General features: G+C 65.8%; 50 protein-coding genes and 3 pseudogenes (1 of these 53 cut by a window edge). 37 read left to right on the top strand and 16 right to left on the bottom strand.

Annotated features, from left to right (window positions below):
• Together VGN93_RS20755 and VGN93_RS20760 are read left to right on the top strand one after the other, a co-directional pair.
• A pseudogene (locus VGN93_RS20755) lies at positions 1-155 on the top strand (IS30 family transposase); the annotation flags it as partial.
• Between the two features lie 89 nt (positions 156-244).
• A complete protein-coding gene (locus VGN93_RS20760) occupies positions 245-952 on the top strand; it encodes a glutathione S-transferase (RefSeq protein WP_327508942.1) in 708 nt (235 codons plus the stop codon).
• On the opposite strand, the pseudogene VGN93_RS20765 reads toward VGN93_RS20760, so the two are convergent.
• The 4 genes and pseudogenes from VGN93_RS20765 to VGN93_RS20780 form a co-directional block, all read right to left on the bottom strand.
• Positions 953-1,905: pseudogene (locus VGN93_RS20765) on the bottom strand (pirin family protein).
• Between the two features lie 68 nt (positions 1,906-1,973).
• Complete coding sequence (locus VGN93_RS20770; RefSeq protein ID WP_327508943.1) at positions 1,974-2,531, bottom strand: alpha/beta hydrolase; 558 nt, start codon at positions 2,529-2,531, stop codon at positions 1,974-1,976.
• A gap of 107 nt (positions 2,532-2,638) precedes the next feature.
• Positions 2,639-3,571 carry a ring-cleaving dioxygenase gene (locus VGN93_RS20775; RefSeq protein ID WP_327508944.1) on the bottom strand — a complete coding sequence of 311 codons (933 nt, stop codon included), beginning with the start codon at positions 3,569-3,571 and terminating at the stop codon, positions 2,639-2,641.
• Between the two features lie 489 nt (positions 3,572-4,060).
• Positions 4,061-5,011 carry a LysR family transcriptional regulator gene (locus VGN93_RS20780; RefSeq protein ID WP_327508945.1) on the bottom strand — a complete coding sequence of 317 codons (951 nt, stop codon included), beginning with the start codon at positions 5,009-5,011 and terminating at the stop codon, positions 4,061-4,063.
• An 84-nt stretch (positions 5,012-5,095) separates the two neighbouring features.
• Here VGN93_RS20780 and VGN93_RS20785 point away from each other — a divergent pair, with 84 nt between their 5' ends.
• Genes VGN93_RS20785 through VGN93_RS20825 form a run of 9 tightly spaced genes read left to right on the top strand, consistent with a single transcriptional unit; the run spans position 5,096 to position 14,376 of the window.
• Positions 5,096-5,962: a dioxygenase gene (locus tag VGN93_RS20785; protein WP_327508946.1), complete on the top strand. Its 867-nt coding sequence runs from the start codon at positions 5,096-5,098 to the stop codon at positions 5,960-5,962.
• Positions 5,959-7,020, top strand: a complete 1,062-nt coding sequence (locus tag VGN93_RS20790) for a maleylacetate reductase (RefSeq protein WP_327508947.1) — start codon at positions 5,959-5,961, stop codon at positions 7,018-7,020. Before VGN93_RS20785 ends, VGN93_RS20790 begins: the two co-directional genes overlap by 4 nt.
• A gap of 39 nt (positions 7,021-7,059) precedes the next feature.
• Complete coding sequence (locus VGN93_RS20795; protein WP_327508948.1) at positions 7,060-8,340, top strand: ABC transporter substrate-binding protein; 1,281 nt, start codon at positions 7,060-7,062, stop codon at positions 8,338-8,340.
• A 12-nt stretch (positions 8,341-8,352) separates the two neighbouring features.
• The gene (locus VGN93_RS20800) at positions 8,353-9,072 is read left to right on the top strand and encodes an ABC transporter ATP-binding protein (protein WP_327508949.1); all 720 of its coding nucleotides are present in this window, start codon (positions 8,353-8,355) and stop codon (positions 9,070-9,072) included.
• A complete protein-coding gene (locus VGN93_RS20805; RefSeq protein ID WP_327508950.1) occupies positions 9,069-9,788 on the top strand; it encodes an ABC transporter ATP-binding protein in 720 nt (239 codons plus the stop codon). The genes VGN93_RS20800 and VGN93_RS20805 overlap by 4 nt, the downstream gene beginning before the upstream one ends.
• Positions 9,775-10,638 carry a branched-chain amino acid ABC transporter permease gene (locus tag VGN93_RS20810; RefSeq protein WP_327508951.1) on the top strand — a complete coding sequence of 288 codons (864 nt, stop codon included), beginning with the start codon at positions 9,775-9,777 and terminating at the stop codon, positions 10,636-10,638. Before VGN93_RS20805 ends, VGN93_RS20810 begins: the two co-directional genes overlap by 14 nt.
• A gap of 9 nt (positions 10,639-10,647) precedes the next feature.
• On the top strand, positions 10,648-11,730 hold the full coding sequence (locus tag VGN93_RS20815) for a branched-chain amino acid ABC transporter permease (RefSeq protein WP_327508952.1): 1,083 nt from the start codon (positions 10,648-10,650) through the stop codon (positions 11,728-11,730).
• Positions 11,723-13,477: an FAD-dependent monooxygenase gene (locus VGN93_RS20820; protein ID WP_327508953.1), complete on the top strand. Its 1,755-nt coding sequence runs from the start codon at positions 11,723-11,725 to the stop codon at positions 13,475-13,477. The genes VGN93_RS20815 and VGN93_RS20820 overlap by 8 nt, the downstream gene beginning before the upstream one ends.
• Before the next feature lie 8 nt (positions 13,478-13,485).
• The gene (locus VGN93_RS20825) at positions 13,486-14,376 is read left to right on the top strand and encodes an intradiol ring-cleavage dioxygenase (protein WP_327508954.1); all 891 of its coding nucleotides are present in this window, start codon (positions 13,486-13,488) and stop codon (positions 14,374-14,376) included.
• Between the two features lie 175 nt (positions 14,377-14,551).
• On the opposite strand, the gene VGN93_RS20830 is transcribed toward VGN93_RS20825, so the two are convergent.
• From VGN93_RS20830 to VGN93_RS20840, 3 genes are all read right to left on the bottom strand, one after another.
• Positions 14,552-15,574 (bottom strand): NAD-dependent epimerase/dehydratase family protein, encoded by a 1,023-nt coding sequence (locus tag VGN93_RS20830; protein WP_327508955.1) that lies wholly within the window; start codon positions 15,572-15,574, stop codon positions 14,552-14,554.
• Complete coding sequence (locus VGN93_RS20835; protein ID WP_327508956.1) at positions 15,571-16,914, bottom strand: UDP-glucose/GDP-mannose dehydrogenase family protein; 1,344 nt, start codon at positions 16,912-16,914, stop codon at positions 15,571-15,573. The genes VGN93_RS20830 and VGN93_RS20835 overlap by 4 nt, the downstream gene beginning before the upstream one ends.
• A 311-nt stretch (positions 16,915-17,225) precedes the next feature.
• The gene (locus VGN93_RS20840) at positions 17,226-18,188 is read right to left on the bottom strand and encodes a glycosyltransferase family 32 protein (RefSeq protein WP_327508957.1); all 963 of its coding nucleotides are present in this window, start codon (positions 18,186-18,188) and stop codon (positions 17,226-17,228) included.
• 188 nt (positions 18,189-18,376) lie between these two features.
• Here VGN93_RS20840 and VGN93_RS20845 point away from each other — a divergent pair, with 188 nt between their 5' ends.
• From VGN93_RS20845 to VGN93_RS20885, 9 genes and pseudogenes are all read left to right on the top strand, one after another.
• Positions 18,377-20,290: an ABC transporter ATP-binding protein gene (locus VGN93_RS20845; protein ID WP_327508958.1), complete on the top strand. Its 1,914-nt coding sequence runs from the start codon at positions 18,377-18,379 to the stop codon at positions 20,288-20,290.
• Complete coding sequence (locus VGN93_RS20850) at positions 20,287-22,188, top strand: ABC transporter substrate-binding protein (RefSeq protein WP_327508959.1); 1,902 nt, start codon at positions 20,287-20,289, stop codon at positions 22,186-22,188. Before VGN93_RS20845 ends, VGN93_RS20850 begins: the two co-directional genes overlap by 4 nt.
• Positions 22,189-22,402: 214 nt before the next feature.
• Positions 22,403-23,401, top strand: a complete 999-nt coding sequence (locus tag VGN93_RS20855; protein WP_319316196.1) for an ABC transporter permease — start codon at positions 22,403-22,405, stop codon at positions 23,399-23,401.
• Positions 23,398-24,573: an ABC transporter permease gene (locus VGN93_RS20860; RefSeq protein ID WP_327508960.1), complete on the top strand. Its 1,176-nt coding sequence runs from the start codon at positions 23,398-23,400 to the stop codon at positions 24,571-24,573. The genes VGN93_RS20855 and VGN93_RS20860 overlap by 4 nt, the downstream gene beginning before the upstream one ends.
• 73 nt (positions 24,574-24,646) lie before the next feature.
• The gene (locus tag VGN93_RS20865) at positions 24,647-25,846 is read left to right on the top strand and encodes a glycosyltransferase family protein (protein ID WP_327508961.1); all 1,200 of its coding nucleotides are present in this window, start codon (positions 24,647-24,649) and stop codon (positions 25,844-25,846) included.
• Positions 25,847-26,724: 878 nt separating this feature from the next.
• Positions 26,725-27,324: pseudogene (locus tag VGN93_RS31345) on the top strand (glycosyltransferase); the annotation flags it as partial.
• Positions 27,321-28,481 carry a glycosyltransferase family protein gene (locus tag VGN93_RS20875; RefSeq protein ID WP_327508963.1) on the top strand — a complete coding sequence of 387 codons (1,161 nt, stop codon included), beginning with the start codon at positions 27,321-27,323 and terminating at the stop codon, positions 28,479-28,481. The pseudogene VGN93_RS31345 and the gene VGN93_RS20875, both read left to right, overlap by 4 nt.
• Before the next feature lie 71 nt (positions 28,482-28,552).
• Positions 28,553-31,270, top strand: a complete 2,718-nt coding sequence (locus VGN93_RS20880; RefSeq protein ID WP_319316183.1) for an ABC transporter transmembrane domain-containing protein — start codon at positions 28,553-28,555, stop codon at positions 31,268-31,270.
• Between the two features lie 47 nt (positions 31,271-31,317).
• Entirely contained in the window at positions 31,318-31,737 is a 420-nt protein-coding gene (locus tag VGN93_RS20885; RefSeq protein ID WP_319316179.1) for a cyclic nucleotide-binding domain-containing protein, read from the top strand.
• A 183-nt stretch (positions 31,738-31,920) separates the two neighbouring features.
• Here VGN93_RS20885 and VGN93_RS20890 read toward each other — a convergent pair whose 3' ends face one another.
• Both VGN93_RS20890 and VGN93_RS20895 read right to left on the bottom strand, forming a co-directional pair.
• Positions 31,921-32,661: a polysaccharide deacetylase family protein gene (locus VGN93_RS20890; RefSeq protein WP_327508964.1), complete on the bottom strand. Its 741-nt coding sequence runs from the start codon at positions 32,659-32,661 to the stop codon at positions 31,921-31,923.
• Complete coding sequence (locus VGN93_RS20895; RefSeq protein WP_327508965.1) at positions 32,658-33,755, bottom strand: glycosyltransferase family 4 protein; 1,098 nt, start codon at positions 33,753-33,755, stop codon at positions 32,658-32,660. Before VGN93_RS20895 ends, VGN93_RS20890 begins: the two co-directional genes overlap by 4 nt.
• A 103-nt stretch (positions 33,756-33,858) precedes the next feature.
• Here VGN93_RS20895 and VGN93_RS20900 point away from each other — a divergent pair, with 103 nt between their 5' ends.
• The 5 genes from VGN93_RS20900 to VGN93_RS20920 are packed head-to-tail and all read left to right on the top strand — an operon-like array spanning position 33,859 to position 38,059.
• Positions 33,859-35,202: a nucleotide sugar dehydrogenase gene (locus tag VGN93_RS20900; protein WP_327508966.1), complete on the top strand. Its 1,344-nt coding sequence runs from the start codon at positions 33,859-33,861 to the stop codon at positions 35,200-35,202.
• A gap of 5 nt (positions 35,203-35,207) precedes the next feature.
• On the top strand, positions 35,208-35,693 hold the full coding sequence (locus tag VGN93_RS20905) for a class I SAM-dependent methyltransferase (RefSeq protein WP_327508967.1): 486 nt from the start codon (positions 35,208-35,210) through the stop codon (positions 35,691-35,693).
• A 4-nt stretch (positions 35,694-35,697) separates the two neighbouring features.
• Complete coding sequence (locus VGN93_RS20910) at positions 35,698-37,335, top strand: metallophosphoesterase (protein ID WP_327508968.1); 1,638 nt, start codon at positions 35,698-35,700, stop codon at positions 37,333-37,335.
• Positions 37,336-37,385: 50 nt separating this feature from the next.
• Positions 37,386-37,658 (top strand): antitoxin, encoded by a 273-nt coding sequence (locus VGN93_RS20915; RefSeq protein WP_327509050.1) that lies wholly within the window; start codon positions 37,386-37,388, stop codon positions 37,656-37,658.
• Positions 37,655-38,059 carry a type II toxin-antitoxin system VapC family toxin gene (locus tag VGN93_RS20920; protein WP_327508969.1) on the top strand — a complete coding sequence of 135 codons (405 nt, stop codon included), beginning with the start codon at positions 37,655-37,657 and terminating at the stop codon, positions 38,057-38,059. The genes VGN93_RS20915 and VGN93_RS20920 overlap by 4 nt, the downstream gene beginning before the upstream one ends.
• A gap of 22 nt (positions 38,060-38,081) precedes the next feature.
• On the opposite strand, the gene VGN93_RS20925 is transcribed toward VGN93_RS20920, so the two are convergent.
• Positions 38,082-38,981: a LysR family transcriptional regulator gene (locus tag VGN93_RS20925; RefSeq protein WP_327508970.1), complete on the bottom strand. Its 900-nt coding sequence runs from the start codon at positions 38,979-38,981 to the stop codon at positions 38,082-38,084.
• Between VGN93_RS20925 and VGN93_RS20930 the strand changes: the two genes are divergently transcribed.
• The 8 genes from VGN93_RS20930 (at position 38,968) to VGN93_RS20965 (ending at position 48,046) form a co-directional block, all read left to right on the top strand.
• On the top strand, positions 38,968-39,168 hold the full coding sequence (locus VGN93_RS20930; protein WP_327508971.1) for a hypothetical protein: 201 nt from the start codon (positions 38,968-38,970) through the stop codon (positions 39,166-39,168). The genes VGN93_RS20925 and VGN93_RS20930 overlap by 14 nt on opposite strands.
• 189 nt (positions 39,169-39,357) lie before the next feature.
• A complete protein-coding gene (locus VGN93_RS20935) occupies positions 39,358-40,602 on the top strand; it encodes an NAD(P)/FAD-dependent oxidoreductase (protein ID WP_327508972.1) in 1,245 nt (414 codons plus the stop codon).
• Between the two features lie 188 nt (positions 40,603-40,790).
• Entirely contained in the window at positions 40,791-41,750 is a 960-nt protein-coding gene (locus VGN93_RS20940) for a LysR family transcriptional regulator (protein WP_319316148.1), read from the top strand.
• A gap of 366 nt (positions 41,751-42,116) precedes the next feature.
• Entirely contained in the window at positions 42,117-44,198 is a 2,082-nt protein-coding gene (locus VGN93_RS20945; RefSeq protein WP_327508973.1) for an FAD-dependent oxidoreductase, read from the top strand.
• 10 nt (positions 44,199-44,208) lie between these two features.
• Positions 44,209-45,276, top strand: a complete 1,068-nt coding sequence (locus tag VGN93_RS20950; RefSeq protein ID WP_327508974.1) for an ABC transporter ATP-binding protein — start codon at positions 44,209-44,211, stop codon at positions 45,274-45,276.
• Positions 45,273-46,202, top strand: a complete 930-nt coding sequence (locus VGN93_RS20955; protein ID WP_327508975.1) for an ABC transporter permease — start codon at positions 45,273-45,275, stop codon at positions 46,200-46,202. The genes VGN93_RS20950 and VGN93_RS20955 overlap by 4 nt, the downstream gene beginning before the upstream one ends.
• Positions 46,199-47,002, top strand: a complete 804-nt coding sequence (locus VGN93_RS20960) for an ABC transporter permease (protein ID WP_327508976.1) — start codon at positions 46,199-46,201, stop codon at positions 47,000-47,002. Before VGN93_RS20955 ends, VGN93_RS20960 begins: the two co-directional genes overlap by 4 nt.
• A 27-nt stretch (positions 47,003-47,029) precedes the next feature.
• Positions 47,030-48,046, top strand: a complete 1,017-nt coding sequence (locus VGN93_RS20965) for an extracellular solute-binding protein (protein WP_327508977.1) — start codon at positions 47,030-47,032, stop codon at positions 48,044-48,046.
• A 234-nt stretch (positions 48,047-48,280) separates the two neighbouring features.
• Here VGN93_RS20965 and VGN93_RS20970 read toward each other — a convergent pair whose 3' ends face one another.
• From VGN93_RS20970 to VGN93_RS20985, 4 genes are read right to left on the bottom strand one after another with little or no spacing between them, the layout of a single operon-like run.
• Positions 48,281-48,979 carry an ABC transporter ATP-binding protein gene (locus VGN93_RS20970; RefSeq protein ID WP_327508978.1) on the bottom strand — a complete coding sequence of 233 codons (699 nt, stop codon included), beginning with the start codon at positions 48,977-48,979 and terminating at the stop codon, positions 48,281-48,283.
• Positions 48,972-49,763 carry an ABC transporter ATP-binding protein gene (locus tag VGN93_RS20975; RefSeq protein WP_327508979.1) on the bottom strand — a complete coding sequence of 264 codons (792 nt, stop codon included), beginning with the start codon at positions 49,761-49,763 and terminating at the stop codon, positions 48,972-48,974. The genes VGN93_RS20970 and VGN93_RS20975 overlap by 8 nt, the downstream gene beginning before the upstream one ends.
• A complete protein-coding gene (locus VGN93_RS20980) occupies positions 49,760-50,923 on the bottom strand; it encodes a branched-chain amino acid ABC transporter permease (protein WP_327508980.1) in 1,164 nt (387 codons plus the stop codon). Before VGN93_RS20980 ends, VGN93_RS20975 begins: the two co-directional genes overlap by 4 nt.
• A 3-nt stretch (positions 50,924-50,926) precedes the next feature.
• Positions 50,927-51,835, bottom strand: a complete 909-nt coding sequence (locus tag VGN93_RS20985) for a branched-chain amino acid ABC transporter permease (RefSeq protein ID WP_319316121.1) — start codon at positions 51,833-51,835, stop codon at positions 50,927-50,929.
• Positions 51,836-52,122: 287 nt separating this feature from the next.
• On the opposite strand from VGN93_RS20985, the gene VGN93_RS20990 reads away from it, so the two are divergent.
• From VGN93_RS20990 to argE, 4 genes are all read left to right on the top strand, one after another.
• Positions 52,123-53,259: a branched-chain amino acid ABC transporter substrate-binding protein gene (locus VGN93_RS20990; protein ID WP_327508981.1), complete on the top strand. Its 1,137-nt coding sequence runs from the start codon at positions 52,123-52,125 to the stop codon at positions 53,257-53,259.
• 73 nt (positions 53,260-53,332) lie between these two features.
• Complete coding sequence (locus tag VGN93_RS20995) at positions 53,333-53,755, top strand: RidA family protein (protein ID WP_319316115.1); 423 nt, start codon at positions 53,333-53,335, stop codon at positions 53,753-53,755.
• A 10-nt stretch (positions 53,756-53,765) separates the two neighbouring features.
• Entirely contained in the window at positions 53,766-54,443 is a 678-nt protein-coding gene (locus VGN93_RS21000; protein WP_327508982.1) for a DUF1028 domain-containing protein, read from the top strand.
• Between the two features lie 358 nt (positions 54,444-54,801).
• A complete protein-coding gene (gene argE / locus VGN93_RS21005) occupies positions 54,802-55,968 on the top strand; it encodes an acetylornithine deacetylase (protein ID WP_327508983.1) in 1,167 nt (388 codons plus the stop codon).
• Here the strand turns inward: argE and VGN93_RS21010 are convergent, their stop codons facing one another.
• The gene (locus VGN93_RS21010; protein ID WP_327508984.1) at positions 55,969-56,724 is read right to left on the bottom strand and encodes an SDR family NAD(P)-dependent oxidoreductase; all 756 of its coding nucleotides are present in this window, start codon (positions 56,722-56,724) and stop codon (positions 55,969-55,971) included.
• 16 nt (positions 56,725-56,740) lie between these two features.
• Positions 56,741-56,854, bottom strand: the 3' end of a protein-coding gene (locus tag VGN93_RS21015; protein WP_327508985.1) for an SDR family oxidoreductase. The gene runs 639 nt beyond the window's last position; 114 of the gene's 753 nt are visible here — the last part of the coding sequence; its start codon lies beyond the right edge, outside the window; its stop codon occupies positions 56,741-56,743.

The following is a 56,854-nucleotide window of genomic DNA, read 5'->3' on the forward strand; positions in this document are numbered from 1 at the left end:
TTCGCCGCTTCATGCCAGGTGACACGGATCTGGCAGCCGTATCACAGCGCGATCTCACCCAACTCGCCCGCCACCTGAATGATCAGCCGCGAAGGTGCCTGGGGTACAGGACACCCGCCGAGGTCTTCGCCGCCCATTTGCAGGAAGGCGGTTGATCCCCTACCCTCCAGCACGGCCATGATGCACTTGGGTTAGCTTCTCCACTTTTGCGGAACCCGGGCGGGGCTGATAGCATTTGGGCGGCATGACCTATGACCTCTATTACTGGAGCGGCATTCAGGGCCGCGGCGAATATGTGCGGCTGGCGCTGGAAGCGGCGGGCGCGCGCTATCGCGATGTCGCGCGGCTGGAGGGCGACCACGTCTTGGCGGCAATGGGCAAGGAGCTCGAGACGCCCTCCTTCGCGCCGCCGTTCCTGAAGGACGGGGCGGTGGTGGTCGGACAGGTGGCGGCGATCCTGCTTTATCTCGGCGAACGGCTGGATCTCGCGCCGAAGGACGAGCGGTTGGGGCTGTGGACGCACCAGATCCAGCTCACCATCGCCGATTTCGTCGTGGAGGGGCACGACGTGCACCACCCGATCGGTGCGGGGCAATATTATGAAGATCAGAAGCCGGAGGCGCTGCGCCGGGCGGAGGAATTCGGTAACGAGCGCGTGCCGAAATTCCTCGACTGGTTCGAGACGATCCTGGAGCGCAACCCGGCCGGCCCCGCCCATCTCGTCGGCGACCGGCTGACCTATGCGGACCTTTCGCTGTTCCAGGTGACGAGCGGGCTTTCCTATGCCTTCCCGCGGCTGATGGAGCGGCTTTACGGCGACTATCCGAAGATAGCCGCCGTCTCGGCCGCCGTGGCGAAACATCCGCCCATCGCCGCCTATCTGAAAAGCGAGCGCCGTTTGGCGCCGAACGAGGACGACCTCTTCCGCCATTATCCGGAGCTCGACCCGTGATCAGTGGCCGGTGGGCAGGGTCTCCGGGAAGGGGATGAATTCGGCCTTGTCGTCCGGCGGCAGGCGGAAGCGGCCGTGTTCGAAATCGCCCTTGATCCAGGCGTCCCGCGCGGCCTCCAGCTTCTCCTTCGAGGAGGCGACGAAGTTCCAGGCGATGTAGCGCGGCCCGTTCATCGTCTCGCCGCCGAGCAGCATCAGGCGGGCGCCCGCCTCGCCTGCGGTGACGGTGATCGGATCGCCGGGGCGGAACACCATCATCCGGCCGGCCAGAAATTCCTCTCCGGCGATCAGCACGGAGCCCTGCGTGACGTAGAGGCCGCGGTCCTCGTGGTTGTCGGGCAGCGGCAGTTTTGCGCCGGCCTCCAGCACGCATCCGCATAGAACATCTCGGAGAAGGTTTTCACCGGCGCGCGCTCGCCCCAGGCATTGCCGAGGATGAGGCGGACCTGCTTGCCCTCGCCTGAGAGAAACGGCAGGGCGTCGGCGCCCTGGTGCTCGAAGCTTGCCGGCTTGTCCTCGTCGGCTTCCGGCAGCGCCACCCAGGTCTGGATGCCGAACAGCGAATGGCGTTTGGCACGGGTCTCGGGGCTGGTGCGCTCGGAATGGGTGACGCCGTTGCCGGCGACCATCCAGTTCACCTCGCCCGGATAGATCATCTGGTTGGTGCCGAGGCTGTCGCGGTGCTGGAACTCGCCCTGATAGAGATAGGTGACGGTGGCAAGGCCGATATGGGGATGCGGGCGCACGTCGATGCCGCCGTCATGCAGGAATTCGGCCGGTCCCATCTGGTCGAAGAAGATGAAGGGGCCGACCATCTGGCGCTCCGGCGCCGGCAGCGCGCGGCGCACCTCGAAGCCGCCGAGATCGCGGGCGCGCGGCACGATCAGCATCTCGATGTCGTCGACCGTGCCGGCCTCGGGACATTGCGGTTCAATACCGGGCATCCAGCTCATGGTTTTTCTCCTCGTTCGATTGTCTTGAAGGCCGGCTCCGGGGCGGGAGCCGGCCGCTTTCGTCCACCTTATCCCCGATCGGCGAGGAAGGCAGCAATGGCGTCGATCTCCGGCTGGCGCACCTCATGGCCGCCATCGTGCAGCGTGAGATCGACCGAAGCGCCCTCGCCTTCCAGATAGGCGGCAAGCCGCTCCGTCAGCGGCAGCGGGCAGATCGGATCGCGCCTGCCGGCGGTGATCAGGATCTTTCGCCCAGTGAGCCCTGCGTTCGGCGCGGGCGTCCAGGGGATCAGCGGATGCATCAACACCGCCCGGTCGAACAGGTCCGGCGCCTCGAAAAGCACCGAAGCGAGGATGTTGGCGCCGTTGGAATAGCCGAGGCCGTAGATCGGCGTCCCGGGGTTTTCCGCCTTATGGGCGCGGATGAAATCCGCCATCTTGCTGGTGCGCAGCGCGAGGTCCGCCATGTCGTAGACCCCTTCCCCCGTGCGGCGGAAGAAGCGGTTTGCGCCCTGTTCGGAAACGTCCCCGCGCGGCGAGACGATGCCGGCCGCGGGCAGGATCTGGTGCACGAGGCCGGTGAACTGGTGTTCGTCGCCGCCGGTGCCGTGGAAGGTGAAGACCAAAGGCGCGCCGGCTTCCGGCGTCCTGGCGAATGATGGTAGGCGTCACGGGACATGATGGTCTCCTTCGTGAAAGGGCCGCCGACTGGCGCCGGCGGCGGGGTCGCAGGTCAGTCGACGATCGGCGGCAGGATCTCTTCGATCTGCGCGCGCAAGGCCGCATGCTGGCGCGGCAGCTTCAGCGCCTGGCCGAGATGGGCGGTGTCCTCGTCGCGGTCGAAGCCCGGCTCGTTGGTCGCCACTTCGAACAGAACGCCGCCGGGCGTGCGGAAGTAGATGGCCCAGAAATAATCGCGGTCGATCACCGGGGTGACGTGGTAGCCGGTATCCATCAGCGCCTTGCGCACCTCTTCCTGCGCCGCGCGGTTTTCCACCGCGAAGGCGACGTGGTGCACCGAGCCGGCACCCTGGCGGGCGGACGGCGCGCCGGGCAACACGTCGAGATCGATGACATCGGCGCCATTGCCGTCCTTGACGGCGTAGCGGGTCAGCGTGCCGCGACGGTCGATTTCCTCGTAGCCCATGTATTTCAGCAGTTCGCCGGTGGCACCGCCATCGCGCAGCCGCATGGTGACGCCGTGGAAACCGTGCACGCCGTCATCGGCCGGGACCGTGCCGCCCAGGAAGGGCTTGCGCTTGTCGCCGTCGACCTCGGTCAGCGCGAAACCGTCGCCATCGGGGCCGAGGAAGCGCAGGCGCTTCTCGCCGAAGGCGTCGTCTTCCGCAAGGCCGCTCACGCCGGTGCCGGCAAAGCGCTCCTTCCAGTAGCCGAGCGAGCCCTTCGGCACGGAAAACACCGTCTCGGAGACTTCGCCGGCGCCGCGGTTGCCCTTGGCCATATGCGGGAAGGGAAAATAGGTCATGACCGTGCCGGCCGAGCCGGTCTCGTCGCCGTAATAGAGATGGTAGACGTCCGGCGCGTCGAAGTTGACGGTCTTCTTGACGCGGCGCAGGCCGAGCGTCTTGGTGAAGAAGTCGTTGTTTTCCTGCGCGTCGGCCGCCATCGAGGTGACGTGATGCAGGCCTTTGATCTGGGTAAGCATGGATTTGTCCTCGCTCTCGGTTTCATTCGTTGAGCAAGAGATAACCCGCCGCGGCCTTCACCAGAAGAGCCATAATGTTGCATAGATTGTTGACGTTTTCGCAATAGCGCGGCTGGATTGCGTGGCCGGGCGGCCTCGACCAAGGTATATTTCGGCACGTAGGAAGCGCTCTGCTCCGGTGGCGACGGCCGGTAAACAGCGAGGATGCGCAGTTGCTGGTTTACAAGGGCGGTGCGCGTCGGCTGGCGGAGAAGTTCAACGCCGATGTGCTGGCGTTTGTGAAGGGGTGATGGTTTTTTGGTGGTGCGGCGAAGGCACCCCCCTCTGGCCTGCCGGCCATCTCCCCCTCAAGGGGGGAGATTGGCAAAGGGCGCGGGCATTGCTCAAATTGAAGCGCCAAAGATGGGCGAGACGTCGCTCCATCCAATCTCCCCCCTTGAGGGGGAGATGCCCGCAGGGCAGAGGGGGGTGAGCCACACCCCGCCCCCCTCAAAGCCCCCAAACCACCGACTCCTCGTGCCGCTTGATCAGATGCTTGAGATTGTCGAAGCCGCTCTGCACATGGCGGGCGAAGTGGTCGACGGCGGGCATGCGCGGGGCGTCGGCGCGTTTGAGGAGGCCGAGGGCGCGTTGGGGGTGGGGCACGTTGACCGGCAGCGCGGTGATCGACCTTTCGTTGCGTTGCGCGAAGACGACGCTGTGCGGCAGCACGGTCAGCGCATCGCTGCCCTTGAGGAAATTGACGACGCTCATCAGCGAGCCGCCGGTATAGCGGATGCGGATTTCCGTGGCGCCGAAGGAGAGCAGCATTCTGCGCAGGTCGGCGAGAAGCGGGCTGCCGGGCGGCGGCGCGACCCAGGGGTAATCCAAGAGATGCATCGGCTGCGGGCGTCGCTTCAAAAGCAGCGGATGCGTGACGCGGCAGGCGACGACGTTGCGGCCGGGCAGGATCTCGTGGAATTCCAGCCCCGAGCCCTCGTCGAGAATGTCGATGGGGCAGATGGCGAGGTCGATCTGGTCGGCCTTCAGCGCCGCCCTGAGATCGGGAAAATAGCCGTAGCTCTGGTCGACGCGCACATCCGGATGCTGGTTCTGGAATTCCGCGATCATGCCGGCGATCAGCGCATCCATGAAGAAGGGCGTGCCGCCGATGCGCACCGTGCCGCCCTTGCCGACGCGAAAACTCTCGATCGTGTCCGACGCCTTGCGCGAGGCGGCGAGCATGACCTGGCCGTGATCGGCGAGCGCCCGGCCGAGCGGCGTTGGCTGGAGCGGTCGCTTTCCCTTGAGAAACAGCGGTTCGCCAAGGCGCTTTTCCAGCATGGACAGGGTGCGCGAGACGGCGGGCTGCGCCATGCCGAGCAGCGCCGCGCCCTCGGTGACGCCGCCCGTCTTGACGACGGCGGCAAGCTGGATCAGGTGGCGCTCGTCTATCTTCATAACGATCCGTTATATTATTCCGGCACAAAATCATCAATGCCGCGTCCGTCCTTTGCTAGATTTCCCTCAGCTGGAGGAGAAAGCATGCCGGGACCGATGGTTTCCCCTGTCGATACCTTGACCGCGTCGGACGCCTTTGCGCGAAGGCTGGCCGCTGCCGGCGACGGCAGGCTGCGCCAGGCGCTGACCGCGACCGTCACCCATCTCCATGCGCTGATTACCGAGCTGAAGCCGACGCCGGCCGAATGGCGCGGCGTCATCGCCTTCCTCACCGAGGTCGGCCATGCGGCAGACGACCGCCGCCAGGAATGGGTGCTGCTGTCGGACCTGCTCGGCGCCTCCGCGCTGGTCGAGGAGGTCAACACGCGCCGCCCGAAGCTTGCGACGCCGAACACCGTGCGCGGCCCCTTCTTCCGCGCCGATGCGCCGGCGCGCCCGCTCGGCAGCGACATCTCCCTCGACGGTGTCGGCGAGGGACTTGCCGTTTCCGCCCGCGTGCAGGATCTCGATGGCGCGCCGATCGCCGGTGCCGAGGTCATCACCTGGCAGGCCAACGCCGCCGGCCTCTACGAGAACCAGCAGCCGGATTTGCAGCCGGAATTCAACCTGCGCGGCCTGTTTCGCACCGATGGCGAGGGCCGGTTCCATTACCGCACCATCCGCCCGGCGGGCTACGGCGTGCCGGATGACGGGCCGGTCGGCACGCTGCTGCGCAAGGCCGGCCTGCCGCTGCGCCGCCCGGCGCACCTGCATTTCATGATCAGGGCGGCCGGTTTCGAGACGATCGTCACGCATCTCTATGACGCAAGCGACCCGCAGCTCGACGCGGATGCGCTGTTCGGCGTCAAGCCGGAGCTGGTCTGCCGCTTCGAACGCGCGGCCGACAAGCCGTGTTTCCGGCTCGACTACACCTTCGTCATGGCGCGATCGAAACAGGGGGCAACGGCGTGACCCGCGACTTCGTCTATTCCACCAGCCCGGCCCATATCGTCTTCGGCGCCGGCAAGAGCGACACCGTCGGCGACTGGCTCGACCAGATCGGCTGCCGCCGTGCCCTCGTTCTGTCGACGCCGCACCAGAAGGCCGATGCCGAAAGGCTGGCGGAAACGCTCGGGGTCCGCGCAGTCGGGGTCTTCGCCGGTGCCGTGATGCACACACCTGTCGACGTGACGGAAACGGCCATGGACGTGGTGCGCCAGACGGGTGCGGACTGCGTCGTCTCGCTCGGCGGCGGCTCGACGACCGGGCTCGGCAAGGCGATCGCCTACCGCACCGACCTGCCGCAGATCGTCATTCCGACGACCTATGCCGGCTCCGAGGTGACGCCGATCCTCGGCCAGACGGAGGCCGGCCGCAAGACGACGGTGCGCGCCGCCAGCATCCTGCCGGAAGTGGTGATCTACGATCCGGCGCTGACGCTCGGCCTGCCGGTCGCCATGAGCGTGACCAGCGGGCTCAATGCCATGGCGCATGCCGTCGAAGCGCTTTACGCCGAAGACCGCAACCCCGTTTCCTCGCTGATGGCGATCGAGGGCCTCAGCGCCTTCCGCCGGAGCCTGCCGCAGCTCGTGGCGCAGCCCCGCGACGCCGAGGCGCGCGCGGAGGCGCTCTATGGCGCCTGGCTCTGCGGCACGGTGCTCGGCACGGTCGGCATGGCGCTGCACCACAAGATCTGCCACACGCTCGGCGGCACCTTCGATACGCCGCATGCCGATACGCATGCGATCATGCTGCCGCACACCGCGGCCTTCAACGCCGTCGCCGTGCCCGACCTGCTCGCCCCGGTGGCAGAGATGTTCGGCGGTTCGGTCGGCGGCGGGCTGTGGGATTTCGCGAAAGCCGCCGGGGCGCCGCTGGCGCTGAAGGACCTCGGCCTTTCCGAAGCCGATCTCGACCGCGCCGCGGAGATCGCCACGCAAAGCCCTTACCGCAACCCGCGCGCCATCGACCGTCCGTCGATCCGCGCGCTGTTGCAGCATGCCTGGGAGGGCAGACGGCCGGCCAATTGACGTCACCCTTCGGGAGGAAGGGTTTTGGGAGGAAGAACCATGCTGACGAGACGCGAACTTTTGAAGACCACGGCGGCCGGAAGCGCCGTCGCCCTGACATCGGGCTTTCCGATGCCGGCGATCGCGCAGAATGCGGCGATCAAGCTCGGTTATGTGAGCCCGCAGACCGGGCCGCTCGCCGCCTTCGGCGAGGCCGACAGCTTCGTCATCGACGCCTTCCTGGCGGCGGCGAAAGCCAAGGGGCTGAACTACGAGATCATCGTCAAGGACAGCCAGTCGAACCCCAACCGCGCGGCGGAAGTGGCCAAGCAGCTGATCGTCGACGACGAGGTCAACCTGATGCTCGTCGCCTCGACGCCGGAGACGACCAATCCGGTGGCGACGACCGCGGAAGCCGAGGGCATGCCCTGCATCTCCACCGTCGCGCCCTGGCAGCCCTGGTTCATCGGCCAGCAGGGCAATCCCGGCGATCCGGCCTCGTGGAAACCGTTCGACTATGCCTTCCACTTCTTCTGGGGGCTGGAAGACGTCATCGCGGTCTTCACAAACATGTGGGCGCAGGTGGAGACCAACAAAAAGGTCGGCGGCCTGTTTCCGAACGACGGCGACGGCAATGCCTGGGGCGACAAGGTCGTCGGCTTCCCGCCGGTGCTGGAGACGATGGGTTATTCGCTGAACGATCCCGGCCGCTACCAGAACATGACGGACGATTTTTCCGCGCAGATCAACGCCTTCAAGGCCGGCCAGTGCGAGATCGTCACCGGCGTGGTCATCCCGCCGGATTTCACCACCTTCTGGAACCAGGCCAAGCAGCAGGGTTTCGTGCCCAAGGTCGCCTCGATCGGCAAGGCGCTGCTCTTTCCGCAGGCGGTGGAGGCGCTGGGCAATGCCGGGCACAACCTCTCTTCCGAGGTCTGGTGGTCGCCGAGCCATCCGTTCAAGTCGTCGCTGACCGGCGAGACCTCGGCCGAGGTCGCGGCCGCCTTCACGAAGACGACCGGCCGGCCCTGGACGCAGCCGATCGGCTTTGCCCATGCGCTGTTCGAACTGGCGGTCGACGCGCTCGGCCGCGCCGAGGACCCGACGGACGGCGATGCGGTGGCCGCCGCCATTGCCGCGACACGGCTCGACACGCTGGTCGGTCCGATCGCCTGGGACGGCAAGGGCCTGCCGCCCTTTGCGGCGAAGAACATCGCCAAGACGCCGCTTGTCGGCGGCCAGTGGCGGCTGAAGGACGGCGGCGGCTACGATCTCGTCATCACGGACAACAAGACGGCGCCGAACATTCCGACCGGCGGCACGATGGAAGCGATCGCCTGAAGGATCAAAACCATGTCCCTGTTGCAGCTCGACAGCGTCTCCAAGCGGTTCGGCGCGCTGACGGTCGCCGATGCGATCAGCCTCACCGTGGACAACGGTGAGGCGCTCGGCATCATCGGCCCGAACGGCGCCGGCAAGTCGACGCTGTTCAACCTGATCACCGGCACGATCGCGCCCGACAGCGGCGCGATCCGCTTTGCCGGCGCCGACGTCACGCGCACGCCACCGATGGCGCGGTGTCTTTCCGGCATGGGGCGCACCTTCCAGATCCCGCAGCCCTTCGAAAAGCTGACGGTCTTCGAAAACCTGCTGGTCGCCGGCAGTTTTGGCGCAAGGCGCAGCGAGGCGGATGCCTATGACCGCTGCGCCGAAATCCTCGTCGAGACCGGGCTCATCGACAAGGCCAACGTGCCGGCGGGCGGGCTCAGCCTGTTGCAGCGAAAACGCCTGGAGCTTGCCCGGGCCCTTGCCACCGAGCCGCGCCTGCTGCTGCTCGACGAGATCGCCGGCGGGCTGACGGAGGGCGAATGCCAGGCGCTCGTCGCCACCATCCGCGCCATCCACGCCAAGGGCGTCGCGGTCATCTGGATCGAGCATGTGCTGCACGCGCTGACTTCGGTCGTCGAACGGCTGCTCGTCTTACATTTCGGCCGGGTGATCGGCATCGGCGCGCCGGCCGAGATCATGGCCTCGCGCGACGTGCAGGAAATCTACCTGGGGATCGAGATATGACGGCGCTCCTCGAAACGAAGGGCCTCAAGGCCTTCTACGGCGATTTCCAGGCGCTGTTCGGCGTCGATATCACCGTGGCCGAGGGCGAGACCATCGCCATCATCGGCGCGAACGGTGCCGGCAAGACGACGCTGATGCGGGCGCTCGCCGGCGTGCTGATAAATGCGCCCGACAGCGTGTTCTGCCGCGGCGAGGCGGTTGGTGCGCTCGCCGCGCCCGACATTCTCGCCCGCGGCATCGCCATGGTGCCGGAGGGGCGGCGGCTGTTTGCCTCGCTGACGGTGGAGGAAAACCTGCTGGTCGGCGCTTACGGCAAGCGGCGCGGCGCCTGGACGCTTGCGACCGTCTACGATCTCTTCCCCATCCTCAAGGAGCGCCGCGCCAACCCGGCCACCGCGCTCTCCGGCGGCCAGCAGCAGATGGTGGCGATCGGCCGGGCGCTGATGGCGAACCCGGACGTGCTGCTCTGCGACGAGATCAGCCTCGGCCTCGCCCCCGTCGTGGTGCGCGACATCTACGCCGCCTTCCCGCGCATTCGGGACAGCGGCGCCGCCATCGTCATCGTCGAGCAGGATATCGGCCAGGCGCTGAAGGTGGCGAACCGCGTCTATTGCATGATGGAGGGGCGCATCACGCTTGCCGGCCGGCCGGAGGCGCTTAGCCGCGCGGCGATCCACGCAGCCTATTTCGGAGCGCCAAGCCATGACCATTCTTGATACGATCGTGCAGGGCGTGCTGCTCGGCGGGCTTTACGCGCTGTTTGCCGCCGGCCTCAGCCTGGTCTTCGGCATCATGCGCCTCGTCAACCTCGCCCATGGCGACCTCATCGTGCTCGCCGCCTTCCTGATCCTCGTCCTGGTGACCGGGCTCGGCCTCAACCCGTTCCGTGCAGCGCTGATCGTCATGCCGCTGATGTTCATCGCAGGCTATGCATTGCAGGCGGTGCTTTTGAACCGGACGCTCGGCAAGGACGTGCTGCCGCCGCTGCTCGTCACCTTCGGCCTGTCGATCGTGCTGCAGAACGCGCTGCTGGAAGGCTTTTCCGCCGATAGCCGCCGCATTTCCGCCGGCGCGCTCGAAACGGCCTCCATCAATCTCGGAGCCGTTACCATCGGCCTGATGCCGCTGATGGCCTTCCTCTCGGCGGTCGCCGTCATCGTCGGGCTCAACCTCTTGATCTACCGCACCGCGATCGGCCGCGCGTTCCGCGCCACCTCCGACGACCCGGTGACGGCCGGCCTGATGGGCATCCGTCCGCGGCAGGTTTTCGCGGTGGCGACCGGGCTTGCCATGGCGGTGGTGGCGATTGCCGCGCTCTATCTCGGCACCCGCGCCAATTTCGACCCGACCGCCGGGCCGGCGCGGCTGATCTATGCCTTCGAGGCGGTGATCATCGGCGGCCTCGGCTCGCTCTGGGGGACGCTCGCCGGCGGCGTCATCCTCGGCGTGGCGCAGACGGTCGGCGCATCGATAAACCCCGAATGGCAGATCCTCTCCGGCCACCTCGCCTTCCTCGCCGTTCTCCTGATCCGGCCGCGCGGCCTCTTCCCGCGCGCCGTCGACTGAGGTGTCCCGATGACCATCGCCATCCCTTCCCTCAAGGTCGAAACCCGCACCAGGGCCTCCTCGGTCTCGCGGCTCATAGCACTCGCCGTGCTGGCGCTCGGCCTTGCCGCCCCCTTCCTCGTCTCGCGCGGCGCGGTGCAGGACCTGTTCTTCATTCTCACCATGCTGGTTCTGGCACAGAGCTGGAACCTGCTTGCGGGTTATGCGGGCCTCATCTCCGTCGGCCAGCAGGTTTTTGTCGGCTTCGGCGCCTATGCGATGTTCGGCGCGGTCATCCTTTTCGGCATCGACCCCATCCCGGCGATCCTGATTGCAGGCGTGCTCTCCGCGCTGCTCGCCATCCCCACCGCCTTCTTCACCTTCCGCCTCTACGGCCCCTATTTCGCCATCGGCACCTGGGTCGTGGCGGAGGTGGTGCGCCTCCTGCTTGCCCAGTGGAAGACGCTCGGCGGCGGCACCGGCACCTCGCTGCCGCGCGAGGCGGTGCGCGACATGGCGGGCGTCGGGCTGCTGCGCGATCTCTTCGGCATGAAACCGGCGCAAGCGAGCGACGCGATCACCTATTGGCTGGCGCTCATCCTCGCCGCCGCCACCATCGGCTTCATCTACCGCCTTTTGCGCAGCAAGCAGGGGCTCGGCCTTGCCGCCGTGCGCGACAACGAGCAGGCGGCGCGCGCCGTCGGCGTCGATGCGCGGCGCATGAAGGCGATGGTCTATCTCGCCACCGCCTTCATGACGGGGCTCGCCGGCGCCCTGATCTATGTGCAGAAGGCCCGCATCTCGCCCGATGCCGCCTTCTCCGTCACCGACTGGACGGCCTATGTCATCTTCATCGTCGTCATCGGCGGCCTCGGCACCATCGAGGGTCCGATCCTCGGCGTCATCCTGTTCTTTCTGTTGCAGAACCTGCTCGCCGACTACGGCTCCTGGTATCTGCTGATGCTCGGCCTTGCCGGCATTCTCACCATGCTTTTCGCGCCGCGCGGCCTCTGGGGCGCCTTCTCCGACCGCACCGGCATCCAGCTCTTTCCGGTCCGCCGCACACTCGTCGGCGGCCCGTCTGTCCATCAGGGAGGATCATCACATGGCTGACATCACCACGGACGTGCTCATCATCGGCACCGGCCCCGCCGGCTCCGCCACCGCGGCGCTGCTTTCGAGCTATGGCGTCGAGAACATGGTGATCAACCGCTACCGCTGGCTCGCCAACACGCCGCGCGCCCACATCACCAACCAGCGCACCATGGAAGTGCTGCGCGACCTCGGCCGCGAGGTGGAGGACGAGGCCTATATGTATGCCGCCGAGCAGGACCTGATGGGCGAGAACGTCTTCTGCACGGCGCTTGCCGGCGAGGAGATCGGCCGCATGAAGAGCTGGGGCAAACACCCCGTCTCGCGCGCCGAACACCAGCTCTCCTCGCCAAGCCACATGAACGACCTGCCGCAGACCTTCATGGAACCGCTGCTGTTCAAGACCGCCTGTTCGCGCGGCACGCAGGCCCGCATGTCCACCGAATATGTCAGTCACGAACAGGATGGCGACGGCGTCACCACCACCTGTCTCGACCGGCTGACCGGCAAGACGCTGACCGTGCGCTCGAAATATCTCGTCGGCGCGGACGGCGGCAATTCCAAGGTCGCCGAACATGCGGGGCTCTCCTTCGAGGGCCGCATGGGCGTCGCCGGCTCGATGAACATCCTGTTCGAGGCCGACCTGTCGCGTTACGTCGCGCATCGGCCCTCGGTGCTCTACTGGGTCTTGCAGCCGGGCGCCGATGTCGGCGGCATCGGCATGGGGCTGGTGCGGATGGTGCGGCCCTGGCACGAATGGCTGATCGTCTGGGGCTACGACATCAACCAACCGGCCCCGTCGGTGGACGAGGCCCATGCGAAAAAGGTGGTGCGCGATCTCGTCGGCGTGGCCGATCTCGACGTGACGATCAAGTCGGTCTCCACCTGGACCGTCAACAACATGTATGCGACCACGCTGTCGAACGGCCGCGTCTTCTGCATGGGCGACGCCATCCACCGTCACCCGCCGTCGAACGGGCTCGGCTCCAACACCTCCATCCAGGATGCCTTCAACCTCGCCTGGAAGCTCGCCTTCGTGCTGAAGGGCCAGGCAGGCGTTGGGTTGCTCGACAGCTACCAGGCCGAGCGCGCGCCGATCGCCAAGCAGATCGTCACCCGCGCCAACAGGTCGATCGAGGAATTCGGGCCGATCTTCAAGGCGCTCGGCCTGCTCGATTCCATCGACCCGGTGAAGATGCAGCAGAACATGGACGCCCGCTGCAACAACACGCCCGCGGCTGAAGACCAGCGCGCCGCCATTCGCCAGTCGATCGCCGCGAAGGTCTATGAATTCGACGCCCATGGCGTGGAGATGAACCAGCGCTACCGCTCTGAGGCCGTGGTGAGCGACGGCGAGCCCGAACCCGCCTTCGAAAAGGACCCGGAGCTGCACTTCCAGCAGACCACCTGGCCCGGTGCCCGCCTGCCGCACGCCTGGGTGTTCGCCGAGGATGGCAAAAAAGTCTCGACGCTGGACCTCACCGGCCACGGCCGCTTCACCGTGCTGACCGGCATTGGCGGGCAAGGCTGGATCGAGGCGGCAAAGGTGGTCGGCCGCGAGCTCGGCATCGAGATTGCGGCGCATGCCATCGGCCCGCGCCAACCCTGGCAGGATTTCACCGGCGACTGGGCCAACCTGCGCGAGGTGCGCGACGGCGGCATCGTGCTGGTGCGGCCTGACCACCATGTCTGCTGGCGGCAGGCGGACGGCGCGGGTGATCCCGTCGCGGAGCTGCGCCGGGTCATGACCGCAATTCTTCGAAAGTGAGGCCGACGATGGAAGCGCATGAAAAGGGTTTCTTCACCGAGGAGAATTCCGTCGAGGTCGTCGCCGGCCGAAACCGCAATGCCAGGGACGCCCGGCTGAAGGCCATCATGGAGGTGGTGACGCGCAAGCTGCACGAGGCGGTCAAGGAGATCGAGCCGACGCAGGAGGAGTGGATGGAGGCGATCCTCTTCCTCACCCGCACCGGCCAGATGTGCAACGAATGGCGGCAGGAGTTCATCCTCCTGTCCGACACGCTCGGCGTCTCGATGCTGGTCGACGCCATCAACAACCGCAAACCCTCCGGCGCCTCGGAAAGCACGGTGCTCGGGCCTTTCCACGTGCAGGACGCGCCGGAACTGCCGATGGGCGCCAATATCTGCCTCGACCAGAAGGGCGAGGACATGGTGATCTCCGGCCGCATCCGCGACACCGCCGGCCGGCCGATCGAGGGCGCGGTGCTCGATGTCTGGCAGGCCAACGACGAAGGTTTCTACGACGTCCAGCAGCTCGGCATCCAGCCGGAATTCAACCTGCGCGGCGTCTTCCGCACCGGCGCGGACGGGCGCTACTGGTTCCGCGCCGTCAAGCCGAAATATTATCCGATCCCGCATGACGGCCCGGTCGGCCGGATGCTGAACCACCTCGGCCGGCATCCGTACCGCCCGGCGCACCTGCACTTCATCCTCAAGGCCGAGGGGTTCGAGACGCTGATCACCCACATCTTCGACCCGCACGATCCCTATATCGAATCCGATGCGGTCTTCGGCGTGAAGCAGAGCCTGCTTGCCGACTTTCACCTCGTCGAGGATGGCGCGCGGGCGACGGGGTACGAGTTCGAGGGGACGTTCTGGGAGGTCGAGTACGATTTTGTGCTGGCGCGGAAGGGTGAAGCGGCTTGAGCGGCGGCGGCGTTTGACACCCCCCTCTGCCCTGCCGGGCATCTCCCCCACAAGGGGGGAGATTGAATCGCGGCTACGTCCCGCCTATCGCTGCCGCCGCAGATGAAAGAATGCCCGCGCGCCCATCCAATCTCCCCCCTTGTGGGGGAGATGTCCGGCAGGACAGAGGGGGGTGCTAAAGCGCTCCCCGCCCCCGCCACCCCTGATACCATTCCACAAAAGCCGCAATGCCCTCCTCCACCCCCACGCTCGGCGTAAACCCGGTGAGAGCGTGCAACAGATCGGTGGAGGCGAAGGTGCGGGGGACGTCGCCTTGTTGCATCGGCAGGTAGTTGCGCGTGGCGGGGCGGCCGAGGGCCTTTTCGATGGTCTCGATGAAGGCCATCAGCGCCACCGGATGGCCGCCGCCGATATTGACGACCCGGAACGGCGCCTGCGCCGAGAGCGTATCGAAGAGGCCGGGTGTCGTGATGCGGCTCGCCTCCACCGGCACGACGGCGGCGAGCCGGACGATCGCCTCGACGAGGTCGTCGATATAGGTGAAGTCGCGGCTCATATTGCCCTGGCCGTAGACGTCGATCGCGCGGTCGCCAAGGATCGCGTCGGCGAACTTGATCGGCGCCATGTCCGGCCGGCCCCAGGGGCCGTAGACCGTGAAGAAGCGGAAGGCCGTCGTCGGCACCTTGTAGAGATGCGCGTAGGAATGCGCCATCAGCTCCATGGATTTCTTGGACGCCGCATAGAGCGTCATCGGCTCGTCGGCGCGGTCACCCTCGGCGAAGGGGATTTTTTCGTTGGCGCCGTAGATCGACGAGGTCGAGGCGAGCAGCAGGTGCCGCGGCTGGAGCGCCTTGGCGAGTTCCAGCACGTTCCACGAGCCGACGAGATTGGAATTCACATAGGCGCCGGGGTTTTCCAGGCTGTAGCGCACGCCCGCCTGCGCGGCGAGATGGATGATCACGTCCGGCCTTTCGAGCGCGGCGGCCGCCTCCAGTGTCGCCCTGTCCTCCAGCATGCCGGTCACCTGGCGGAAGCCGTCACGGGGCGTGAGCAGCGCGAGGCGCGCTTCCTTCAGGCGCACGTCGTAATAGGGCGTCATGCCGTCGAAGCCCGTCACCGAATGGCCGTCGTCGAGCAGGCGCCGCGCGAGGTGGAACCCGATGAAACCCGCGGTGCCCGTGACGAGGAAATGCGTCATTCAGCCGCCTCGGCGACCGGCACGACCATTGGCGACGTGCCGCGGCCGATGCCGACATAGGCAAAGCCATGGCGCTTCACCTCGTCCGGCTTGTAGACATTGCGCAGATCGACGACGAGCGGCCTGCCCATGATGGTCCTCAGCCGCTGGAAATCCAGCGCGCGGAACTGGTTCCACTCGGTGACGATGACCAGCGCGTCGGCGCCCTCGGCAATGTCGTAGGGCGAGGTGCCGTAGGTAATGTTGTCGAGCATGGCGCGGGACGCCTCCATGCCTTCCGGATCATAGGCGAAAACCTTCGCGCCGCCGTCCTGCAGGGCCTGGATGATCGAGATCGACGGCGCGTCGCGCATATCGTCGGTCTCCGGTTTGAAGGTGAGGCCGAGCACGGCGATCTTCTTGCCGCGCACGTCGCCGTTGAGCGCCGAAATGACCTTGCGTGCCATCGCGCGCTTGCGCGTGTCGTTGATGGCGATGGTCGTCTCGATGAGGCGCACGGGACTGTCATTGTCCTGCGCGGTCTTCACCAGCGCCAGCGCGTCCTTCGGGAAACACGAGCCGCCGTAACCCGGGCCGGCATGCAGGAACTTTCCGCCGATGCGTCCGTCGAGACCGATGCCGCGGGAAATCTCCTGCACGTCGGCGCCGACTTTTTCGCAGAGATCGGCGATCTCGTTGATGAAGGTGATCTTCATCGCGAGAAAGGCGTTGGCGGCGTACTTGGTGAGCTCGGAGGTGCGTCGGCTGGTGAAGAGCAGTGGCGACTGGTTGAGGTAGAGCGGCCGGTAGACTTCGGTCATCACCTCGCGCGCCCGCTCGTCCTCGATGCCGACGACGATGCGGTCCGGCCGCTTGAAATCGCTGATCGCCGCGCCCTCGCGCAGGAATTCCGGGTTGGAGACGACGGCGATATCCGTCTCGGGACGCGTCTCGCGCATGATGCGCTCCACCTCGTCGCCGGTGCCGACGGGCACGGTCGATTTGGTGACGACCACGGTGAACCCCTTGACCGACTGGGCGATTTCACGGGCGGCGGCATAGACATAGGAAAGGTCCGCATGGCCGTCGCCGCGCCGCGACGGCGTGCCGACGGCGATGAAGACGACATCGGCATCGGCGACCGGGCCTGCAAATTCCGTGGTGAAGGAGAGCCGCCCTGCCTTGACGTTTTCGGCCACCAGCGCATCGAGCCCCGGCTCGAAGATCGGGATCTCGCCGCGGTTCAGCGCCGCGATTTTCGCTTCCGCCTTGTCGATGCAGACGACGGTATGGCCGAAATCCGCAAAACAGGCGCCGGATACCAGCCCCACATAACCGGACCCAATCATCGCGATCTTCATGCTGTGTCTTCTCCAAACGGGGCTTCGTGGCGGCTGTGCTAACCGCCGATCGTCACAGATAGAATACAATGCCGGGCAAAGCACGGAACGGGGCCGGCTTCAAGCTGGTATGTGGTGAAGGGGGGCGGTCGCCGCCACCCCCCTCTGCCCTGCCGGGCATCTCCCTCACAAGGAGGGAGATTGGCAGGAGGTGGGGACATTACTCAAAAAGAGACGCTGGATATGGGCGAGACGTCGCTCCATCCAATCTCCCCCCTTGTGGGGGAGATGCCCGGCAGGGCAGAGGGGGGTGCCCCGTCCGCTACCGCCAGCTACCACGACTTCCAAGCCAACAGCAGCCCGCCATCCCCCGCCTCCGCCGCCCGGCATGCCGCCTCCACCTCCGAAAACGGCGCCCCCCGCGGCAGCTCCGCCGCCACGATCGCCGAATCTGCCAGCGTCAGCGAGCCGCCGCGGGCGATGACGGTGAAGAGGAGGGGGCCGGTCGACCACCAGGCGGGGGCGGCCGGCATGCATTCGATGACCTTGGGCAGCGTCTCGTTGAGCCGGAGGATGACCGGGTGATGGGCGGGGGCGGCGAGGAAGGAATTGGCGAGCAGCAGGCTGCCGCGGCCGGTCTGGCGCGGCACGGCCTCGGCCATGGCGATGAGGCCGGTCATCGGCAGGATATCGTGGAAGCCGATATCGGTGCGCGCCGGATACCAGTCGCAATCGAGATAGATGCCGCCCTCCTGCTCCAGGAGCAGGTAGCGCGCGACATCCACAGCACCCGGATAATCGCCCTCGCCCAGCATGGCGCGGAAGGCGGCGTTTTCGAAGACGCCGGCGGTTTCGAGATCCTTTTCGCGCCAGAGGAAATGGCCGTAGCCATGGGTCTTGGCATGGCGCGCCCAGGCTTCCGTCGAGGGCGGAATGGGGCCGTCGCCGATCCACACCTGGTGGATGATCGGCGGGATCGACGTGCGGTTGGCCTCCGCGATCGCCCGCCGCTCGGCGGTGGTGAAGGCGGAAAAGGGCGCGAGCACCGCCGGATCGGGCACCAGGTGATACTGGTAGCCGATGCGTTTCAGCGGATCGCGCTCGGCCTTGGCGAGCTTCAGGAAGGCCGAATGCAGGCGCCGCGGCAGGCCGAGCGCGGTCCCGAGCCCGAGCGCGGAACGCTCCGGATCCTGCGCCACGGCCTCCAGCACCGCGCGCGCCGCGTCAAAAGCGCCGGCATCGCGTCGTGCGGCGGCTTTTTCGAGTTCCGCGTTCAATCGTTGCTTGGCTGACATCTATCTGTCCTATGGAGGCGCCGGTGCGCCGGCAATATGGCTGTCATATTCGGTCCGCGCCCGAGCAACGACAACCCCAAACCTGCGGTAAAGTAAGGCGTGGACAGAAAAAAATGCGCGCGCTAGTGTCACGGCAGGGAACAAAATAAAGCCGCATGGATAAAAATCCGACAGGCGAGAAAGTACAGATGGATTCGAATGGGATCGGCCGGCCGCGAGACCTGCTGCGGATTGAAGACCTGCATGTCTCCTTCGCGCTGATGGGCGCAAGGATAACGGCCGTCAGGGGCGCGAGCCTCAGGGTGTTGCCCGGCAAGGTGACGGCCCTGGTGGGGGAGTCCGGCTCCGGCAAGTCCGTCATCAGCCTGGCCGCCATGGGCCTCCAGGCGCCGAGTGCGCGCGTCTCCGGCAAGATCCTGTTCGACGACCCGCTCTCCGACAAGGGCCCCACCGACATCCTGTCGCTGCCGCAGGACGGCCAGAAGATCCGCTCCATCCGTGGCGGGCGCATGGGCATGATCTTCCAGGAGCCGATGACCTCCTTTTCGCCGCTGCACACGATCGGCGACCAGATCAGCGAGACGCTGCGCATCCACACCGGCCTGACGGGCGCCGAGATGCGCGAGCGCTGCGAGGACATGCTGTCGCGCGTCGGCTTCCACAATCCCGGCAAGGTCTACGACATGTATTCCTTCGAATTGTCGGGCGGCATGCGCCAGCGCGCGATGATCGCGATGGCGCTGGTCTGCGGCCCGGCGCTTTTGATCGCCGACGAGCCGACCACGGCGCTCGACGTGACGATCCAGGCGCAGATCCTGAAGCTGCTCAGGGACCTGCAATTGCAGATGGACATGGCCGTGCTGCTCGTCACGCACGATCTCGGCGTCGTCGCCAATATCGCCGACGAGGTGGTGGTGATCTACCAGGGCGAGATCATGGAGGCCGGGCCGGTCGAGACGATCTTCCACCGCCCCGCCCACCCCTATCTCAAGGGCCTGATGGCGGCGATCCCGCATTTCGGCATGAAGCGCGGCGACCGGCTGAAGCCGCTGCGCGAAATCGCGGTCAACCAGGAGAGCCTGCTCTCGAAGAAATACCAGGCGCGCACCGGGCCGGAGATCATCCTGTCGGTGCGCGACCTTTCCAAGACCTTCGCGATCCGCAAGGAAAACTGGCACCTGCCGGGGCAGGCGAAGGAGAAGGCGCGGCCCGCCGTCGACGGCGTCAGCTTCGACATCCGGCGCGGCGAATGCCTCGGCCTGGTCGGCGAAAGCGGCTGCGGCAAGACCACGGTCAGCAAGATCCTGATGCGCGCCATCGAGCCCGATACGGGCTCCGTGCTGTTCGACGACGGCCGCGGGCCGATCGACGTGCTGAAGGCCAGGGGCGCGGAATTGCAGGCGCTGCGCACGCGCATGCAGATGGTGTTCCAGGACCCGCTCTCCTCGCTTTCGCCGCGCATGACGGTCGGCGACATCCTGCGCGAGCCGCTCGACATCCACGATTACGGCGACGTCGCCAAGCGCAAGATGGCGATCAAGGCGCTGATCCGCGCCATCGGCCTCGACGAGGCCTCGCTGAAGCGTTACCCGCACAGCTTTTCCGGCGGCCAGCGCCAGCGCATCGGCATTGCGCGCGCACTTGCCCTCGGGCCGAGCATGATCATCTGCGACGAGCCGGTCTCGGCGCTCGACGTTTCCGTGCAGGCGCAGATCCTCAACCTCCTGAAGGACCTTCAGAAGGACCTCGGCCTCACCTACCTGTTCATCTCGCACAACCTCGCCGTGGTCGACTACATGGCCGATAGGGTGGCGGTGATGTGGGCGGGGCGCATCGTCGAGATCGCGCCGCGCGAGATCATCATGACCGCACCGGTGCACCCCTATACGCGGGCCCTGCTCGACGCCGTGCCCTTCCCCGATCTCGAACGTCCGTTGAATTTCGAGACGGCCGGGCGGGCCAGCGCCGTGTCGCGCGAAAGCTGGGCGCGGGCCTTCCGCGACGACGACGAGGGCGGCGACGGCATGGCGCCGGCCGATCTCGGCGGCGGCCATTTCGTGCTGGCGCGCCGCAATGCCGATGTTCGGGAACTGTCATCGTGATCACGCGCCGCACCACACTCGGCCTCCTGGCCGCCGCCTTCCTGCCCGGTCTCGCCCGGGCGGGCGCGGGCGAATCCAAATATCTGAAGGAAAAGGTCGACGCCGGCGAACTGCCGCCCGTCGCCGAGCGCCTGCCGAAGGTGCCGCGCGTCGTCAACACGGCGGCGCTGGGCGGAGAGCCTGGCGTGCAGGGCGGCAGCGTGCGCATGCTGATCGGCGGCCAGCGCGACGTGCGGCTGATGCCGATCAACAGCTATTCGCGCCTCGTCGGCTATGACCGCGACCTGAAGCTCCAGGCCGATATCCTCGAAAGCTACACGGTGGAGGAAGAGCGCATCTTCACCTTTCGGCTGCGCGAGGGCCACAAATGGTCGAGCGGCGAGCCCTTTACCGCGGAGGATTTCCGCTATTGCTGGGAAGAGGTCATTCTCAACCGCGAGCTCCTGAAGGGCGGTCCGCCGACGGACCTTCTCGTCGAGGGCAAGCCGCCGATCTTCTCGGTGATCGACGCCCTGACGGTGCGCTACACCTGGGAGAAGCCGATCCCGGATTTCCTGCCGAAGCTCGCCTCGCCCATCCCGCTGGTGCTGGCGTTGCCGGCGGCCTACATGCGGCAGTTCCACAAGAAGTTCCAGGCAGCCGATGTGCTCGAGAAGCACATCAAGAAGCAGCGCGTCGACGACTGGCGCGGCCTGCACATCAAGATGTCGCGCCAGACCCGGCCGGAAAACCCGGACCTGCCGACGCTGGAAGCCTGGCGCCCGCGCACCGCGCCGCCGGCCGAACAGTTCATCTTCGAGCGCAACCCCTTCTTTCACCGGGTGGACGAGAACGGCGTGCAACTGCCCTATGTCGACCGCGTGGTGATGAACGTCTCCTCGCCGGATCTCATCTCCGCCAAGACCGCGACGGGCGAAAGCGACCTCCAGGTCGCCAATCTCGACTTCGCCGACTATACGCTTCTGAAGAATGCCGAGACGATCTATCCGATCAACGTGCTCCTGTGGAAGCGCACGCTCGGCTCGCGCGTCGCGCTGGTGCCCAATCTCAACTGCGGCGACGAGGGCTGGCGCAAGGTGCTGCGCGACGTGCGCGTGCGCCGCGCCATGTCGCTGGCGCTGAACCGCACGGAAATCAACAAGGCGGTGTTCTACGGCCTCGGCCAGGAGAGCGCCAACACGGTGCTGCCGGAAAGCCCGCTGTTCAAGCCGGAATATGCCAAGGCCTGGGCCGCCTTCGACCCCGACCAGGCCAACCGCCTGCTCGACGAGGCCGGCCTCGACAAGCGCGACGACGAGGGCCTGCGCCTGCTGCCGGACGGCCGCTCCGCCCATATCGTCGTGGAAAGTGCCGGCGAAAGCACGCTGGAGACCGACGTGCTGGAGCTGATCACCGATCATTTCCGCCTGGTCGGCCTCGGGCTTTTCGTGCGCACCTCGCAGCGCGACATCTTCCGCAGCCGCGCCATCGGCGGCGAGATCGTCATGTCGGTCTGGTACGGGCTCGACAATGGCGTGCCCACGCCGGAAATGTCGCCGCTCGAACTGGCGCCCACCGCCGACGACCAGCTCCAGTGGCCGGTCTGGGGCATGTATTACGCGACCGTCAAGACCAAGGGCGAGCCGCCCGACATGCCCGAGGTGCAATATCTCGTCGACAAGCTCGCCGCCTGGGAGATGACGACCACCCCAGCCGAGCGCGAGACGATCTGGCACGACATGCTGAAGCATCATGCCGAGCAGGTCTTCACCATCGGCACGGTCAACGGCATTTCCCAGCCGATCGTCCGCTCGCGCCGCCTGCGCAACATCCCCCCCAAGGCCCTCTGCGGCTTCCAACCCACCGCCTTCCTCGGTGTCTATATGCCGGATACGTTCTGGTATGAGGAGAGTGCGTGATGTTCCATAGCCCTTCACGCGCCACACCCCCCTCTGCCCTGCCGGGCATCTCCCCCTCAAGGGGGGAGATCGGCAAGGGGCTGGCCCTTCACTCGAAACGCCGGCCTTTGAAATTGGCGAAACGGTGCTCCATCCAATCTCCCCCCTTGAGGGGGAGATGGCCGGCAGGCCAGAGGGGGGTGACCGCCCAACGCACCGCTGAGAGGCCCACCCGATGATCCGCTACATTCTCGGGCGCATCGCCGTCATGGTGCCGACCTTGCTTCTGATCTCCATGCTGGTCTTCGTCATCATCGAGCTGCCGCCGGGCGATTATTTCGAGAGCTACATCGCCGAACTGCGCGCCATGGGCGAGGCGACCGACATGGCGGAGATCGAGGAGCTGCGCGAGCGCTACGGCTTCGACAGGCCGCCGGTGCTGCGCTACGTGCACTGGGTCGGCGGCATGCTGGTCGGCGATTTCGGCTATTCCTTCGAATATCGCCTGCCGGTGTCCGACGTGGTGGGCGACCGGCTGTGGCTGACGGTGCTGGTGTCCTTCGTCACCATCGTCTTCACCTGGCTGATCGCGTTTCCGATCGGCATCTATTCCGCCACGCACCAGTATAGCTGGGGCGATTACGGCCTGACGCTCGCCGGCCTCATCGGCATCGCGGTGCCGAACTTCATGCTGGCGCTGGTCGTGATGTATTTCGCCAATATCTGGTTCGGCGTCTCGATCGGCGGCCTGATGGACCGGGAATATATGGGGGCGGCGATGAGCTGGGAGAAATTCCGCTCCATCCTGTCGCATATCTGGATCCCGGTCATCATCATCGGCACGGCGGGCACGGCCGGCATGGTGCGGCGCCTGCGCGCCAACCTGCTCGACGAACTCAACAAACAATATGTCGTGACCGCCCGTTCCAAGGGCCTGCACCCGATGCGGGTCCTGCTCAAATATCCGCTGCGCATGTCGCTCAACTTCTTCATCTCCGACATCGGCTCGATCCTGCCCTCGATCATTTCCGGCGCCGAGGTCACGGCCATCGTGCTTTCGCTTGAAACGACAGGCCCCATGCTGATCAAGGCGCTCCAGACCCAGGACATGTATCTTGCAGGCTCCTTTCTGATGTTCCTCGCCTTCCTGACGGTCATCGGCGTGCTGGTGTCGGATATCGCTCTCGCGATCCTCGATCCGCGCATCCGGCTCGGCGGAGGAAGCCGCAAGTGAAGACGCCGCTTCCCGAACCCGGCGCGGCCCTCGGCCATTACGTCTCCGACGCGCCCTTCGATCCCTATGCCGCCGAGCGCAAGGTCGAGGAGCTGAAGACCATCGCCCAGGCCTCGCAGTTCCAGCTGATGTGGTGGCAGTTCCGCCGGCACAGGATGGCGCTCGCCTCCGGCATCTTCCTCATCGCCGTCTACCTGATGATCGCGATCAGCGAGTTTCTGGCGCCCTACAATCTGCACAGCCGCAACATCGACTTCATCTATTCGCCGCCGCAGACGCTGCGCTTCATGCACGAGGGCTCGTTCGTCGGACCCTTCGTCTACGGCCAGACGATGAGGCTCGACATGGACACGCTGCAGCGCGTCTATACCGACGACAGGACCGATGTGCAGAAGCTGCGCTTCTTCTGCCGCGGCGACAGCTACAGGTTCTGGGGCCTGTTCCAGTCGGATGTGCACCTCGTCTGCCCGGCCAAGGACGGCGAGTTCTTCTTCCTCGGCACCGACCGGCTCGGGCGGGACATGCTGTCGCGCATCCTCTATGGCGCGCGCATCTCGCTCACCATCGGCGCGCTCGGCGTCATGATGAGCTTCGTGCTCGGCATCGTCATCGGCGGGCTTGCCGGCTATCATGGCGGCATCTTCGACCTGATCGTGCAGCGCGTCATCGAGGTTTTGCAGTCGATCCCCAGCATTCCCCTGTGGATGGCGCTCGCCGCGATCATTCCGGTCACCTGGAGCCCTATTCTCGTCTATGTCGGCATTACCATCATCCTCGGCATGCTCGATTGGACCGGACTTGCGCGCGCCGTGCGCTCGAAACTTCTTGCCTTGCGCGAGGAAGATTATGTATTGGCGGCCCAGGTCATGGGCGCCGGCAGCGCCCGCATCATCCGCCGCCATCTCGTGCCCGGCTTCATGTCCCATCTGATCGCCAGCGCAACGCTGACCATTCCGGGCATGATTCTGGGAGAGACGGCACTGAGTTTCCTCGGGCTCGGCCTTAGGCCGCCCATCACCAGCTGGGGCATTCTTCTGACAGAGGCTCGCAGCATCAACATCATTGCCCTCTATCCGTGGCTGCTTTTCCCTGTCGTGCCTGTCGTACTGGTGATTCTGGCTTTCAATTTCCTCGGCGATGGACTGCGCGATGCGGCTGACCCCTATAAGTGAGATCGTTGGGACGACCAATGCACAAGAACCGCTTTACGACGGCAATCCCGGCGGGAGTCCGGAGGCTTTCTCCGTGAGTCGCAGCTTCGAACACGCCCGCATCCTCATGTACAGCCACGACACGTTCGGGCTGGGGCATCTGCGCCGGTGCCGCACGATCGCGCATGCGCTGGTCGAGGAATATCGCGGCCTCAACGTGCTGATCATCTCGGGCGCCACCATCGCCGGCGCCTTCGATTATCGCGCCCGCGTCGACTTCGTGAAGATCCCGAGCGTCATCAAGCTGCGCAACGGCGAATATACCTCGCTGGAGCGCCATATCGACCTCGAAGACACGCTGACCATGCGGCGCTCGATCATCCGCCACACGGCGGAGACCTTCAGCCCGGACATCTTCATCATCGACAAGGAGCCGATGGGGCTTTCCGGCGAGGTGGAGGAGACGCTCGCCTACCTGAAGGGCCGCGGCACGCGGCTGATCCTCGGCCTTCGCGAAGTGATGGACGCGCCGCACCTGCTCGAGGCCGAGTGGAAGCGCAAGGACGTCATGCACAAGATCGAGAAGTTCTACGACGACATCTGGGTCTACGGCCCGCCGGATTTCTACGATCCGCTGATCGGCCTCGACGTGCCCGACGGCGTGCGCGAAAAGCTGAAATTCGTCGGCTTTCTGCACCGCAACGCGCTCCGGATGGACCGCGCCCAGTACCAGCCGAGCGGCGACTATATCCTCGTCACCACCGGCGGCGGCGGCGACGGGGCGGACCTCGTGCAGGACGTCATCCGCGCCTATCAGCACGATCCCGAACTGACCCACAGGGCGCTGATCGTGCTCGGCCCCTACATGCCGCAGGGCGAGCGCACCAAGCTCACCCAGGAGGCGGCAAAAATCCCCTATATCGAGGTGATCGAGTTCGATTCGCGCATGGAGGACCTCGTCGCGGGCGCGCAGGGCGTGGTGGCGATGGGCGGCTACAACACCTATTGCGAGATCCTCTCCTTCGACAAGCCGGCGCTGATCGTGCCGCGCGTGCAGCCCCGCGAGGAGCAGCTCATCCGCGCCACCCGCGCCGCCGAGCTCGGCCTGATCGACATGCTGCTGCCGGAGGAATCGAGTGATCCGGTCCGCCTTGCCGCCGCATTGAAGGGGCTGCCGAAGCGCCCGCCGCCGTCGAGCGGCCATCCGGGCCTCCGGCTGGAGGGCCTGCGCCACATCGCCCGCATCGTCGGCGATGAGCTGGCCGCGCGCGAACTGATCCCGACGGCCGAGTGAGGGGCGAGACCGCATTGTCGCCATCGCACAAGATCGTCGTGCTTTTGAAGGGCTATCCGCGCCTGTCGGAGACCTTCATCGCGCAGGAACTGCTCGGGCTGGAACGGGCCGGGCTCGACCTCGTGCTCGTCTCGCTGCGTCACCCGACCGATCGCAAGCGGCACGCCGTGCATGACGAGATCAAGGCGCCGGTCTTCTACCTGCCGGAGTATCTGCACCAGGAGCCGATCCGCGTGCTGCGCGGTCTGGCGCGGAGTTTTCGCCTGCCCGGTTTCGGCGCGGCCCTGCGGCAGTTCCTGAAGGACCTGCCGCGCGATTTCAGCCGCAACCGCTTCCGCCGCTTCGGCCAGGCGGCGGTGCTCGTCGGCGAATGGCCGGAGGGCGGCGGCTGGCTGCATGCGCATTTCATCCACACCCCCGCCTCCGTCGCCAATTATGCCAGCAGCATGCTCGGCATTCCCTGGACCGTTTCGGCGCACGCCAAGGACATCTGGACCTCCGAGGACTGGGAACTCGCCGAAAAACTCTCGACGGCGCACTGGGCCGTGACCTGCACGAAGACCGGCCACGCGCATTTGCAAACGCTTGCCGGAGAAAACCGCGACCGGGTGCATCTGAGCTACCACGGCCTCGATCTGGATCGCTTTCCGCCGGTTGATGGGGGGCATTCGGAGCACCCCCCTCTGGCCTGCCGGACATCTCCCCCTCAAGGGGGGAGATCGGCTGGGGGCGAAGACGGGGCTCAAACGGCGACGTCTATGATGGGCGAAACAGGCCTCCATCCAATCTCCCCCCCTGAGGGGGAGATGTCCGGCAGGACAGAGGGGGGTATCGCCCACGCGACGCACGACGCTTGCGGCTGCACGCCCGCCCACACTCGCCCGCCCCGCGACGGCTCCGACCCGCAGGACCCCGTCACCATCATCAGCGTCGGGCGCGCGGTGCCGAAGAAGGGGTATGACGTGCTGCTGCGCGCCCTCGCCCGCCTCCCCGCCGATCTCCACTGGCGCTTCGTCCATGCCGGCGATGGCGGCGAGCGGGCGATGTTGCAAAAACTTGCCGAAGAGCTCGGCATAACGGAAAAGCTCAGCTGGCTCGGCGCGGTGGACCAGAAGGACGTGCTGGCCGGCTACCGCGAGGCCGATATTTTCGCGCTCGCCTGCCGCATCACCGCCGATGGCGACCGCGACGGCCTGCCGAACGTGCTGGTCGAGGCGGCAAGCCAGCGGCTGACCTGCGTCGCGACGGACATTTCCGGCATTCCCGAACTGTTCGAGAACGACGTCAACGGCCTGCTGGTGCCCTCTGAAGACCCGCAAGCGCTCGCCGCAGCCCTCGAACGGGCGATCCGCGATCCGGCCCTGCGCGACCGGCTCGGCCGGGCCGCCGAAGCCAAGGTGCGCCAGAGCTTCGACCACCACACCAGCATCGCTCAACTGAAATCGCTGTTCGAAACCGCGGCGCGGGAGACGGCATGAGCAGCGTCGAACGGCCGCGCGTCCTTTTCTATGTGCAGCACCTGCTCGGCATCGGCCATCTTGCCCGCGCCAGCCGCATCGTGCGCGCGCTCAGCGCCAACGGTTTCGCCGTGACGCTGGTGACCGGCGGCATGCCGGTCGATGGTTTTCCCGGCCCCGGCATCGATCATGTCGCGCTGCCGGCGATCGCGGTGGGCGACGGCGGTTTCGCGGCATTGGTCGACGCGGACGGCAAGGCCGTCGACGAGGCCTTCAAGGCCGACCGGCGCGACCGGCTCATCGCCGCCTACCACGCCTGCCGGCCCGATATCGTCCTCATCGAGGCCTTCCCCTTCGGCCGCCGCCAGGTGCGCTTCGAGCTATTGCCGCTGATCGACGCGATCGAGGCGAGCACGCCGCGCCCGCTGCTGATGACGTCGCTGCGCGATATCCTGCAGGAGCGCGCCAAGCCCGGCCGCGACGAGGAGACCATCGACCTGGTGCGCCGCCATTTCGACCGCGTGCTGGTGCATGGCGATCCGGGTTTCGTGCGGCTGGAGGACACGTTCCCGCTGGCCGACGCGATTGCCGACCGCGTCGTCTATACCGGCCTCGTCGGCGCGGGGCCTGCAACGCCCGCGGCCGAGCGCTACGATATCGTCGTCTCCGCCGGCGGCGGCGCGGTCGGCGCCGGGCTGGTCGAGGCGGCCCTCCAGGCGTCGGAGCGCCTCCCCGACAGCGGCCGCTGGCTGGTCATCACCGGCCCCAACCTGCCGCAGGCGGATTTCGCCCGGTTTGCGGCGCAGGCGGGCGAGACTGTCGACCTCGTGCGCTTCCGCACCGATTTCCGCAGCCTGCTCGCCGCCGCGCGCCTGTCGGTTTCGCAGGCCGGCTACAACACGGTCTGCGATGTGCTGGAGGCCGGCTGCGGCGCGGTGCTGGTGCCCTTTGCCTCGGGCGGCGAGACGGAGCAGACGGCGCGTGCCGAACGGCTGGAGCGGCTCGGCCGGGCGGTGGTCGTGGCGGAGCATGAGCTTTCCGCGGAAACGATGGCGGACGCAATTTCCCGCGCGCTTTGCGCCGAAACTGAGAAAAATGTGCCTGATTTGCAACTGGATGGCGCCAATCGTACCGCGAATATCTTGAGGGACCTTCTAAAAGGCCGCGCGGCTTCCTAGGTCTTGCGGTATTGCCGCTGTCTTATAATCTTCATACGGACAGCCGCCGTTCACGCGCATAGAAGTCTTCCATGGAAAAAAGTCTCGCCCGATATATTTGGGACCACACGCGGCCGCAGCAGCTCTTCATCCTGCTGATCGTCGCCCTGTCCATGATCCCCTATTATCTCGCCTTCGACCTGCCCAAGCAGATCGTCAACGGCCCGATCCAGGGGACCGGCTTCGAGCAGCCGAGCGATACACAGCTGTTCATGCCGATCAGCTTCGATATTCCGTTCTGGGGACCGGTCGAGCTGTACGGCGGCCTGCCGCTGGAGCGCATGCCGTCGCTGCTGGCGCTGAGCCTGACTTTCCTCGTGCTCGTCATCATCAACGGCCTGTTCAAATATTACATCAATACCTACAAGGGCCGCCTCGGCGAGCGGCTGCTCCGCCGCATTCGCTATGAGCTGGTCGACCGCATCCTCCGGTTCCCGCCGAAATATTTCAAGCACGTCAAGGCCGGCGAAGTCTCCTCCATGGTCAAGGACGAGGTGGAACCGCTCGGCGGCTTCACCGCGGACGCCTTCGTGCAGCCGGCCCTTCTCGGCGGCCAGGCGCTGACGGCGCTGATCTTCATCTTCATCCAGCATTTCTGGCTGGGCTTCATCGCCTTTGCCATGGCGATGATCCAGGTCGGCATCATCCCGCGCATGCGCCGCCGCCTGATCGAGCTTGGCCGCGAGCGCCAGATCACCGCCCGCCAGCTCGCCGGCCGCGTCGCCGAGATCGTCGACGGCATCGGCACGATCCACGCCTACGACACCTCCAACTACGAGCGCGCCGACATCGCCGCCCGTTTGGGCCACATCTTCCGCATCCGCTACGACATCTACCAGTGGAAGTTCCTGGTCAAATTCCTCAACAACTTCCTCGCCCAGCTCACTCCCTTCCTGTTCTATTGCATCGGCGGCTACCTGACGATCGTCGGCAAGCTCGACGTCGGCCAGCTGGTGGCGGTCATCAACGCTTACAAGGAACTGCCGGGCCCGCTGAAGGAACTGATCGACTGGGAACTGGTGCGCCAGGACGTGCAGGTGAAATACGAGCAGGTCGTCGAGCAGTTCGATGCCGAAAACCTGATCGACCCGGAAATCCAGGCCATCGACGCGGCGAACGCCACCCTGCTCAACCATCCGCTGACGGCCACCAATCTGGTGCTGGAAGACGATATCGGCGGGCGTGTGCTGGAGCATGTCTCCGTCAAGATATCGCCCGGCGAGACGGTCGCCATCATCGGCACGGCGGCGAGCGGCGGCGACAGGCTTGCCGAAGCGCTCGGCCGCGTCATCTGGCCGGCCGGCGGCAAGGTGACGGCCGGCGACGACGACCTTTACGCGCTGCCGGAATCCGTCACCGGGCGCCGCATCTCCTATGCCTCGCCCGAGGCCTATTTCTTCCATGGCAGCCTGGAGGACAACCTGCTCTACGGCGTCAAGCACGCCCCGGTGGAGCCCGCCGCCTACAAGGGCGCCGCCTCCGAGCAGCGCAAATGGGACGTGGCGGAGGCGCAGCGCTCCGGCAATCCGGATTTCGACCTCAACGGCAACTGGATCGACATCGGCACGCTGCACGCCAACGGCAAGGACGGGCTGTTCGGCTCGATCATGGCGGTGCTCGATATCGTCGAGCTTTCCGACGACGTGCTGCAACTCGCGCTGCATTCGACGCTGCCGGCCGATGCCGAGGTCGCCCCCGCCGTCGCCGCCGAGATCGTCGGCCTGCGCCGGGACCTGCGCGCGGAACTGAACCGCCGCGATATGAACAACCTCGTCATCCCCTTCGAGGAGGACGCCTACAATACCGAGGCGCCGGTCGCCGAAAACCTGTTCTTCGGCATGATGCGGGACCCGAAGGCCTCGACGAAGGCGATCGTCAAGACGCCCTATTTCCGCACCATCATGCGCGAAAGCGGCCTTGGCGACGCGCTGTTCAAGATGGGCCAGGGCATTGCAGAAAGCACGGTGGAGCTGTTCAAGGACCTGCCGCCCGACCACCCGTTCTTCGAGCAGCTGACCTATATGCGGGGCGACGAGATCCCGACATACCAGCATCTGCTGCAACGCCTGCGACACAATGCCACGCCGAGCGACGAGGACCGCATCGCGCTCATCCGCCTCTCCTTCTTCTATGTCGAGCCGCGGCATCGCTTCGGCGTGCTCGACGAGGCGCTGATGCGCAAGATCGTAGAAGTGCGCCACCAGTTCCATGCAAACCTGCCGCCGGAACTTCAGGGCTATATTGAACGTTATGACCCCAATGCTTATCTGACGTCAGGTACGCTGATCGACAATATCGTCTTCGGCAAACTTAATCATCGCTACAGCGATGCTATTCCGAAGTTGAGAGAGATCGGCGGCGAACTGCTCAGGAAGCGGCCGGAGCTTTACCACGCGCTGATGGCGCTGGGGCTCGAGTCGAATGTCGGGGCAGGCGGACGGCGGTTGAACAACCTGCAGCGGCTGAAGCTCAGCCTTGCACGCGCCCTCATCCGCCGGTCGGATTATTACATCTTCAACCGGCCGCTCTCGGGGTTGGACCATCACCTCCAGGAGCACATCGTGGAGGCAGCACTTGCGTTCCTGGCCAAGAGCGGTGATAATCCGGCTGTTGTCTGGGTTTTGTCAAATACCCCGCTTGCAAAACACTTTAAAAGAGTGCTTGCTTTTGATGGCGGAACATTGGTGGAAGACGGAACCTACGAGACGATTGTCGAAAGCGGTACGGTATACAAGCAACTGATAGCATGACTGGTGAGAATTTGATCGAGTAGCCGAAATCGAGGCGGTTGACTATTATGATCCTGAACGACGAAGTACAGATGTTACGACGGGTTCCGCTCTTCTCCGGCATCGACGCCGCGAAGCTGAAGCTTCTCGCGTTTGCCTCCAACCGCGTCTGCTACCGTGAAGGCCAGGAACTCTTCCACCAGGGCGACGAAGGCGATGCCGCCTATGTCGTGCTGTCGGGCGTCGTCGACGTCTACAAGGAAGGCCCTTCCGGAGACGAGAAAATCGCCTCTGCCGGCTGCTGTTCCGTCGTTGGCGAAATCGCCATTCTCTGCGGCACGGCGCGCAATGCCACGGTGAAGGCCTCAACGGCCGTCGAGGCTTTGCGCATCAGCAAGGACTGCTTCCTGAAGGTGCTCTCGACCTGCCCGCGCAGCATGGCCGAAACCATGCGTGTGGTCGGCCAGCGGCTCGCACACAGCCACTAGAGGCGTCTTCCGCGGTCCCTCTTCCGACGACAACCTGTCCGGTGTCGCCCGCCTCTCGGCGGGCGTTTGCGTTTCCAGTAGTCTTGCCGATCGACTGCATTCGTTCGCGAATCCGCCTGTTTGCGTGGGCGAAGAAATGCCGGCGAAATGCGGCGGAAACAAGGGGATAAGGTTAACGCGACCTCATATTTCCGTGAGCAGATCGTCAACGCCGAACCAGCCGCCTTCGGCGCTCCCAGCGGTCGCCTCGAACACCAGCGCCATCCCATCCCACGCCGCTTGATCATGCACCAGATGATGCGTGAGCAACCCGATCGGCCCCGCCTGCGCCTGCGAGACCCGCACCAGATCGGCAATCACCGCCTCCACTTGCCGTCCGCCGCGTGTGCCGCGCCAGTCGATGATGTCGACATGGGTGTTCAGCATTGTGAGCGGCGCCGGCTTTTCCGGGCCGAAGACCGACAGCGCCCGAAAACCGATCTCCGGCAGGCCGGCGACGACGGACGCGGCAATGCGGTTCCACGGCGGCACGAGCATCGGCACGAAGCGGCCGGCATGCAGGGCGGACAGTTTTCCAAACCCCTCGCCCAACTCGCGGAGAACCTCTTGCGCCGGCCGATGATCGCCGAGTTCCTGGTTTTTCTCGCCCGCTCCCGCATAGCTTTTGTGCGCCCAGCCATGCACCGCGACGGACACATGGGTTTCGCCCGCCAGCCGATCGGCCAGCGCCTGCCCGGTGAAAGCGGGAATGGCGGCGAGCAGCACCGGCACGTCATGCGCGGCCGTCAACGTCAGCAGGTGGTCGAGCGGGGCAGTCGGCTCGACGGCGTCGTCGTCGCGCAGCCAGAGGCGCAGCGGTTTGCCGCTGTCGGCCCGGCGGGCGATCTCGTCCACGAGGGGTTTTACGATTGCAGGCAGCGTCATCTCTTGTCTCCGAGGGAATGGCGCAGGATGGCATCGAGCGCCGTGGCGGCGGCCGGCAGGGAATGGTCCGTGACAACACGGGCGCGGGCATTTTTCGCCATGCGGCTGCGCTCCGCCTCATCGCCAAGCAGGGCCGCAATCGCGGCCGCATAGGCGGTGGCATCGCCCGCTTCGGTCAACAGGCCAGTTTCGCCGTGTTCCACGACCTCCGGCACCCCCGCCGTCGCGAAGGCGACGACCGGCAGGCCGGCGGCCTGCGCCTCCAGATAGGCAAGCCCGTAGGCCTCGCCGCAGCCCGGCCAGACATAGAGCGCGCCCTTCGACAGGATATCCGCCACCTCCGCCCGCTCCTTCTGCCCCAGCCAGTCGATCCGCCCTTCGGCAAAACCGGCAAAAAGCGCCTGCACCTCCGCGCGGAACGGCCCGTCGCCCACCACCGACAGGCGCCACGGCACATCGGCAATATGATGCAGGCCTTCGGCGAGCGCGCGAAAACTCGCCAGCTTGTCGCCGGCACGCATCATGGCGACCGTCACGAGGCGGAACGGCTCCGGCTGGGATGCCTGCGCGGTGAAGAGCCCCTCGTCGATGAAGGGTTTCAACGCGGCGATAACCGCATCCGGGGCGGCGTCCCTCAGGCCCGCGCGGTCGCGGGCGGTGAGGCCGATATTGACCGCCGCGCCGCGCACCGTCTCCAGCACGCCGGCCTGCATCTCGCTCCAGATGCCGAGATTGCGGCGCGGCGAATAGGAGGCCTCGGCCGTCACATAGGCGACCCCGAACGTCTTGCTGAGCGCGGGGCCGATCAGGTCCGGCGCCTTGTAATAGGGGTGGTAGCAGAACCAAAGGTCCGGCGCGCCTTCGCTCCGCCACAGTGCCGAAAGCCGGGCGATCTCCCCCTCGGCCGCCGCCTTGAGGCGCGCATAACCGGCCACATCCTCGTTATCGCCAAGAAATGCGCGCAGCTCCGACGCAAGCGTCACCTCATGTCCGGCGCGCTTCAGGCATTCGACGATCTGGCGCGCCATCAGCCGGTCCCCCGAGGGAACGGCGTGTTCCGGCGACTTCAGCGGGGCGTAGAATGCGATCTTCATGGACTCGTTGCGCTGGTTTCGGCGGCGGATGGGCGAGACTTGACAGGCCGGCCAAACTCTCCCATCTGAACACGCCGGTCTTGTATATGTGCGCGGAGTGCCGATGCCAACAGCCTTGCCTTCCCACGAGACGCTGCTTGCGCGCATCCAATCCCGCGAAGCGCGCATCGGCATCATCGGCCTCGGTTATGTCGGCCTGCCGCTCGCCATCACGGTCGCGCGCGCCGGCTTTCCCGTCCTCGGCTTCGACATCGACCCCGGCAAGATCGTCGCGATCGGCGCGGGAAAAAGCTATATCGAGGCCGTGTCCAGCGAGATCCTCGCCGAGGAACACCGCGCCGGCCGTTTTGCCGCGACGAGCGATTTCGGCAGGCTCGGCGAGTGCGACGTGATCGCCATCTGCGTGCCCACGCCGCTCACCCGCCACCGCGATCCCGACATGAGCTTCGTCGAAAAGACCTGCCGCGACATCGCGCGCACGCTGCGCCCCGGCCAGCTCATCGTGCTGGAATCGACCACCTATCCCGGCACCACCGATGGCCTGGTGCGCCGCACGCTGGAGGCCGGCGGGCTGAAGTCGGGCCATGATTTCTTCCTCGGCTTCTCGCCGGAGCGCGAGGACCCCGGCAACCGCCAGTTCCAGACCTCGACCATCCCCAAAGTCGTCGCCGGCGATGGCGCAGAGGCGCAGGCGCTGGTCGTCGCCTTCTACGGCGCGGTGGTGAAAACCGTCGTGCCTGTCTCCTCCACCGCCACGGCGGAGGCGGTGAAGCTCACCGAAAACGTCTTCCGCGCCGTCAACATCGCGCTGGTGAACGAGCTCAAGGTGATCTACGAGGCCATGGGCGTCGATATCTGGGAGGTGATCGACGCGGCAAGCTCGAAACCCTTTGGCTATATGCCCTTCTATCCCGGCCCCGGCCTCGGCGGCCATTGCATCCCGATCGATCCCTTCTACCTCACCTGGGCGTCGCGCGCCTATGAGCTGCCGACCCGCTTCATCGAGCTTGCTGGCGAGATCAATTCCGCCATGCCGCGCCATGTGGTGGAAAGGCTCGCCGAAGCGCTCGACAGGCGACAGGGCAAGGCGCTCAGCCGCTCTAAAGTTCTGGTGATCGGCCTCGCCTACAAGAAGAACGTGCCGGATATCCGCGAAAGCCCCTCGCTGAAGCTGATCGAGCTGATCGAGGAGCGCGGCGGCTCGGCGAGCTATTATGACCCGCATGTGCCGGAAATCCCGCCGACCCGCGAATATGGCGCCTTCAAGGGCCGGCCCTCGGCCGCCTGGAGCGAGGCGGACATCCGCGCCTTCGACGCCGTGCTGATCGCCACCGACCATGACGGCGTGGACTATGCGGCGCTTGCCGACTGGAGCGCGCTCATCGTCGACACCCGCAACGTCTTCGCCCGGCGCGGCATAACCGCCGACACGATCATCAAGGCCTGATATCCATGAGCCGTCTCGAAAGCTTCATCCGCCGCATGTCCGCCCAGCGCGACGTCATCGATCATGTGCGCGAGACCCTGCCGCTGCCCGCCACCGGCGCCATCCTGGAAATCGGCCTCGGCAACGGCCGCACCTTCGATCACCTGCGCGAAAAATTCCCCGGCCGGCGCATCGTCGCCTTCGACCGGGCGTTTGGCGCCCATGCATCCTCCGCGCCGCCGGCCGAAGACCTGGTGCTCGGCGAGATCGCCGAGACGGCGAAGACTTTTGCCGGCACGGAGGCCGCCCTCGTCCATGCCGATATCGGCACCGGCTACGAGGACAAGGACGCCATCACGCTGACCTGGCTGCCCGGCATCGTCGCGCAGGCGCTCGGCGCGGGCGGCATCGCCGTCAGCGGCCTGCCGCTCGATCATGCGGCCCTCGAACCGCTGCCGCTGCCCGCAAGCGTCGATCGCGACCGCTATTTCCTCTACCGCAGAAGGCCGTGAAGCCATGCCGGCCGTCGCCGTCATCGCGGATGCCCATTTCCACGACATCGAGGGCGACTACGATTTCGCCGGCATTACCGTGGGCGGCCGCAGGCTGACGCTGCGCAGCTGGGCCGATACCGCCGGCTCGACCCGCGTGTTTAACGAGAGTTTCGCCGCCCTGCCCGCCGCCCTCGACCGCATCGTCGCGCGCGGCATCCGCCATGTCGTGCTGCTCGGCGATTACAGCGACGACGGCCAGCGCGAGACGGTCGCAAGCCTCGTGCGCCTGCTCGAAAGCTACCGCGCCCGCCACGGCCTCGCCTTCTATGCCACGCCCGGCAATCACGACGTCTTCGGCCCGCTCGGCAAGCACCGCGACACCCGCTATGTCGATGCCACCGGTGGCACGATGCTGGTGACCAGCGACGCCGAAAAGGCCGCCGACGATCCCGGCAACCCCGTCGTCACGCCAAAGATGTATTGCGACGGCCTGCCGGCGGGCCTCATGCCGATGCGCGATTTCGGCTATGTCCGCCGCCCGGACTATCTCCATTGGGAAACGCCCTTCGGCGACAGCGACGACACGGCCGAACGCGAACACGACCTCTTTTCCGCCGATGGAAAGACCGTGCGCCGGCTGATGGACGCCTCCTATCTGGTCGAGCCGGAGGCGGGCCTGTGGCTGCTGATGATCGACGCCAATGTCTTCGAGCCGCGCGACGGCAATCGCGACATTGCCCGCAAGAAGGCCTTCATCGACAGTTCGGACGCCGGCTGGAACGCGCTGCTGCGGGTCAAGCCCTATCTCGTCGACTGGATCGCCGACGTGGCGGCGCGCGCCGAAAGCGGGGGCAAGCAGCTCCTCGCCTTCTCGCATTATCCGGCGATCGATCCGTTCGAGGACGATGCGCAAACCGAGCGCCGGCTGTTCGGCGAGACCAATGTCGCGAAACGCACGCCGCGCCCCGTGGTGGCGGAGACGCTCGCTGAGGCCGGCCTGCGGCTGCATTTCAGCGGCCACCTGCATGTCGAGGCCCGCTCCCGCCTCGGCCGCCTCACCAATATCGCCGTGCCCTCGCTCGTCGCCTTCCCGGCCGGTTTCGTCGTCGTGCATGCGGAGGGTGACGACCCGACGGTCGAAAGCGTGTCGCTCGCCGAAGAGCCGCTCGATGCCGATCTCCTCGCGCTTTACCGCGCCGAACATGCCCGCGCCGGCCTCGCGCCGGACCCGGCGATCGCGGCGCCGGACTATGGCACCTTCCTCCACCGCCACATGCGCCCGCTGGTGCTGGAGCGCTTCCTGCCGAAGGAATGGCCGCCAGAAATGGCGGAGCGCGCGCGGCGCATGTCGCTGTGGGATCTCGGCCTGCTTATGGCGGGTGCGGAGCTTGAACAGAAGGCCGCGGCGTTCGGCGTCGATGCCGCCTGGATGCAGGCCCGCCCGCTGCTGGATCTCGTGGTCGACTGGTACTCCCTGCGCCAGTCGCCGGCCCAGGCGCCCGCCTACATTCCGCCCGAAAACCTGCACGCCTACCGCTTCCTGGCCGCGACCTATGGCGACCGGCACGCCGACCCGCAAACGCCACGCGGCTTCTTCGCGCTCTTCCTCGGCGTGCTTGCGACCAGTCTTGAGCGCATGGCGAGAAACCTGCCGGCTTGACGTGCCTGCGGTTGGCATATACAAAATGCATATACATGGGAGCCGGCGCCATGCCCATACGATCACCCTCATCAAAGCCCAAAGAGGCCAAGCTGTTTCGCAACAACCGCAGCCAGGCGGTGCGGATTCCCGTGGAATTCGAGTTGCCGGGGGATCGCGTGTTGATTCGTCGCGAGGGCATGAAGCTCATCATCGAGCCCGTCACCGGGCCGGCCAACATCGTGGAACTGCTGGCCCAATGGAAGAAGGAAGCGCCGCTCGGGCCGGAGGACCAGTTCCCGGATATCGAGGATATGCCGGCAAAGCCCGAGGATATCTTTTGAGCGGCTATATGCTCGACACCAACATCATCAGCGACATCATCCGCAATCCATTCGGGCCGGCGGCCCGGCGCATCGAGGAGGTCGGGCCTCGGGACATCTGCACCAGCATCGTCGTCGCGGCCGAACTGCGCTACGGTTGCGCGAAGAAGGGTTCGGCCAGGCTGCTCGAAAAGGTCGAGGGCGTGCTCGGGACTATTCCGGTTCTGCCGCTGGATATCCCCGTCGATGCCGGATATGGCGTCATTCGTGCGGAACTGGAGATGGCCGGACAGATCATCGGTCTCAACGATCTGCTGATCGCCGCCCACGCCCAGGCGCTCAATCTGACATTGGTGACGGACAACACTCGCGAATTCAGCCGCATCCGGGGCCTCGATGTCGAAAACTGGCTGGTGAGATAGCCGGTAAAGCGCCCGGGCTTTCCTATTGCAGCGCAGCCATGAGGGCCGGGACGTGCTGTTCGAAATATTTCGAGAAGGCGGCGATGCGGGGCGGGAGGGCCTGGTAGGGCGGGTAGTAGAGGGTCAGCCACAGGTCGGGCGGCGACCATTGCGGGAAGACGTGCACCAGCCGGCCGGTTGCCAGGTGCTCGGCGATGTGGAAATGCGGCAGCAGCGCCACCCCCGCCCCTTCCGCCGCCATGTCGGCGAGCAGGTCGCCATTGTTGGCGCTGAAGGCGCGGCCGGCGGAGATCTCCACGCTGGCGCTGCCATCCGTCAATAGCCACGCCTCGCGCCGGCTCTCGCCGTTGTAGGCGAGGCAAGCATCCGGCGTCAGCTCGCCCGGATGGGCCATGCCTGCAAAGCGGCTGCCGGGGGCGGCGACCAGCACGCGGCGGATCAGGCAGACCTTGCGCCAGATGGTGAACTTGTCGGAGGGGGCGGCGGAGATGCGGATGGCGAGGTCGAAATCCTGGTCGAGGATATTGACGAAACCGTCGGCGAGCGAAATCTCGAAATTGATCTTCGGGTAGAGCGTACGAAAGCCCGACAGCACGCGCGGCAGCGCGGTCTTGCCGAACCAGGTCGGCGCGCTGATCCTGAGCCGCCCCTGGTCCACCTTGTTGGCGTTGATCACGTCCCGGCGCGCCGTCTCCAGCGCCTGCATGGCCGGCTGCACCTGGGCAGCGAAGATCGCGCCGTCCGTCGTCAGCGACACCTGCCGCGTCGTGCGCACGAAAAGCTGGATACCGAGGTCGTCTTCGAGTGCGGCGATCGCCCGCGTGATGGCGGCGGGCGCCATGTCGAGCTCGCGCGCCACCTGGGCGAAGCTGCGCTTTTCGGCGGCGAGGAGGAAGATGCGCAGGGCCTTGGTGTCGTTCATCTCGATTATTCCAGAAATCGCAATTCAATCGGAATTATTATTGCAATTCCGTGGCGCAATCAACGCCGGTGGCTTGATCTTCACAGACAGCAGCGCCACGGCGCACCAACCCGCCGTGACCATGGTCCACAAGGGCGAGGAGCGCGTGCACCACGGCAAGCGGATCGGCCCGAACCCGGCGACGTAAGCCCGGTAATCTGACGAAGCGACCGGTTCCGCGAGGGGCCGGTCGCTGCTTTCTCGCGGACCGCTTAGAGGCGACCTAATCAGCGCTGAAGCAAACGCTCATGTCGAGCATTTCCGGCGTGCTTTACACCTGTGGTCCTGCATCAGCCGCGTGGGCTGAACACCCTGGTAAAGCGAAGAGGACGCCGGCATGTCAGTGGAAAAAGTGGATACGCTCGTCATCGGCGCCGGCCAGGCCGGGGTGGCGATGAGCGAGCATCTCGGCAAACGCGGCGTCCCCCATCTCGTGCTGGAGAAGAACCGCATCGCCGAAAGCTGGCGCACCGCGCGCTGGGATTCGCTGGTGGCGAACGGCCCCGTCTGGCACGACCGTTTTCCCGGCATGAATTTCGACGATTACCAGCCGGACGAATTCGCCCCGAAGGAAAAGGTCGCCGACTATTTCGTCGCCTATGCCGAACAGATCAAGGCGCCGATCCGCTGTGGCGTCGAGGTGAAATCGGTCGTCAAGGACGGCGATGTTTTTCGCGTCGAGACCTCCGACGGCGCAATCGAGGCGAAGAACGTGGTCGCCGCCACCGGCGCCTTCCAGCGGCCGATCATCCCCACCGTCGTGCCGGCGGAAACCGGCATCCTGCAGATCCATTCGCATGCCTATCGCAACCCCGCGCAGCTTCCCGAGGGCGCCGTGCTGGTGGTCGGCGCCGGTTCGTCGGGCACGCAGATCGCCGACGAGCTGCTGCGCTCCGGCAAGTCCGTCTACCTCTCCATCGGCCCGCACGACCGGCCGCCGCGGCGTTATCGCGGCAAGGATTTCGTCTGGTGGCTGGGCGCGCTCGGCATCTGGGACCTCAAGGTGCCCGCCCCCAATACCGAACATGTGACGATCGCCGTTTCCGGCGCCTATGGCGGCAACACCGTCGATTTCCGCCGCCTTGCCGCGCGCGGCATGACGCTGCTCGGCCGGGCGGAGACATTCGAGGACGGCAAGCTGCGTTTTGCGCCGGACCTCGCGAAAAACATCGCGCTCGGCGACGCCAACTATCTCTCGCTGCTCGACCAGGCGGATGCCTATGCCGAAAAGAACGGCCTCGACCTGCCGGAAGAGCCGGAGGCCCGCAGGATGGAGCCGGACCCCGCCTGCGTCACCGACCCGATCCTTTCGCTCGATCTCAAGGCCGCCGGAATCACTGCCATTATCTGGGCGACCGGTTACGCGCAGGATTTCGGCTGGGCCAAACTCGACGCCTTCGACGAAAAGGGCCGGCCGGTGCATGAACGCGGCGTCTCGAAGGTGCCGGGCCTCTATTTCGTCGGCCTGCCCTGGCTGTCGCGCCGCGCCTCCTCCTTCATCTGGGGCTGCTGGCACGATGCGGATTATCTCGCCGGCCAGATCGCCGAGCGGCAATCGAGCCGCGCCGGCCAGAGCGCCTGACGGTCCTGCCTACCGAGCCGCGTCCCGGGCCGCCGGGGTGTGGCGCGCCGCAAGCAGGAGGCGAGTTGACCGTGATCCGCAACCCTGACCCATGCAAAGCGCCTGCCTTTGTCGCCTCCGGCAGCGATGCCGCCCTTTCCCCGCGCATGAATCTGTTCCTTAATTGGCGGCTCAACAAGGATACAGACATGGTCTTGCGCTTCACGCTTCGGCAATTGGAATATCTCGTCGCGGTCGGGGAGTACGGCTCGGTCACGGAAGCCGCCGAGCGGGTGAACGTGTCGGCACCCTCCGTCTCCGCCGCGATCTCCCAGCTGGAGCGGGAATTCGGCATCACGCTCTTCGTGCGCCGCCATGCGCATGGCCTGTCGCTGACGCAGGCCGGGCGCACCTTCGTCGACCAGGCCCGCCAGATTCTCGGTGAGGCGGCGAAACTCAACGCGCTTTCCAACGAGTTGACCGGGCAGATCCGTGGGCCGCTGCATGTCGCCTGCCTCGTCACCTTCGCCCAGGCGGTCATCCCGTCGCTGCGCCGCGCCTTTTCCGATACCTATCCGGATGTCGATTTCTTCCAGTACGAGCGCGACCATGCCCGCATCCTCGAAGGCCTGCGCATGGCGCGCTTCGATATCGCGCTCTCCTACGATCTCGACATTCCCGCCGACATGGAGTTCCACGAACTCGCGGTGCTGCCGCCCTATGCCGTGCTGCACGACGAGCATCCGCTGGCGGGCCGCAGCGACGTGACGGTGGAGGATCTGGCGCCGCACCCGATGATCCTGCTCGACCTGCCCTATAGCTCCGCCTATTTCCTCTCGCTCTTCCGCGAGGCGGGGCTGACGCCGCATATCGTCGAGCGCACGCGCGACATGTCGGTCATGCGGGCGATGGTCGCCAACCGCTTCGGCTATTCCATCGCCAATATCAGGCCGGTCTCCACCTATGCGCTGGATGGCGGCAAACTCTCCTTCGTCTCGCTCAACGGCAACCTGCGGCCCATGCGCATGGGCATCATCGCCATGCGCGGTGCAAGCCCGCCGCTGACGGTGCGGCGCTTCATCGATTTCTGCGGCGAAAAAGTCCTGGGCATGGGCATGGACCTGCCGGTTTCCGTCGGCGACAGCCCGGAACAGAAAGGCAGTGCATGACCACGACCGCTCGCTCCACAGCTTTGACAAGTATTGCGCGATCAAAACTGTGTGGGTCAAATACCAGGCATCTGCCCGCCTCGCGGCACGGCCCTGCCTACGGCTTCAGCATGAGGGGCGGCGGTTCCCGGAAGCGTCGTAAGACGCGATCGGGAACCGGCATCCGCCTTGCTGCAACGACTTGAAAAGACGAAAGAATTTTTCGGTCGTTTTCGCTCGTGCCTTCTTTCGCGCCAGGATTGAAATTTGGTCTCCATACACGAAAGACCTTGATTAGCCTGAACCTAATCCCTGTTTCCGGAACGCGTCATTTACCAAGACCCCTTCGCCCAATCCAATAGGCCCTGTAAAATCCCGAGGACTGCCATGCGCGACGCCAGATACGATATCCTGTTCGAACCCGTGGCGATCGGCCCGCACGTCGCGAAGAACCGGTTCTACCAGGTGCCGCATTGCAACGGCGGCGGCTACCGCGATCCGTCGGCTGCGGCCGCCATGCGCGGCATCAAGTCGGAGGGCGGCTGGGGCGTCATCTTCACCGAGCAGACCGAGATGCACCACACCTCGGAAATCACGCCCTTCATCGAGCTGCGCCTGTGGGAGGACAAGGACATTCCCGGCCTGCGCCGCATGTCCGACGCGATGAAGGTGCACGGCGCGCTCGCCGGCATCCAGCTCGCCTATTCCGGCATCAACGGCCCGAATTTCTACACCAAGGAAGTGCCGCTCGCCCCCTCCGCGCTGCCGATCCGAACCTTCACCAACGATCCCGTGCAGGCCCGCGCGCTCGACCGCACCGATATCCGCGACCTGCGCCGCTGGTTCGTCAACGCGGCGAAACGCTCGAAGATCGCCGGTTTCGACCTGATCTGTCTTTACGGCGCGCACGGCTTCGGCATCTTCCAGCATTTCCTGTCGCGCGCCACCAACCAGCGCACCGACGAATACGGCGGCAGCCTTGAAAACCGCTCGCGCTTCGCCCGCGAGGTGGTCGCCGATATCCGCGATGCCGTCGGCGACACGACCGCGATCACCATGCGCGTCAGCCTCGACGAGACGATCGGCGAACTCGGCTTCTCCAATGCCGAAGTGCGCGACTTCGTCGAGATGAACGCCGACCTGCCGGACCTCTGGGACCTGGCGCACGGCGCCTGGGAGGACTGTTCCGGCCCCTCGCGCTTCAAGGAGGAGGGCGCGCAGGAAATCCTGGTCAAGGGCATTCGCGAACTCTCCTCGCGCCCCGTCGTCGGCGTCGGGCGCTTTACCTCGCCGGATGTGATGGCACGCATGATCCGCCAGGGCATTCTGGATTTCATCGGTTGCGCCCGGCCCTCTATCGCCGATCCTTTCCTGCCGAAGAAGATCGAGGAAGGCCGCATCGAGGATATTCGCGAGTGCATCGGCTGCAACATGTGCATCACCGGCGACATGACCATGTCGATCAGCCGCTGCACGCAGAACCCGACCTTCATGGAGGAATGGCGCAAGGGCTGGCACCCGGAACGCATGAACGAGAAGGGCGACAGCCGGACCGTGCTCGTCGTCGGCGCCGGCCCCGCCGGGCTGGAGGCCACGCGCGCGCTGGCACTGCGCGGTTACGACGTGACGCTCGCCGAAGCCACCACGACGCTAGGGGGCCGCGTTGCCCGCGAGCGCCTGCTGCCCGGCCTCTCCGCCTGGGGCCGTGTCGTCGATTACCGCCAGTACCAGATCAGCCGGCGCACCAATGTGGAAACCTATTTCGACAGCCGGCTCACCGCCGAGGATGTGCTCGCCTTCGGCTTCGAGCATGTCGCCATCGCCACCGGCTCGCACTGGCGCCGTGACGGCGTCGCCCGCCAGCACGTCGTGCCCATGCCGATCGATGCCGCGATGACGATCTGGACGCCGGACGACATCATGGGCAAGAAACACCCGGAAAACCTCGCCGGCAAGACCGTCGTGGTCTATGATGACGACCACTATTACATGGGCGGCGTCATGGCCGAGGTGATGGCCAAGGCCGGCGCGAAGGTCATCCTCGTCACGCCCTCCGCCTACGTTTCCGACTGGACGCGCAACACGCTGGAACAGGGCGCGATCCATGTGCGCCTCGACGATCTCGGCGTCGACATCCGCCTCAACCGCGGCGTCACCGCCATCCGCGCCGGCGAGGTCGAGACGAACTGCACCTATACCGGCCGCCGCAGCGCCATCGCCTGTGACGCCGTCCTCATGGTCGCCTCACGGCTTTCGGAAGATGCGCTCTACAATGACCTCCTTGCGCGCCAAGGCGAATGGGCGGATGCCGGCATCAAGAGCGTCAAGATCATCGGCGATGCCTCGGCACCCGCGCCCATCGCCTGGGCAACCTATGCCGGCCATCGGTATGCGCGGGAGCTTGACACGCCCGACATCGGCGATGCACTGCCCTTCCGCCGGGAAGTCACCCAACTCGAACCGGCGTGAGGAACGAGTCATGAGCAAGGCCATCGAAGTGAAATCGGTCTCGAAAAGCTTCGGGACCTATCAGGCGCTGAATTCCGTCAGCTTCGATATTGGCGGCAACGAGTTCTTCACGATGCTGGGCCCCTCCGGCTGCGGCAAGACCACGCTTCTGCGCATGCTGGCCGGCTTCGAAAGCCCGAACAGCGGCTCGATCCTGCTCAATGGCCGCGAGGTCCTCGACATCCCGCCGCACAGGCGCCGCGTCAACACGGTGTTCCAGAGCTACGCGCTTTTCCCGCACATGACGCTGGAGCAGAACGTCGCCTACGGGCTCGAAAACCTCGGCTGGGAGAAGGCGCGCATCAAGGCCCGCGTCGGCGAAATGCTGGAGCGCGTGCACATGTCGGCGATGGCGACGCGCAAGCCCGCCCAGCTTTCCGGCGGCCAGCGCCAGCGCATCGCGCTTGCCCGCGCGCTGGCGCCCGAGCCGGAGGTGCTGCTGCTCGACGAGCCGCTCTCCGCCCTCGACCTGAAACTCCGCCAGGCGATGCGCGACGAATTGCGCACCCTGCAACGCGACACCGGCATCACCTTCGTCTTCGTCACGCACGACCAGGAAGAGGCGCTCGACATGTCCGACCGCATCGCCGTGCTCGGCGGCGGCGCGGTGCAGCAGATCGGCACGCCGACGGAAATCTACGAGGAGCCGGTCAACCGCTTCGTCGCCGATTTCGTCGGCGAGACCAATTTCCTCGATGTCGAGGTGCTGGAAAGTGCCGCCGGCCAGGCGACCATACGAACCCCCTTCGGCCTGGCGATCACCGTGCCGGCGCCCGGCCATCCCGCCAAGGGCCGCGCGACGCTCTCCGTTCGGCCGGAAAAGATCAACCTTGGCGACCAGGCCCAGGGCATCACTTTCGAGGGCCGCATCACCAACAAGAACTATATGGGCGGCTACACCCATTACACGCTCGACGTTTTGGGAACCGAGCTGCGCGCCTCGCGCCGCAATGCGTCCCGCGAAGGCGACACGATCCCGCTCGGCGCCACCGTGCCCATCGGCTTTGTTGCGAGTTCGGCCCGGGTGCTGGCGGCATGACCGACACCGCCCTCCACGCCCCCACTGAGCCGGACAGCGCCCCCCGCGCCCGTTTCTGGCATTACCTCCCCTTCTGGGGCCTTCTGCCGTCCTGGCTCTTGATGGGCTTCGCGCTGATCCTGCCGATCGCCATCATCGCCGCCGTCTCCGTCGCCACGCGCGGTGCGCACGGCGGTTTCGCCTGGGACTTCAACCTCGCCGGCTACCGCCAGATCCTGTGGAACGAAGGCTGGACGGGCGAGCTGGAATTCACCCCGCAATACCTGCTGATCATCGCGCGCACCTTCCTGCTTGCGGGCGCCACGACGCTGATCTGCCTCGCCTTCGCCGTGCCGGTCGCCTATTTCATCTCCCGCCAGCCGCCGGGCCTGAAGGCCATCCTCGTCTATCTCGTGACACTGCCCTTCTGGGTCTCGATGATTCTCCGCGTCTACGCCTGGATGATCATTCTCGGCAAGGACGGCACGCTGCCGAACCTTCTGGAATTTCTAGGCTTCCCCGCCGGCATGAGCTTCATGTTCAACGACGGCGCGACGCTGACGGCCATGGTCTACACCTATATGCCGCTGATGGTGCTGCCGGTCTTCGCCTCCATCGAAAAGCTCGACGGCACGCTGATCGAGGCCTCGCACGATCTCTACGGCAACCGCTGGGTGACGCTGCGCCGGGTCATCCTGCCGCTGACCGCGCCGGGCATCGTCGCCGGCGCCATCCTCGTCTTCGTGCCCTCGCTCGGCGCGGTGCTGGAGCCCTCGCTGATGGGCGGCGGCAAGCAGATGATGATGGGCACGCTGATCCAGCTGCAATTCGGCGGCGGCCGCAACTGGCCTTTTGGCGCGGCCATCGCGATGGCCTTGATGGCGCTCGTCATGCTCTTCCTGGTCTTCACGGCACTGCGCGCCGCCCGCAGGGAGGCCGCCGCATGAGCGCGCACCACGACGTCAAGCGCTATCCCGGCCTCGGCCCGCTCACTGCCCTCTTCTTCGTCTATCTCTACGCCCCGCTCGCCGTCATCGTCGTCTATTCCTTCAACGCCAACCGGGTCGCCGGCGTCTGGACGGGTTTTTCGACGCAATGGTACGCCTCCGCGCTCAACAATGCCGCGCTGATGAACGCGCTCGAAACCTCGCTGCTCGTCGCCGCCATCGCGACGACCGTCTCGACGCTGATCGCGCTGTCCGCCGCACTCGCCATCATCCGTGGCAAGAACGTGCGCTTCCGCAAACTCTCCGAAACCGTGGTCAACCTGCCGCTGCTCCTGCCGGAAATCGTGCTGGCCGTCGCGACCCTCATTCTCTTCTCGCTGATCGACGTGCAGAACGGCATGCTGCGGCTCACCATCGCGCATTCCGCCTTCTGCACGCCCTTCGCCTTCCTGCCGATCCGCGCCCGCCTGCAAGGCATGTCGCTGGATCTCGAAGAAGCGAGCGCCGACCTCTACGCCGACCGCTGGACGACCTTTCGCCGCGTCACGCTGCCGCTGATCTTCCCGGGCGTCTTTTCCGGCGCGATGCTTGCCTTCCTGATCTCGATGGACGATTTCATCACCTCGAACCTGCTGTCGACCGGCGGCTCGACGACCCTGCCCGTCTACATCTTCTCGCTGATCCGCGCCGGCACCTCGCCGGAGCTGAACGCCATCGCGACGCTGCTGATCCTGGCGTCGCTCATCCTCGCCACCGTCGCCCTGCTGGTCGCGGCGCGGGGCGCCCGAGAGACTGCCTGAACCACAATCAAAAAGAGAGGAACAACCATGAAAAAATACCTAGCAGCCACCGCCCTCGCCCTGTGCTTCGCCACCGCCGCGCAGGCGGAAGGCCAGCTCAACATCTACGCCTGGGCCGAATCCATCTCCCCGGCTCTCATCGAAAAGTTCTCCAAGGAGAACGACGTGAAGGTCAATGTCGACAGCTTCACCTCCAACGAGGACCTGCTGACCAAGCTGCAGGCCGGTTCTTCCGGCTACGACATCGCCACCCCCTCGCAGCACTTTTTGCGCGTGATGATCGATGAGGGCATCATCGAGAATTTCGAGGCCAACACGCTGAAGGCCTTCGAGAATGTCGAGGAGAAGTGGCGCAATCAATGGTGGGACGAGAAACAGGAATATTCGATCCCGCTCGCCTATGGCACCGCCGGCTTCGTGGTGAACACCGCGCAGTACAAGGGCCCGACCGACAGCTTCAAATACTTCTTCGAGCCGGACGGCGAGCTGAAGGGCAAGATCGCCATGCTCTCCTATCCCGACGAGATCATCGGCGCCGCCCAGCTCTATCTCGGCGTGCCCTTCTGCTCGGAAGACCAGGCGGAGATGAAGAAGGTGCTGGACCTGCTGATGGCGCAGAAGCCGTCGGTCGCCGTCTATTCTTCCGACAACATTGCAAGCCGCCTGTCCTCCGGCGAAGTGTCGGCGCATTTCTGGTGGGACGGCGATTCGCTGCGCGCCCGCGTCGCCGGTTCCCCGGTCAGCCTCGCCATGACCAAGGAAGGCCTCGTCGGCTGGATGGACAGCCTGGTCATCCCCAAGGGCGCGCCGAACCGCGACAATGCGATCAAGTTCATCGAGTTCATGTCGACCACGGAAAACGCCACCGAGCAGATGAATTTTTACGCCCATTCCTCGCCGATGAAGGTCATCCAGGACAAGATCGTCTACACCAAGGACAAGGCGCCGGAGCTCTATCCCGAAGTGCCGATCACGTTCTCCCGCACCTGCTCGGCGGCGGCGCAGGATCTGGTGACGCGGGTCTGGACGCAGCTTTTGCAGTAAGGGGATTTGGTTTTTGCCCTCCCGTTTTGGGAGGGCAATCGCATGGGAACCGAATGCGCGAACACCCCCCTCTGGCCTGCCGGCCATCTCCCCCTCAAGGGGGGAGATCGGCAAGAAGCGGCAACCTCGCTCAAACTGCTCCGTCGAAGATGGGCGAAACGGTGCTCCATCCAATCTCCCCCCTTGAGGGGGAGATGGCCGGCAGGCCAGAGGGGGGTGCCTTCACCCCGCCTCTCACAAATACATATGCTTGATCGTATCGTCCGCCAGCATCTGCTCGCGCGACCCCTCGACCGCGATCTGCCCCCGCACCAGCAGATAACCGCGGTCCGAAATCGACAGCGCCTTCTCCGCATTCTGCTCGATCAGCAGCACCGTCCTGCCCTCGGCATGGATGCGCGCCACCGTCTCGAAATATTCGTCGATCAGCTTCGGCGACAGGCCGAGCGAGGGCTCGTCCATCACCAGCAGTTCCGGATCGCCGATCAGCGCGCGGGCGAGCGCCACCATGGCCTGCTCGCCGCCCGACATGGTGCGCGCCTGCTGGGCGATGCGCTCCTTCACGCGGGGGAAGAGGTCGTAGATCACCTCCAGCCGCTCGCCGAAGGACGCCTTGCAGTTGGAGGCGTCGTAGCCAAGCTTCAGGTTTTCGCGCACGGTGAGCGAGGGAAACAGCTTTCGCCCTTCCGGCACGAAGCCGACGCCGAGGCTCCCGAGATTTTCCGTGCCGGTGCGGGCGACGTCCGCACCCAATATCGAAACCGAACCGCCATCGAGCGGCAGCAGGCCGGCGAGCGCCTTGAAGGTCGTCGACTTGCCGGCGCCATTCGGGCCGAGCAGGCAGACCAGTTCGCCCTTGCGCACGGAAAGCGAGACGCCGCGCAGCATGGAGACCTGCCCGTAGGAGGTGCTGATGGCCTTCAGTTCAAGCATCTTCCACCGCCTTCTGGCCGAGATAGGCCTGCTGCACGCGCGGCAGCAGCCGCACCTCGGCGAATTTGCCGTGCGCGATCTTCTTGCCGTAATCGATGACGACGACATCCTGCGGCAGTTCCGCCACCAGCCGCATGTCATGTTCGATGATCAGGAAGGACAGGCCGGGGTTCTCCGCCATGACGCGGCGGATATCGGCCATCAGGTCGGCCGTGTCGCGGTCGTCCATGCCGGAGGAGGGCTCGTCGAGCAGGATGAGCTTCGGCTTCGAGGCGAGCGCGCGGGCGATCTCCAGCCGCCGCCGGTCGGCCTGCGGCAGGATGCCGGCGGGCTCGTGGCGGCGGGCGAAAAGCTCGTCGGACAGGCTTTTCAGGATGCGGCCTGCCTCTTCGGCGCAGCCGGCAAGTTCGCGGCGGGCGCGACCGGGCATCAGCAGCGCGGTCAAGACGCCGGTCCTGGTGCGCGAATGCATGCCGATCATCACATTGTCGAGGATCGGCAGGTCCTCGAAGAGGCGGGAGGACTGGAAGGTGCGGGCGATGCCCCTGGCCGCCACCTGATGGGCGGGAAGGCCGGTAATATCCTCGCCGTTCAGCGCGACCGTGCCGGCGGTCGGCTTGTAGATGCCGGTGATCAGGTTGAACAGCGTGGATTTGCCCGCGCCGTTCGGCCCGATGATGCAGGTGATATGCGCGGCCGGCAGGTCGAAATTGACGTCGTCGACGGCCACCAGGCCGCCGAAGCGGATGCCGAGGCCACGCAGCGAAAGCAGCGGCTCTGTCATGAATGGGCTCCGTAATGGCGCGGGCGCTGCGGGAAGAGGCCCTTGGGCCGCAGCACCAGGAACAGGATCACCACGACCGAGACGAAGAGCAGGCGGTAATCGGAGAAGATGCGCAGCTTTTCCGGCAGCAGCGTCAAGAGGAACGCGCCGACGATCACCCCGAACGTGTTGTCCATGCCGCCGACGATGACCATGGTCATGATCGTCACCGAGACGAGGAAGGTAAAGTTGTCGGGCGAGATATAGGAGACGTAGAAGGCGTAGATCGTGCCGGCGAAGGCCGCGAGGAAGGCATCCACCGCGAAGGCGAGGATCTTGTACCAGGCGACGTTGATGCCCTGGCAGCGCGCCGCCAGCTCATCGGCGCGGATGGCGTTCCAGGCAAGCCCGATGCGGCTTTCGTGCAGGCGCTTGGCGGACAGGATGGCAAGGCCGAGCAGCGAGACGGCGAGATAGTAGAAATTCGCCTGCGAGGGCAGCCGCAAGCCGAAGACGACGATCGGCTGCATGAAGGAATGGCCGAAGAGGCTGGGGGCCGGGATGCCGACCAGGCCGTTCGGACCGCCGGTCCAGCTGAGATTGTTCAGCATCTGGTGGATGACGATGCCGAAGGCGATGGTGACAAGCGCCAGATAGCTGTCGCGCGCCCGCATGGAGGGGATGCCGAGCAGGAAGCCGAAGGCGGTGGCGACGAGGGCTGCGGCCGGCAGCGTCGCCCAGAGCGACAGGCCGAAATGGATGGCGAGCAGCGCGGACGTATAGGCGCCGATGCCGTAGGTGGCGCCGGTCGCGAAATTCGGGATATTGGCGGAGCCGAGCTGGAAATTCAGCGCCAGCGCCAGCACCGAATAGAGCAGCGCGATGATGACGAGATGCAGCGCATAGGTATTGGCGCCGAGGAAGAACGGGTAGGCCAGCACGATGACGATGCCGATGACGGTCGCCATCTGGCGCTTGGCGCGGAAGGCGGAGACGATCGTCTCCTCGAGGGCGGGGCGGACCTGGATGAGCGCGAAGGCGCCGCCCATGATGGCGAAGAGGGCGAGCACCAGAAGCGTCGCCTCCGCCGTCAGCAGCGCCCAGAGCAGGGCGGCGCCGACGATTTCGGCAAGCACGACGATGACGGCCGGCGGCAGCGCGGGGATGGCAGGGCTGGACATGCGCTAGACCTTTTCGACGACGGTTTTGCCGAGCAGCCCCGAGGGGCGCACGCAGAGCATCAGGATGACCAGCAGGAAGACGAAGACCAGCCGGTAGGAGGCGCCGTCCGTCATGTTGGCCTGCACCAGCGCCTCGATGCCGGCAATGGCGAGCGACCCGAGGATCGCCCCGCTCATCGAGCCGAGCCCGCCGATGACCGCCGCCGAAAAGCCGATGAGGCCGAGCTGCACGCCGAAATCGAAGCGCACGACGCCGGCATGGCTGGCGAAGAACAGCGCGCCGAGCGCACCCACGGCGGAGGCGAGGAAGAAGGTGAAGGCGAAGACGCGCTCCGGGAAGATACCCATCAGGCGCGCAGTCTCGCGGTCTTCGGCGACGGCGCGGATGCGGGTGCCGATCGGCGTCTTTTGCAGCAGCACATACATCAGCACGACGACGGCGACCGAGGTGACGATGATCAGGACCGGCTGCATCGGCAGCTGGGCGCCAGCCAGAGAGAGCGTGCCCTCGACGATCCCCGGAAACGCCTTCGGGTTCGAGCCCTGCGGATAGATCGCGCGGATCAGTTCCCGCACCACGGTGCCGAGCGCCACGGTCGCCACCAGCGCCATCATGGCCGGCGAGCGGCGGAAGCGGCGGATCACCAGCCTGTCCGCACCGATGCCGACGAGGCCGGTGGCGGCAATCGCCAGCACCAGCGCCACCACCATGGCGCCGGGCCCGCCGAGGGCTGCGAGCAGCGCCTGGAGCACCGCCAGCGCCACGAAGGGCGCCACCATGGAGACGTCGCCATGGGAGAAGTGGATGACGTTGAGCAGGCCGAAGAGCAGGCTGAAGCCGATCGCGACCAAAGTGTAGATGCTGCCCAATACCATCCAATTCATGAGGTACTGGACGAGAAGGCTATCCATGGCGGCCTCTCCCGGTTGGTGACTGTTCCCGATTTTGCGGCGGAGGATGCAAGAACGAAGCCGGCGGGTAAATTGAAAAGACGCAAATCCGGCATAGCTTTTTCCGAAGCACAGGCTCAGCAAAAACGACTTTAAGAGGCCGCCCGCCCGACGCTAAGGTCCTGCCAAAAGAACGACGGCACGAAACGTGCTGGAAGACATTTCGCCAAGCGAAATCAGCATCTTCCAACGGGAACAATATATATCCGCGCGATCCCGCGCGGGCAGCTCATCATGGAGAGGTTTTGATGGCCCATTTCACACTCAGCCGCCGCGCAGCCCTTGCGGGGCTCCTGCTTTCGACGCTCGCCTTCGCGGCCCCCGCGCATGCCGACAAGGCCAAGGTGAAGCTCGGCTTCCTCGGTCCGCTTTCCGGCGGCAATGCGCAGCAGGGTCTCGGCGCCAAGAACGGCTTCCTGCTCGCCATCGAACAGGCGAATGCCAAGGCGGACGGCAAGTACGAATTCGAGGGCGTGGTGCTCGACGATGCGTCCGATCCGCAGACCGGCGTTTCGGCCGCGATGAAGCTCGTCAACGACCCCGACGTGGTGGCGGCAACGGGACACTGGAACTCGCCGGTGGCGCTCGCCACCATGCCGGTCTTCGCCCGCTTCCAGACGCCGCTCGTCATCTGGGGCGCCATCTCGCCCGCCATCACCCAGCAGAACCTGCCGGAAGTGACGCGCGTCACCCCGACGCTGCTCACCGAAAACAAGCCGCTCTCCGAATGGGCCGTCAAGACGCTCGGCGCCAAGCGCATCGCGATCGTCGCCGACACCTCCGATTTCGGCAAGGCGAATGCCGATGCGGTTACCACCTTCGTGCCGGAAGCGGGCGGCGAGATCGTCTCCACCGATCTGCTGCCGGTCGGCTCGACGGATTTCCGCACCATCCTGACGGCGCTGAAATCCAAGAACATCGACGCGATCTATTTCGGCGGCGTCATCACGGAGGCCGGCATCCTCGCCAAGCAGATGAAGGAAGTCGGCCTCGACAAGCCGATGCTCGGCACGTCGGGCATGTACGACCCGGAATTCATCGCCGTTGCGGGCGACGCGGCGCAGGCGGCCATCGTCTCCTATCCGGCCGCCGCCGTCACCGACAACCTGAAGAAGCTCGACGCCGACTATGCGGCGCGCGGCTTTGCGGAAGCGGCAAGCCCCTATACCAAATATGCCTTCGACGCGGCGAACGTGCTGATCCAGGCGATCGACGAAGTGGGCACCGAGGACAAGACGGCGATCTCCGCGGCGATCCGCAAGATCAAGCATGAGGGCGCCACCGGCACGATCACCTTCGACGAAAACGGCCAGACGCAGACGCCGGTCGAAATCGAGTTGAAGACCGTGCGCGACGGCGCCTGGACGGACTACAAGGCGAACTGATCGCCATTTTCGAACCTCCACGCCTCCGCCTGACCGGCGGGGGCGTCTCCATCCGTTTCTCAAGGAGAAAACCATGCCCGTGCACACCCGCATCCGCCCGTTCAACACCAAGGAAACCTATCCGGAGCAGAAGCTGAACAACGACCTCTGCCAGGCGGTGGTGGCGAAGGGTGCGACGGTTTTCGTGCGTGGGCAGATCGCGCAGGATCTCGATACGCGTGAAAGCCTGCATATCGGCGATGCCGGCGCGCAGGCCCGCAAGGCGATGGAAAACATCAAGATGCTGCTGGAAGAGGCGGGCTCCGACCTCAGCCATATCTGCCGCGTCGTCGTCTATCTCATCGATATCCGCTATCGTGAGGCCGTCTATACCGAGATGGGCAAGTATCTCCAGGGCGTCTTCCCGGTTTCCACCGGCCTTGTCGTCTCCGCGCTCGCCCGGCCGGAATGGCTGGTCGAGATCGAAGCGACCGCCGTCATCCCCGACGAAGGCTGAGGAGGGTAGCATGACCTTTTCCGTCTCCGGCCGCTGCACTGAGACCGGCATGTTCGGCATTGCCGTTTCCTCCTCCTCGCCGAGCGTCGCGGCACGCTGCGCCCATGTGCGCGCCGGCGTCGGCGCCGTCTCGACGCAGAACATCACCGACCCCCGCCTCGGCCCGAAGGGGCTGGACCTGATGGCCGGCGGGCTCTCCGCCGAGGCCGCGCTGGAACGGCTGATCGCCGAGGCCCCGCATATCGAATACCGCCAGCTCGCGCTGATCGATGCCCAGGGAGGCACCGCCGCCTATTCCGGCGCAAAAACGCTCGGCACGCATGCGACGGCCCGCGGCGCCAATGTGGTGACAGCTGGCAACATGCTGACGACGACAGACATTCCGCAGGCGATGGTCGAGGCCTTCGAGGCCGGCCGCGGACACCATCTCGGCGACCGCCTGATCGCCGCCATGCGCGCGGCCATCGCCGCGGGCGGCGAGGAAGGGCCGGTGCATTCCATGGGCCTCGTCATGGTCGACAAGGTGTCGTGGAACGTCGCGGACCTGCGCGTCGACTGGACGGAGGGCGACCCGATCGAGGAATGCGCGGCTTTGTGGGAACGCTGGCGCAACGAGATGGACGCCTATGTGACGCGCGCGCTGAACCCGAGCGGAGCGCCGCGTTATGGGGTGCCGGGGGATCTTTGAGCGGTTGAAGCGCTGCGGCACCCGCCAACTGATCTCCCCCCTTGTGGGGGAGACGTCGGCGAAGCCGACAGAGGGGGGTGGCGACGGCGCGTCCAAATCAGCCGTCCGAGGATCCGGATGCGGCGCAGCACCCCCCTCTGCCCTGCCGGGCATCTCCCCCTCAAGGGGGGAGATTGGATGGAGCACCGTTTCGCCAATCTTCAACGTCGCAGTTGAGCATTGTCCTTCCATCTTGCCAATCTCCCCCCTTGAGGGGGAGATGCCCGGCAGGGCAGAGGGGGGGCTCCCTCGATACTCCGCGGCAAGGGCATTGATCGATCGACATGCTATCCTACCCACCATGAAAGTCGACGGCCACATGATCCCATCCACCCCGGAAATCCTCGCCCGCCTCATCGCCGAGCCGACCATTTCGCGTACCTCCAACCTCGCGCTGCTGGACTACGTGGAAGCCCTGCTCGCCCCCGCTGGTGCACGCATCGAGCGGTTTGCCCATCCGGATGGCAGCCGAGCCAATCTCTGGGCGACGATCGGGCCTGAGGGATCGGGGGGAGTGGTGCTTTCGGGGCATACGGATGTCGTGCCGGTCGAGGGGCAGGACTGGAGCGGCGATCCGTTCACGCTGGTCGAGCGGGACGGCCGGTTCTATGGCCGTGGCGCGGCGGATATGAAGGGGTTTGTTGCCGCGGCACTGAGAGCCGCCCTCCTTGCCGCGTCGCGCCCGCTGAAGGTGCCGCTGCATCTGGCGCTGTCCTATGACGAGGAAATCGGCTGCATCGGCGTGCGCGGCCTGATCGAGGCGCTGGCGGCGCGGCCGGAGCGGCCGGCACTCTGCATCGTCGGCGAGCCGACCGGCATGCGCATCGCCACCGGCCACAAGGGCAAGCTGGCGCTAAAGGCCTGCTGCCACGGGCAGGAGGGACACTCCGCGCTGGCGCCCAATGCGCTGAACGCGCTCCATCTCGGCGCCGCCTTCGTCACCGCGCTGCAGGCGCGGCAGGAGGATTTGGCGTTCAGGGGCGCGCGCGACGCCGATTACGACATCCCCTATTCCACTATCCATGCCGGCATGATGCGCGGCGGCACGGCGCTCAACATCGTGCCGAACCGCTGCGAGATCGACTTCGAAATCCGCAACATTGCCGAGGACGACCCGTTGAAAATCCTCGAAGGCATAACGGCCGACGCCGAAACCATCGCGGCGCCCTACCGCAACCGTTTCCCGATGGCCTGTATCGAGATCGAGCCGGTCTCCGGCTATCCGGGCCTCGCCACCGCCGCTGACGCCCCGGCCGTGCGCCTGCTAAGCCGCATCCTCGATCACGACGACCCGACGCTGAAGGTCGCCTTCGGCACGGAGGGCGGGCTGTTCCACGAGACGCTCGGCATCTCCACCGCCGTCTGCGGCCCCGGCTTCATGGACCAGGGCCACAAGCCCGAGGAATTCGTCAGCGCCGAACAGCTTTCCCGCTGCGACGCCATGCTCGCCCGGCTTATTGACGTGCTGGAGGCCGGCGACCTCTGATTAAGCGACGGCCTGGGCCCCGGTGATCTCGACCAGAGAGCCGCAGATGAACGCGGCTTCGTCGGAGGCGAGGAAGGCGACGAGGGCTGCGACCTCCTCCGGCTTGCCGATGCGGCCGAAGGGCACCAGCCTGTCGAGATCGGCGATGGTGCGGCCGGAACGCCTGACGCCCGCCTCCAGCATCGGCGTGTGGATTTCGCCCGGGCAGACGGCATTGACGCGCACCTTGTCCGGCGCGTAGTCGCGGGCGAGGTTCTGCGTGAAGGCGGCGACGGCCGCCTTGGTCGTGTTATAGGCGATGTGGTTGGGTGCCGGATAGAGGCCCCATTGCGAGGCGGTGTTGACGATGGCGCCGCCGCCGGCCGCAATCATGTGCGGCAGCACGGCGCGGCAGAGATGGAACATCGAATCGAGATTGACGGCAAAACTCACGGCCCAGTCCTCGTCCGAAAGGGACAGGAGATTGCCGCGCCGGTTGATGCCGGCATTGTTGACCAGCACGTCGATCCGGTCCGCGAGCCCCAGCGCCTGTTCGACGAGGCCGAAGCAGGCGTCCTTCTGCGCGATGTCGGCGGCGATCGCCACCGCCTTGCCGCCGGCGGCTTCGATCTCGCCGGCCACCGTGGCCGCTCCCTCGCGGTTGACATCTGTCACCACGACCAGCGCGCCCTCCTCCGCCAGCCGCCGCGCGATGGCCGAGCCGATGCCGCCGCCGGCACCCGTGACGACGGCGACCTTGTTGTCGAAACGCTTCATGAAAAACCCTCCAAGATTACCGGATATAGCTGCCGCCGTTGACATCGAGCGTCGCGCCGTTGAGCGAGGCCTGCGAGGGGCGCAGCACGAAGGCGACGAGCTCGGCCACCGCCTGCGGCGATGCCATCTC

It is taken from the genome of Shinella sp., from assembly GCF_035998705.1.
In the GTDB taxonomy this organism is placed as follows: domain Bacteria; phylum Pseudomonadota; class Alphaproteobacteria; order Rhizobiales; family Rhizobiaceae; genus Shinella.

What these genes read in the sequence shown, in the direction of transcription:
- VGN93_RS20900 (WP_327508966.1), top strand. Translation starts at nt 33,859, where the DNA reads ATGCCAACAGCCTTGCCTTCCCACGAGACGCTGCTTGCGCGCATCCAA.
- VGN93_RS20785 (WP_327508946.1), top strand. Translation starts at nt 5,096, where the DNA reads ATGCCGGGACCGATGGTTTCCCCTGTCGATACCTTGACCGCGTCGGAC.
- VGN93_RS20985 (WP_319316121.1), bottom strand. Translation starts at nt 51,835, where the DNA reads ATGGATAGCCTTCTCGTCCAGTACCTCATGAATTGGATGGTATTGGGC.
- VGN93_RS20890 (WP_327508964.1), bottom strand. Translation starts at nt 32,661, where the DNA reads ATGACGCTGCCTGCAATCGTAAAACCCCTCGTGGACGAGATCGCCCGC.
- VGN93_RS20805 (WP_327508950.1), top strand. Translation starts at nt 9,069, where the DNA reads ATGACGGCGCTCCTCGAAACGAAGGGCCTCAAGGCCTTCTACGGCGAT.
- VGN93_RS20935 (WP_327508972.1), top strand. Translation starts at nt 39,358, where the DNA reads ATGTCAGTGGAAAAAGTGGATACGCTCGTCATCGGCGCCGGCCAGGCC.
- VGN93_RS20980 (WP_327508980.1), bottom strand. Translation starts at nt 50,923, where the DNA reads ATGTCCAGCCCTGCCATCCCCGCGCTGCCGCCGGCCGTCATCGTCGTG.
- VGN93_RS20840 (WP_327508957.1), bottom strand. Translation starts at nt 18,188, where the DNA reads ATGTCAGCCAAGCAACGATTGAACGCGGAACTCGAAAAAGCCGCCGCA.
- VGN93_RS20965 (WP_327508977.1), top strand. Translation starts at nt 47,030, where the DNA reads ATGAAAAAATACCTAGCAGCCACCGCCCTCGCCCTGTGCTTCGCCACC.
- VGN93_RS20835 (WP_327508956.1), bottom strand. Translation starts at nt 16,914, where the DNA reads ATGAAGATCGCGATGATTGGGTCCGGTTATGTGGGGCTGGTATCCGGC.
- VGN93_RS20925 (WP_327508970.1), bottom strand. Translation starts at nt 38,981, where the DNA reads ATGAACGACACCAAGGCCCTGCGCATCTTCCTCCTCGCCGCCGAAAAG.
- VGN93_RS20880 (WP_319316183.1), top strand. Translation starts at nt 28,553, where the DNA reads ATGGAAAAAAGTCTCGCCCGATATATTTGGGACCACACGCGGCCGCAG.
- VGN93_RS20995 (WP_319316115.1), top strand. Translation starts at nt 53,333, where the DNA reads ATGCCCGTGCACACCCGCATCCGCCCGTTCAACACCAAGGAAACCTAT.
- VGN93_RS20845 (WP_327508958.1), top strand. Translation starts at nt 18,377, where the DNA reads ATGGATTCGAATGGGATCGGCCGGCCGCGAGACCTGCTGCGGATTGAA.
- VGN93_RS20820 (WP_327508953.1), top strand. Translation starts at nt 11,723, where the DNA reads ATGGCTGACATCACCACGGACGTGCTCATCATCGGCACCGGCCCCGCC.
- VGN93_RS20780 (WP_327508945.1), bottom strand. Translation starts at nt 5,011, where the DNA reads ATGAAGATAGACGAGCGCCACCTGATCCAGCTTGCCGCCGTCGTCAAG.
- VGN93_RS20915 (WP_327509050.1), top strand. Translation starts at nt 37,386, where the DNA reads ATGCCCATACGATCACCCTCATCAAAGCCCAAAGAGGCCAAGCTGTTT.
- VGN93_RS20825 (WP_327508954.1), top strand. Translation starts at nt 13,486, where the DNA reads ATGGAAGCGCATGAAAAGGGTTTCTTCACCGAGGAGAATTCCGTCGAG.
- VGN93_RS20970 (WP_327508978.1), bottom strand. Translation starts at nt 48,979, where the DNA reads ATGCTTGAACTGAAGGCCATCAGCACCTCCTACGGGCAGGTCTCCATG.
- VGN93_RS20895 (WP_327508965.1), bottom strand. Translation starts at nt 33,755, where the DNA reads ATGAAGATCGCATTCTACGCCCCGCTGAAGTCGCCGGAACACGCCGTT.
- VGN93_RS20775 (WP_327508944.1), bottom strand. Translation starts at nt 3,571, where the DNA reads ATGCTTACCCAGATCAAAGGCCTGCATCACGTCACCTCGATGGCGGCC.
- VGN93_RS20885 (WP_319316179.1), top strand. Translation starts at nt 31,318, where the DNA reads ATGATCCTGAACGACGAAGTACAGATGTTACGACGGGTTCCGCTCTTC.
- argE (WP_327508983.1), top strand. Translation starts at nt 54,802, where the DNA reads ATGATCCCATCCACCCCGGAAATCCTCGCCCGCCTCATCGCCGAGCCG.
- VGN93_RS20795 (WP_327508948.1), top strand. Translation starts at nt 7,060, where the DNA reads ATGCTGACGAGACGCGAACTTTTGAAGACCACGGCGGCCGGAAGCGCC.
- VGN93_RS20975 (WP_327508979.1), bottom strand. Translation starts at nt 49,763, where the DNA reads ATGACAGAGCCGCTGCTTTCGCTGCGTGGCCTCGGCATCCGCTTCGGC.
- VGN93_RS20810 (WP_327508951.1), top strand. Translation starts at nt 9,775, where the DNA reads ATGACCATTCTTGATACGATCGTGCAGGGCGTGCTGCTCGGCGGGCTT.
- VGN93_RS20940 (WP_319316148.1), top strand. Translation starts at nt 40,791, where the DNA reads ATGGTCTTGCGCTTCACGCTTCGGCAATTGGAATATCTCGTCGCGGTC.
- VGN93_RS20945 (WP_327508973.1), top strand. Translation starts at nt 42,117, where the DNA reads ATGCGCGACGCCAGATACGATATCCTGTTCGAACCCGTGGCGATCGGC.
- VGN93_RS20910 (WP_327508968.1), top strand. Translation starts at nt 35,698, where the DNA reads ATGCCGGCCGTCGCCGTCATCGCGGATGCCCATTTCCACGACATCGAG.
- VGN93_RS20815 (WP_327508952.1), top strand. Translation starts at nt 10,648, where the DNA reads ATGACCATCGCCATCCCTTCCCTCAAGGTCGAAACCCGCACCAGGGCC.
- VGN93_RS21000 (WP_327508982.1), top strand. Translation starts at nt 53,766, where the DNA reads ATGACCTTTTCCGTCTCCGGCCGCTGCACTGAGACCGGCATGTTCGGC.
- VGN93_RS20960 (WP_327508976.1), top strand. Translation starts at nt 46,199, where the DNA reads ATGAGCGCGCACCACGACGTCAAGCGCTATCCCGGCCTCGGCCCGCTC.
- VGN93_RS20855 (WP_319316196.1), top strand. Translation starts at nt 22,403, where the DNA reads ATGATCCGCTACATTCTCGGGCGCATCGCCGTCATGGTGCCGACCTTG.
- VGN93_RS20950 (WP_327508974.1), top strand. Translation starts at nt 44,209, where the DNA reads ATGAGCAAGGCCATCGAAGTGAAATCGGTCTCGAAAAGCTTCGGGACC.
- VGN93_RS20800 (WP_327508949.1), top strand. Translation starts at nt 8,353, where the DNA reads ATGTCCCTGTTGCAGCTCGACAGCGTCTCCAAGCGGTTCGGCGCGCTG.
- VGN93_RS20760 (WP_327508942.1), top strand. Translation starts at nt 245, where the DNA reads ATGACCTATGACCTCTATTACTGGAGCGGCATTCAGGGCCGCGGCGAA.
- VGN93_RS21010 (WP_327508984.1), bottom strand. Translation starts at nt 56,724, where the DNA reads ATGAAGCGTTTCGACAACAAGGTCGCCGTCGTCACGGGTGCCGGCGGC.
- VGN93_RS20990 (WP_327508981.1), top strand. Translation starts at nt 52,123, where the DNA reads ATGGCCCATTTCACACTCAGCCGCCGCGCAGCCCTTGCGGGGCTCCTG.
- VGN93_RS20830 (WP_327508955.1), bottom strand. Translation starts at nt 15,574, where the DNA reads ATGACGCATTTCCTCGTCACGGGCACCGCGGGTTTCATCGGGTTCCAC.
- VGN93_RS20875 (WP_327508963.1), top strand. Translation starts at nt 27,321, where the DNA reads ATGAGCAGCGTCGAACGGCCGCGCGTCCTTTTCTATGTGCAGCACCTG.
- VGN93_RS20955 (WP_327508975.1), top strand. Translation starts at nt 45,273, where the DNA reads ATGACCGACACCGCCCTCCACGCCCCCACTGAGCCGGACAGCGCCCCC.
- VGN93_RS20905 (WP_327508967.1), top strand. Translation starts at nt 35,208, where the DNA reads ATGAGCCGTCTCGAAAGCTTCATCCGCCGCATGTCCGCCCAGCGCGAC.